The organism is Enterobacter sp. RHBSTW-01064 (assembly GCF_014103035.1).
Taxonomy (GTDB): Bacteria; Pseudomonadota; Gammaproteobacteria; order Enterobacterales; family Enterobacteriaceae; genus Enterobacter; species Enterobacter mori.
Window position 1 is genome coordinate 286,079 of the sequence record NZ_JABXOU010000005.1, and the last position, 57,671, is coordinate 343,749.

Sequence of the window (57,671 nt, forward strand, 5' to 3'; positions counted from 1 at the left end):
GCAATATTGCACAGCAAAATAACCACCACGGTGACGACGGAATAATGGAGGATGGAGAGTAAATTCGCTGACAGGTTATCCAGGAAGGCCAGGCTTATCCCCATAAAGAAAAGAATGACGTAAACAATCCAGCTGAGAAAACGGTTGATGAGCCGTAATGCGGATTCTCTGTGCAGCGGAATAAGGTAGCCCACGATCAGGGGCAGCAAAATGATGAGGAGTCCTGAAAACATGAACAGCCGGTCCTTTTGAGTATCTGTTAAGCGCCAGAGACACTACCCAATAAAGGCTGTTCAGTAAAGCGGCAAAAGAAAGCCGGGTGGCGGCTACGCCTTACCCGGCTTGTATATTTGGGGTGGTGCGGCCTGATGCCCTCACCCCGGCCCTCTCCCACGGGGAGAGGGAGAAAACCATTAATCGCGTTTTTCCAGCAGGGTGCGGTATAGCACGCCACCCAGAATACCGCCGATAATTGGCATCACCCAGAACAGCCACAGCTGTTCTAGCGCCCAACCGCCCTGGAAGATAGCAACCGCGGTGCTGCGCGCCGGGTTAACGGAGGTGTTGGTCACCGGGATTGAGATCAGGTGAATCAACGTCAACGCCAAACCAATGGCGATTGGCGCGAAGCCTGCAGGTGCGTATTTGTCCGTTGCGCCGTGAATAACCAGCAGGAAGCCTGCGGTCAGTACGATTTCAATCACGATGGCAGACAGCATTGAGTAGCCGCCCGGTGAGTGTTCACCGAAACCGTTAGAGGCGAAACCGCTGGCTGCGGCGTCAAAGCCTGCTTTGCCGCTGGCAATCACGTACAGGACTGCGGCTGCAATAATACCGCCGATGACCTGGGCAATAATATAGCCTAATACGTCTTTCACCGGGAAACGACCGCCCGCCCATAAACCCAGCGTCACAGCAGGGTTAAAATGACCGCCGGAAATATGCCCTACCGCGAATGCCATGGTTAAGACTGTTAAGCCGAATGCCAGTGCGACACCGACAAAACCAATTCCTAATTCCGGGAATGCCGCTGCCAGCACTGCACTACCGCAGCCGCCAAACACCAGCCAGAATGTACCAAAACATTCTGCCGCTAATTTTCTGAACATAACCACCTCAATAATAAATTTCCGCACACTATCCTGCGCACGGGTTATATCGCCATAAAGGGATGACGACTCAAAGAGCCTTTATTTTAGAAAGCAACAACACCCCTTCGCCACTTAAATAAATTCGGATAATTTGATTTAAGGCAATGTGATGTCAATCCTTGTTCAAACTGGAGGTAAATAGAGCATAGTCCAATTTTCAAACGGGAGTATCTTGTTCTGGAAGCACCTTTTCAAATGAAACTTGATGGGTAAATTCTGAATTTTTCGTGCTTCATCGGAATAACGGAGGTGTCTGGCAGTGTCCACTCGGCGCCGCTGCCGCTATACTGCTGATAACTTGAAGGAAAAAGTGGTTATTACGCGGGGGATTTATGCTTCTCGAACGTGTGGAAATTGTCGGGTTTCGCGGTATTAACCGCCTGTCGCTCCAGCTGGAGCAGAATAACGTCCTGATCGGTGAAAATGCCTGGGGTAAATCCAGCCTGCTGGATGCGCTGACACTGCTGCTTTCCCCTGAAGATGACTTGTACCACTTCGTTCACGATGACTTCTGGTTTCCGCCGGGGGATGTCGCGGGGCGCGAGAAGCATCTGCATATCATTCTTACGTTTCGCGAGTCCGAGCCGGGGCGGCATCGTGTGCGTCGTTTCCGCCCGATGTCGCCATGCTGGGTGCCATGCGATGATGACTATCACCGTATTTTCTACCGTCTTGAAGGTGAAATGGCGGAAAATGACGGGGTGTTAACCCTGCGTGAGTTTCTTGATGAAAAAGGCAACCCCATCCCGCTGGAGAATATTGACGACCTGGCGCGCCACCTGATTCGCCTGTCGCCGGTGCTGCGCCTGCGCGATGCACGCTTTATGCGCCGGATCCGCAACGGTTCCGTACCCAATATGCCGGAGGTGGAAGTCACCGCCCGCGAGCTGGATTTCCTGGCGCGTGAGCTGGTCTCTCGCCCGCAGAACCTCACCGACGGTCAAATCCGCCAGGGGCTTTCGGCCATGGTGCAGCTGCTGGAGCACTATTTTTCCGAGCAGGGGACGTCACAGTCACGCCATCGCCTGATGCGTCGCCGTTCGCACGATGAACAACGCAGCTGGCGTTATCTTGATATCATTAACCGGATGATAGACCGGCCCGGTGGACGTACCCATCGGGTGATCCTGCTGGGGTTATTCTCGATGCTTTTGCAGGCGAAAGGCACCGTCCGGTTAGACCGGGACGCCCGCCCGCTGCTGCTGGTGGAAGACCCCGAGACGCGCCTGCATCCGATCATGCTCTCCGTTGCGTGGCACCTGTTGAACCTGCTGCCGCTGCAGCGCGTGACCACCACCAATTCCGGCGAGTTGCTCTCGCTAACGCCCGTGGAATACGTCTGCCGCCTGGTGCGTGAATCCTCACGCGTATCCGCATACCGGCTGGGGCCGGGCGGCCTGAATGCGGAAGACGGTCGCCGCATTGCATTTCATATTCGCTTTAATCGTGCTTCATCGCTGTTTGCCCGCTGCTGGCTGTTGGTTGAGGGTGAAACCGAAACCTGGGTTATCAACGAACTGGCGCGTCAGTGCGGTCACCATTTCGATGCGGAAGGTATTAAGGTCATAGAGTTTGCCCAGTCGGGATTAAAACCGCTGATCAAGTTTGCCCGCAGGATGGGGATTGAATGGCATGTTCTGGTCGATGGCGATGAAGCCGGTAAAAAGTATGCCGCAACCGTGCGCGGTTTGCTGAATAACGATCGCGAAGAAGAGCGTGACCATCTGACTATGCTGCCCGCGATGGACATGGAACACTTTATGTATCGACAGGGATTTGACGATGTTTTTCACCGCGTGGCGATGATCCCGGTGGATGTGCCGATGAACATGCGGCGGGTGATCGCCAAAGCGATTCATCGTTCGTCGAAGCCGGACCTGGCCATCGAAGTGGCGACGGAGGCGGGAAGGCGAGGCGTGGAGTCCGTGCCCACGCTGCTGCGTAAAATGTTCTCCCGCGTGCTTTGGCTGGCACGCGGGAGAGCTGATTAACGTTGGGTCGCCTGCGTCATTTGTTGGATCAGGCTATCCAGCAGTTCGTAGCGGCGGCGGTATTCAGCACGTTTCTTACTCGCAATCTCTTCCATCGGTTTGCGCGGCATGGTTAACGGCAGCGCGAAATGGCCGCTCTCCTGGCGTTCGCCACCCAGGGAGAGCCAGAAACTGTCGTAATCCGCCAGCAGTTTCCCCTCTTTTTTCTTGCGGTAACGCCAGCTACGGTAAATGTGGGTGGCATTGCTCACGGCGAGGATCTGTTCAACCGGGAACGCGGTGCCCAGCGTCATCACCGCTTCAACCAGCAGACGTTTCGGGAACAGGCCGTGGCACGCTTTGGTTGCGCCCTGAATCAACTCATGCGGAACGTGCGCTTTAGCGCCCTGTAGCCCGCCGATGAACAGCGTGGATTTTCCCTCAAACGGGCACAGCGTAAAGGTCATTTCGGCCAGCACGGTGTTCTGATGGTTGCAGAAGGTAAGGGTCGCTTCACCCTCTTTGTCCATAAAGGCATCGGCACACAGGCGAATCGTGAATTGCTGCTCGTCCTTTCCGGTTAGCGTCAGCAGCGTCATTCCCTGACTTGAAAGATAGCCCTTGAGCAGCGTGGCGGGGAGGTGTTGGCTCATCGTCTGATAGTGCCCGTTTAGCGCCGCCAGCGCGTTCCGGCGGTTCATACTGACCGTCAGCCACGGACGATGCAGCCGGCACGGCAACCCTGGCTGGACCTGCAAGATTTGAATCAGACGCGGTTGCTTTGCCAGGCTTGCCAGCAGGCGAGCGGTGCTGAAAGGGGAAACCAGGGAACGTAACATAAATTTGCGTCGATATGAGGGGTTCTGCCACGCCAGACCGGGCGTGATGGCACCGGTTGCCAGACTTTTAAAAAGCGCCCAGCCGGACGTAGGCTGCGGCAGATTAGAATAAGGTGTATCGACTATGGAAGACATGTTAGATCCTGCTTCTGGGGGAAGAGCGCTATTTCAGCAGGCGTTTTGTCAACGTCATGTAAACAAATGCGGCCATTTCCAGAAATCAGGGGTTTCGTTGAGGAGTGGTTTAGATAGAATCAACGGTGATGTTAGCCAGAATAATTATTTGGAATATTTATGAACCTTAAGGGAAAACGCAGAAAACTGATTCTGCTGCTGGCGGTCGTGCTGGTGGTCGGTGGATTCTGGCTTTGGCAGGTCCTCAATGCGCCCGTGCCACAGTATCAAACGCTGATCGTTCGCCCCGGCGAGCTGCAGCAAAACGTGCTGGCGACCGGCAAACTGGATGCCCTGCGTAAAGTCGATGTTGGCGCGCAGGTGAGCGGCCAGTTGAAAACGCTGTCCGTCGAGATTGGCGATAAGGTCAAAAAAGGCCAGCTGCTTGGCGTTATCGATCCTGAACAGGCCGAAAACCAGATCCGCGAAGTGGAAGCGACGCTGATGGAGCTGCGCGCGCAGCGTGCGCAGGCCCTGGCGGAGCGTAACCTTGCGCAGGTGACGCTGACGCGCCAGCAGGCGCTGGCGAAAACCCAGGCCATTTCGAAGCAGGATCTCGATACCGCCGCCACGGAGCTGGCGGTAAAACAGGCGCAGATCGGCACCATCGACGCGCAGATAAAACGCAATCAGGCTTCGCTGGATACGGCGAAAACCAACCTCGACTACACCAAAATCGTCGCGCCGATGGCCGGAGAAGTGACCCAAATCACCACGCTGCAGGGACAGACGGTGATTGCCGCGCAGCAGGCGCCAAACATCCTGACGCTGGCGGACATGGGCACCATGCTGGTCAAAGCCCAGGTTTCCGAGGCGGATGTGATCCATCTTAAGCCGGGGCAGAACGCCTGGTTTACGGTGCTGGGCGACCCGCAGACCCGCTACGAAGGCGTGCTGAAAGACATTCTGCCGACGCCGGAAAAAGTGAACGACGCCATCTTCTACTATGCCCGCTTTGAGGTACCAAACCCGCAGGGCGTGCTGCGTCTGGACATGACCGCCCAGGTACATATCCAGCTGACCGGCGTGAAAAACGTGCTGACCGTTCCGCTCTCCGCGCTGGGTGAATCCGCCGGGGATAGCCGCTACAAGGTGAAGGTGCTGCGCAACGGCGAAACGCGCGAGCGCGAAGTGGTGATTGGCGCGCGCAACGACACCGACGTGGTGGTGGTGAAAGGGCTGGAAGAGGGTGAGGAGGTTGTCACCAGCGAAAGCCTGCCCGGAGCCGCTAAATGACCGCGCTGCTTGAGCTGAAGGATATCCGCCGCAGCTATCCGTCCGGCGACGGCCCGGTGGAGGTGCTGAAAGGGATCTCGCTGCGCGTGGAAGCGGGGGAGATGGTGGCGATTGTTGGCGCGTCCGGTTCGGGTAAATCGACGCTGATGAACATTCTCGGCTGTCTGGATAAACCCACCAGCGGTACGTACCGGGTGGACGGAACGGATGTCTCCACGCTCGACGGCGACGCGCTGGCGAAGCTGCGCCGGGAACACTTCGGCTTTATCTTCCAGCGTTACCACCTGCTTTCTCACCTGAGTGCGGCGCAGAACGTGGAGGTTCCCGCGGTTTATGCGGGCGTCGAGCGGAAGAAACGGCTTGAGCGCGCGAAGGCGCTGTTAACGCGTCTGGGGCTGGCGGAACGCGTGGAGTATCAGCCGTCGCAGCTTTCCGGCGGTCAGCAGCAGCGCGTGAGTATCGCGCGCGCCCTGATGAACGGCGGGCAGGTAATCCTCGCGGATGAACCGACGGGCGCGCTCGATAGCCACTCCGGCGAAGAGGTGATGGCAATCCTTCACCAGCTGCGCGATCAGGGGCATACGGTGATTATCGTCACCCACGACCCGCAGGTGGCGGCGCAGGCGGAACGCATTATTGAGATCCACGACGGCGAGCTGGTAAGCAACCCGCCGCCGCGCGAGTCCCGGGCGGCCGCACCGAAAGAGGCGCTGCCGGCCGCAACCGGCTGGGGGCAGTTCTCCAGCGGCTTTCGTGAAGCGCTGACCATGGCCTGGCTGGCGATGGCGGCCAATAAAATGCGCACCCTGCTGACGATGCTCGGCATCATCATCGGTATTGCCTCGGTGGTGTCGATTGTGGTGGTGGGTGACGCGGCAAAACAGCTTGTGCTGGCGGATATCCGCGCTATCGGCACCAATACCATCGACGTCTATCCCGGCAAAGACTTCGGCGACGACGAGCCGCAGTATCAGCAGGCGCTGAAGTATGACGATCTGGCGGCGATTCAGAAGCAGCCGTGGGTCAATTCGGCTACGCCTGCGGTCTCGCAGAACCTGCGTCTGCGCTACGGCAACATCGACGTTGCGGCCAGCGCCAACGGCGTCAGCGGCGACTACTTCAACGTCTATGGCATGACCTTCAGCGAAGGGGCGACCTTCAACGCCGAGCAGCTGGCGGGTAGGGCGCAGGTGGTGGTGTTAGACGCCAACTCCCGCAGGCAGCTGTTCCCGAATAAAACCAACGTGGTGGGGGAAGTGATCCTGGTGGGCAATATGCCAGCCACCGTGATCGGCGTGGCGGAAGAGAAGCAGTCGATGTTCGGCAGCAGCAAAATCCTGCGCGTCTGGCTGCCGTACACCACGATTTCCGGGCGCATTATGGGCCAGTCCTGGCTCAACTCCATTACCGTTCGCGTGAAGGAGGGCTACGACAGCGCCATGGCCGAACAGCAGCTTGAGCGGCTGCTCACCCTGCGCCACGGGAAGAAAGATTTCTTCACCTGGAACATGGACGGTCTCTTGAAAACGGCGGAAAAGACCACACGTACTCTTCAGATGTTCCTGACGCTGGTGGCGGTGATTTCGCTGGTCGTCGGCGGTATCGGGGTGATGAATATCATGCTGGTGTCGGTCACGGAGCGCACGCGGGAGATTGGCATCCGCATGGCGGTCGGGGCCAGAGCCAGCGACGTGCTGCAGCAGTTTTTGATTGAAGCGGTGCTGGTGTGTCTGGTCGGCGGGGCGATGGGCATTGCGCTTTCGATGATGATTGCGTTTGCGCTCCAGCTCTTTTTACCGGGTTGGGAGATTGGCTTTTCCCCCGTGGCGATCCTCACGGCGTTCTTATGCTCGACCTTCACGGGTATTTTGTTTGGCTGGTTACCGGCCCGCAACGCGGCGCGGCTGGATCCGGTGGACGCACTGGCGCGGGAATAACCCGAAAATAAAAATGCCAGCCGATCGGGCTGGCATTTTGCCTGCGGGGTGTACACAATGAATTAGGGAGCTATGCAACCGCTTCTGCTTCAACGGGGACGATCAGACTGGCGTGATTGCCCTTAGGCCCCTGGTGTACATCGAACCGAACGGACTGCCCGGCTTTGAGCGTCCTGTAACCATCCATCTGAATGGTGGAATAGTGAGCGAAGATATCCTCGCCGCCGCCTTCAGGGCAGATGAAACCAAACCCTTTGGCGTTGTTGAACCACTTAACAGTACCCATTTCCATGCTTCGACATCCTTCGTAAATCTTATAAATTAAGATGGAATGAACCGGTGGTGGAGTGGGGGCTGTTCAAAACCTCGCCATCTCACGCTTGTACAATTTAGATAAACGGAAGAAGCCGTCAAGCGTTTGGCGCTGGAGTTGGGACAATAATCAACCAAAATTTGAGGCAGTTAACGCTATTGCAACAGTTTGTGACAGACATCGCGGATGACAGTAATAGATGATTGTTATCTAACATCTGAGGTAGATTCAAAGTGGTTATGCATAATGGGTAAGACCAACGATTGGCTGGATTTTGACCAGCTGGCGGAAGATAAAGTGCGCGACGCGCTAAAACCGCCATCTATGTATAAAGTTATGTTAATGAACGATGATTACACGCCGATGGAATTTGTTATTGACGTGCTACAAAAGTTCTTTTCTTATGATGTAGAACGTGCAACGCAACTGATGCTTACCGTTCATTATCGAGGCAAAGCGATCTGCGGCATCTTTACTGCCGAAGTCGCGGAAACCAAAGTGGCGATGGTGAACGACTATGCGAGGGAGAACGAGCATCCGTTGCTGTGTACGCTGGAAAAGGCCTGATAAGGCATAAAATTGGGGGAGGTGCCTATGCTCAATCAAGAACTGGAACTCAGTTTAAACATGGCTTTCGCCAGAGCGCGTGAGCACCGACATGAGTTTATGACCGTCGAGCATTTACTGCTCGCACTGCTTAGCAACCCATCTGCCCGCGAAGCGCTGGAAGCCTGCTCCGTGGATCTGGTGGCGCTACGTCAGGAACTCGAAGCCTTCATCGAACAAACCACACCGGTGCTGCCAGCCAGTGAAGAAGAGCGCGACACGCAGCCGACGCTCAGCTTCCAGCGCGTGCTGCAGCGCGCAGTATTCCACGTCCAGTCTTCCGGACGTAGCGAAGTGACTGGCGCAAACGTCTTAGTCGCCATCTTCAGCGAGCAGGAGTCACAGGCTGCCTACCTGCTGCGCAAACACGAAGTCAGCCGCCTCGACGTGGTTAACTTTATTTCTCACGGAACGCGCAAAGACGAGCCTAACCAGGCATCGGATTCCAGCAATCAGGTCAATAACAATGAAGAGCAAGCAGGCGGGGAGGATCGTATGGAAAACTTCACCACCAACCTTAACCAGCTTGCTCGCGTTGGCGGTATCGACCCGCTGATTGGTCGCGATAAAGAGCTGGAGCGCGCGATCCAGGTGCTGTGCCGTCGCCGCAAGAACAACCCGCTGCTGGTGGGTGAGTCAGGCGTGGGTAAAACCGCGATTGCCGAAGGGCTTGCCTGGCGCATTGTGCAGGGCGACGTGCCGGAAGTGATTGCCGACTGCACCATCTACTCGCTGGATATCGGCTCGCTGCTGGCGGGCACGAAATACCGCGGTGATTTTGAAAAACGCTTCAAGGCGCTGTTAAAACAGCTGGAGCAGGACACCAACAGCATTCTGTTTATCGATGAGATCCACACCATCATCGGCGCAGGTGCGGCTTCCGGCGGCCAGGTGGATGCGGCGAACCTGATCAAACCGCTGCTCTCCAGCGGCAAGATCCGCGTGATGGGCTCCACGACGTACCAGGAGTTCAGCAACATCTTTGAGAAAGACCGCGCGCTGGCGCGTCGCTTCCAGAAAATCGACGTCACCGAGCCGTCCGTCGAGGAAACGGTGCAGATCATCAACGGCCTGAAAACCAAGTACGAAGCGCACCACGACGTGCGTTACACCGCGAAAGCGGTCCGTGCGGCGGTGGAACTGGCGGTGAAATACATCAACGATCGTCATCTGCCGGATAAGGCGATTGACGTGATTGATGAGGCAGGGGCGCGTGCGCGCCTGATGCCGGCCAGCAAGCGTAAGAAAACCGTTAACGTGGCGGATATTGAGTCCGTGGTGGCCCGCATCGCGCGTATCCCTGAGAAGAGCGTTTCTCAGAGCGACCGCGACACGCTGCGTACTCTCGGCAATCGCCTGAAAATGTTGGTCTTTGGTCAGGATAAAGCCATTGAAGCCTTAACTGAAGCGATCAAGATGGCCCGTGCCGGACTGGGGCATGACCACAAGCCTGTCGGTTCCTTCCTGTTCGCTGGCCCGACCGGCGTAGGGAAAACCGAGGTGACGGTTCAGCTCTCCAAAGCGCTGGGCATTGAGCTGCTGCGCTTTGATATGTCCGAGTATATGGAGCGTCACACCGTCAGCCGTTTGATTGGTGCGCCTCCGGGATACGTGGGCTTTGACCAGGGCGGCCTGCTCACCGACGCGGTGATCAAGCATCCACACGCGGTACTGCTACTCGATGAAATCGAGAAAGCGCACCCGGACGTGTTCAACATCCTGCTGCAGGTGATGGACAACGGGACGCTGACCGACAACAACGGGCGCAAGGCGGACTTCCGCAACGTGGTGCTGGTGATGACCACCAACGCCGGTGTGCGTGAAACCGAGCGTAAATCTATCGGCCTGATCCACCAGGATAACAGCACCGATGCGATGGAAGAGATCAAGAAGATCTTCACGCCGGAGTTCCGTAACCGTCTGGACAACATTATCTGGTTCGATCACCTGTCTACCGAGGTGATCCATCAGGTGGTGGATAAGTTCATCGTCGAGCTGCAGGTTCAGCTGGATCAGAAAGGCGTATCGCTGGAAGTGAGCCAGGAGGCCCGCAACTGGCTGGCCGAGAAAGGCTACGACCGTGCGATGGGTGCCCGTCCGATGGCCCGCGTGATTCAGGACAACCTGAAGAAACCGCTGGCGAACGAGCTGCTGTTTGGCTCGCTGGTGGACGGCGGCCAGGTGACCGTGGCCCTGGACCAGGCGAAGAACGAACTGACGTACGATTTCCAGAGCGCGGCGAAGCACAAGCCGGAAGCGGCTCACTGAGTGAGTTGAACGTTAATGTCAAAAACCGGGCTTTTGCCCGGTTTTTTTATGCCTGCCAAGGTAAAAACAAAACGACAACAGTGTTGTCGTTTTTAGTGTTTTCTCCCTCTCCCTGTGGGAGAGGGTTGGGGTGAGGGCAACAGACCGCAGAGGAATTTTGCGAGGCGCTTTCCAGTTTCCTTCGAAGTCAGTTGCTGGATAAATTCACAGTAATAAAATGGCGGCGTACCTGCAAAATCAGGTGCCGGGATTGGCGTCCTGAAAGTGTGTGAGCAGCAGTAATGCTGCAGGCTTCGTTCGCCCTAAGGAAAAGGGTATAATTCTGCATCTGGCGGGCGAATCGGAAGCTTCTTTTGAAGCGCCAGTAGCACACACACTGGTACGCCAATTCCTTTTCGTCCGCCGCCAGCAAATTGGCGTTTCCTGCGGTGGTAAATTCAAAGTGTGTGAAGGAATTACCCAATGAATACAGAAAACAATTTCGCCCATTTATACACCGAACTCTCCCTCAACCCCGATCTCCCAACCCTTGCCGAGCGCTGCAAACTGCTCACCGAAATCCTGCTGGATTGCAAATCACTCCCGCAAACGCAGCCCGTTTGTCGTTGCCTCGGAGCCTGGCTGGAAGAGGTGAAATCCGGCCTCACAGAATCAATGCGTGATTTTCAGGTGGTGGAATTTGAGGACGAAGCGGAACAGCCGCGACAAAAAGAGTGGTTGCTTGAAGATACAGAAACGAAATGCGACTACTGCCGGGCGTTAAACCATGTGCTGCTGGTGTCGCATTTTGACCGCGATATGTTGCCGCACCTCACGGGGCTACTCCATGACATTACGCATTCAATGGCCGCGGATGTCGTTGCGCCGCCAAGTGCAGAAACGGTAATTCACATTATTTCCTGAGTGCTACCTGAGGCGTCGGGGTGTTCCTCTGACGCCATTGGTTTAAACCCTTTTTTCTGATGCTTACGTAACGTATTGATTTATATAGTGCGAATTTACGTTCCAAAAAAAAGGGTTTTATGCGTAAAAGTTGATTATTTTGTTTGCTAACAATAAGATGGCGTTGTTTCCTTTCAGTTCACTGCCGTACAGGCAGCTTAGAAAAGAAGAAAGTACCGATGACGAACTCGATCCGATGTTCACTGCCGTACAGGCAGCTTAGAAAATTGCAGTGATACAGCTCAAACTCATAACGATTGTTCACTGCCGTACAGGCAGCTTAGAAAAATGAAGGGAAGGCACAGAGTACCTACCCTGATGTTCACTGCCGTACAGGCAGCTTAGAAAGATACATACGGCTCTTTCTTTGGCTTGTACCCGTTCACTGCCGTACAGGCAGCTTAGAAAAGAACAGAAGCGCAAGCATCGCCGCATCATTGGTTCACTGCCGTACAGGCAGCTTAGAAATCTGTCCTACGTTAAACTCCATGCCGCGCTTTTGTTCACTGCCGTACAGGCAGCTTAGAAACGCCGTAATCGCCGCGCCTGAGCCATACGCATGTTCACTGCCGTACAGGCAGCTTAGAAAACGCTGACCAAAATGACCGCTCACTGGAACCTGTTCACTGCCGTACAGGCAGCTTAGAAAATAACTGCATCCCACATATTTTCTCTGAAGATGGTTCACTGCCGTACAGGCAGCTTAGAAAAAGAAATGCCAAAAAACAGGGCGGGCGCAGTAGTTCACTGCCGTGCTTGCAGCTTAGAAAAATGAGCAACATCGACAAACAGGCGCTACAGGGTTCACTGCCGTACAGGCAGCACAACTAAAACCAACCCTTTAAAACATTCACCTTACCTATTTAAACCTTAATACCATCAAACCCGCACTCTCTATTTTTCACAATAAATAAAAAATTCATTCACGCACAAATTATATTCTAACCAATATATTATTCGTAAAAATAATGCATTAAATGAAAAAGTAATTTTTCGCTTTATTATCACGGTAATTACTCTTCATTTGATACCCGTCACATTTGTTTTCATCTTATCTCCGATAACATACCGCGCATTCAACACCTTGAAATAAAAGCCCTTGCCATGTCCGTAAACAGCATCACCCCTACAGATTTAAAAACCATCTTGCATTCAAAACGCGCCAACATTTATTACCTGGAGAAATGTCGCATCCAGGTAAATGGTGGACGCGTTGAATATGTCACCCAGGAAGGGAAAGAGTCGTTTTACTGGAATATTCCCATCGCCAATACGACAGCGGTAATGCTGGGAATGGGAACATCCGTTACGCAAATGGCAATGCGGGAGTTTGCGCGGGCAGGGGTAATGGTCGGCTTTTGCGGAACGGACGGCACGCCGCTTTATTCTGCGAACGAGGTGGATATCGACGTCTCATGGCTCAGCCCGCAAAGCGAATATCGTCCGACGGCGTATTTACAAAACTGGGTCTCATTCTGGTTTGATGAAGCAAAACGTCTGCAGGCGGCAAAGCAGTTTCAGTTCATTCGCTTGCAGCAAATCGAAAAACAGTGGGCAGGGCTGCGGATGCAGCGGGAAACGTCTTTTCAGCCCGATCGGGACGTGCTGGAAACTATTCTGGAGCGTGCGAAGCAGGGGATGGAAAACGCGCAGGATCATACGTCACTGATGCTTCAGGAAGCACAGCTCACAAAATCGCTCTACAAACTGGCCAGCCAGACGGTGGGCTACGGCAGTTTTACCCGCGCCAAACGGGGAGGCGGGGCGGACATGGCGAACCGTTTTCTCGATCAGGGCAACTATCTGGCCTACGGGCTGGCGGCTGTCGCGGCCTGGGTGACGGGCATACCTCATGGTCTGGCGGTCATGCACGGAAAAACCCGACGCGGCGGGCTGGTTTTTGATATTGCCGATTTAATCAAAGACGCCCTTGTTATGCCGCAGGCATTTATTGCGGCCATGGAGGGTGAGGATAAGCAACAGTTTCGTCAGCGCTGCATTAACGCGTTTCAACAGGCTGATGCGCTGGATGTGATGATCACGACCTTGCAGGAAACCTCGCACTCGCTGGCGGGTGTTGAAAAATGAATGTGCTGATTATCTCCCGATGTACCAAACGTGCGCGCGAGCAAAGCTGCCAGATTATCGATCAGTTTGCTGAGCGCACAGGTGACGCGGCGTGGCAGACGACGATTACGATGGAAGGCGTCGACACGCTGCGCAAGCTGCTGCGGAAAACGGCACGTCGTAACACCGCAGTGGCCTGCCACTGGCTGAAAAAAAACGGTCAAACTGAACTGCTGTGGATAGTCGGGAATTTGCGTCGCTTTAACGCACTGGGGCGCGTGCCAACAAATCGCACAACGCTGCAAATTATCCGTAATGACAGCGAACACCGCTGGCAGAGTGCGGAAAGCATCGCCCTGCTGGCGGCAATTGCCGGGCTGTTTCATGATTTTGGTAAAGCGGGGATGTGCTTCCAGCAGACGCTTAAGGGTGAAAGTCAGCACCTTTGTCAGCCGTATCGCCATGAGTGGATCTCGGTTCGTCTGTTCGAGGCGTTTGTAGGAAAGCAAACCGATGAGCAGTGGCTGACATCCCTCACTCAGCTAAAAGCCGCTGATGAAAAGGCCATGCTGAAAGCGCTGAAGATGGATACGGACAAGAACTGCAGCCTTTTGGAGAAACTCCCGCCTCTGGCTAAAGTGGTGGTATGGCTGATGTTGTCGCATCACCGTTTACCGCAGTCGCATTCGACACGTCCTCAGTTGATCTACTGCGAAGGCTGGTTTGAGAAACAGCTGAACGCAGACTGGAACTCACTTAATCATAAATCTACCGAAAAACATCAGTGGAAAGAGCGTGATTTTAAAAACGTCTGGAAATTCCCGCACGGTACGCCGCTAAAAAGTAAAACCTGGCGCGAGAAAGCCAGGCAGATTGGTAAACGCATCCGGAACCTGCCCGCGCTGCTTCAGGCGGGATCGCTGGATAATCTTTTTACCCTCCATCTTGCTCGCCTGTCGCTGATGCTGGCCGATCACGTTTACTCCTCTCAACCCGCGTATGCCGGGTGGCAGGATGATGCCGTCCAGTGCTGGGCCAACAGCGACCGCCAGTCCGGGCAGCTCAGGCAAAAGCTGGATGAGCACAATGTCGGCGTCGCGCATCTGGCGCTGTTGATGGGGCGTTCTCTTCCGGCATTGCACCGTTCATTACCCGCCATCGCCCGGCATAAAACGTTCCGGGAAAGGGCGAAAGAAGAGCGTTTTCACTGGCAAAACAAAGCGTGGGACGTTGCGTCTGCACTGCGCGAGAAGAGTGTCGAACAGGGCTTCTTCGGCATCAATATGGCCTCGACGGGATGCGGTAAAACCTTTGCTAATGCCCGGATTATGTACGCTCTGGCAGATGAGCAGGCTGGGTGTCGTTTTAGCGTGGCGCTGGGGTTACGCACGCTGACGCTGCAGACGGGCCAGGCTTTGCAGTCGCGCCTGGGGTTGGATGACGACACGCTGGCCGTCGTGACCGGTGCCGCAGCAGTGAAAGAGTTATATCAGGGTAATGACGCTGAAGATAACAGCAGCGCCAGCGACGAAACGTTCTTCGCCAGACATCACTACGTGCATTACGAAGGGGCGACCAGTAGCGGTATCGCCCAGCAGTGGCTGGCGAAAGAACCGGCGCTCAATCGCCTGGTCAGTGCCCCGGTGCTGGTGACAACCATCGATCACCTGATGCCTGCAACGGAAGGCGTGCGCGGCGGCAGGCAGATCCCTGCCATGCTGCGTCTGTTGACCAGCGATCTGGTGCTTGATGAGCCTGATGATTTTGACGTTGATGATTTGCACGCCCTTTGTCGGCTGGTGAACTGGGCGGGAATGCTCGGTTCTCGCGTGCTGCTTTCCTCCGCAACGTTACCTCCCGCGCTAACGGAAGCGCTGTTTGAAGCCTATCGGGAAGGGCGCAGAGCCTGGCAGGTTGCGTGCGGTCAGTCGGACAGACCGATGAGTATCTGCTGCGCCTGGTTTGATGAGTATGGCGCGCAGTCGCAGGATGTCGCAGATGATGCTCAATTTCGCCAGGCGCATGGCGATTTTGTCAGGCAGCGGATTAAACGTCTGCCAGACCAGCTCCGGCTTCGCCTGGGTAAACTGGCCGCCGTGGAGCCACACGCTTCCCGCAATGCTGATGTTGTCTCTGCGGTGGCCCAGACGTTGCACCAGCAAATGTTCGCGTTGCACGGTCATCACCGTAGCACGCATAAAAGCGGCAAAACCGTGTCGTTTGGTCTGGTGCGGATGGCGAACATCAACCCGCTGGTTGCCGTCGCGCAGGCGCTAATGGCATTACCTTCTCCCGATAACTACCACATTCATTATTGCGTGTACCACAGCCAGCACCCGCTGGCGGTGCGTGCGGCGATTGAAAAACGACTCGATGCCGCGTTCACGCGGCACAAACCGGAGCGGGTCTGGCAGTTACCTGAAGTTAAGCAGGCGCTGACGTCGCCGGAACAGCATCATCTTTTTGTCGTGCTCGGAACATCCGTTCTCGAAGTCGGGCGCGATTTTGATGCCGACTGGGGGATTATCGAGCCGAGCTCGATGCGTTCGCTTATTCAGTTTGCGGGACGTATTCAGCGGCATCGTCAGATCGTGCCTGAGAGCGAAAACCTGGTGATTTTGGAACGCAACATGCGTGCGCTTCGCGGAGAAAAGATCGCCTACTGCCGACCCGGTTTTGAAACCGAACATCATCTTCTGCCTCACCACGATCTCCATGAGCTGCTCAGTGAAGAGGGCTACCGCACGCTGAATGCGATCCCGCGCATCGTTGAAAACCTGCCCGGCAATGCGCTGGCGGCGCTGGAGCACGCCCGTTTGCGGGCCGCGCTGCTGGGCGGCGGCGATAAGTCAGATGTGGTGGCCGCATCGTGGTGGCGGCTGCCGCTGACGTGGAACGGCGAGCTTCAGAGACGTACACCGTTTCGCCGCTCGTCCCCACAGGACACTTTCTTTTTGAGTATGGAAGAGGAAGGCGATGAACCTGAGTTTTGCCTGATGCAGGAAAACGGGGTGTTAAAACCTGCGGGAGGATTTTGTGAACAGGCGTTATCCATGGCAGACGGCGTAGAGCCGTGGGTTGCCATTGATTATGCCGAGGTATTACAGGCGCTGGCCGAGACGAAGCAGATGGAGCTGGACGCGGTGTCGCGACGGTATGGCGAAATGACGTTAAGAGTCAGCAGGGAGGAGGAAACAGAGCAATGGCTGTATCACCCAGTATTGGGTGTGTTTCGCGCCCTCTGAAAGAGGGCGCGAGCTGCTTGTTCAGCAGTATAAAATAAATGATAAGAGCCTCATATATTTCTAAGCTGTCTAGGCGACAGTAGATAAGCATTATATTTATTTAAGGTTTTTAGGCAAGAGTATGTCACTTAAAGATAAAAGCATAATATAGGTGTGGATGAACGTTTTGAAATAGAGTACTTTATTTTTACTCAAATAAAGGAATGTTTCACTGCGATGATTTTTATCAGGTTTTTATTTGTCTTGGTTATGATTCTGTTTTGTTTTTATTCGAGCTATTTATATTAAATATAATTTCGCGATTTATATTTTTATTGATTATAAGTGCAAGAGTTAAGGTGGTATATGAAGGAAGGAACACTATTCTCATTTATTACAGCTTTCATTGCCGGACGACGGCAAACAAAGCTGGAAGCATTTGATAAAGAGGCCGCAAAGCGCAGCGATACAGATAGCGCGACGCTTGCGGCAGAACGCCGGGATATAGAACTTCGCTATGAGCCGAAAGCATGGCTGACGGATGCCGCGAAGCGAGCCGGACAAATTAACCTCGTGACCCATGCGGCGAAGTTCACCCACGGGGATTCAAAAAGTAGCAGTATTTACAGCGAGGCAGTGGCCAGAGAAGGGTATCTCGGCAGTACAGCGTTGTCAGGTCTGGAACCGGACGCCGTGGGCAATGCAGCTGCACTGGATGTGGCTAAGCTCATGCAAACGCGTACTGCAGATGGCGATTCCCTTCTGGCGAGCCTGAAACGGGGTGACCACGCTGCGCTGTCGGCATTTACCGACGATGAGAATCAGGTAAGGGAGTGGGTTGCAGGATTCTCGAGAGCCTTCGCTCCCGGAAAACCTGCATCGCATAAGCTTGCGAAGCAAGGCTATTTTCCTGTTGGCGATAGTTACCATCTTTTAAGTCCGCTGTTTGCCACTTCGCTCGTTCACGCGGCACACCAAAAAATGGTTGCCCTGAGGTTTGGGGAAGAGATGAAAAACATCTGGAAAGCGCGGCGCGAGAAATCCTGGCACCCCGGTACGCTAACGCTTTTCCCAGATTCAGCGGAAACGCACTTTGGTGGCACCAAACCTCAGAACATTTCCTATCTCAACAGCGTGCGCGGTGGGCGTGTCTGGCTGCTTTCATGTCAGCCGCCGCAGTGGAAAAAAGCGGAAAAGCCGCCGACGACGTTACGTTCTATTTTCACTTCAGGTGGTCAGTTTGATCGACGTGCAAACAGCACTGTTCAACTGCTTGTGTCTTTATTGACCAGAACCGGTGATTACACCAACGTCCGTATTCGCGAAGCACGTGATGAATACATTGATGCGCTTATCGACCTGCTGTTTGTTGTGGCGTCGGAACTACAGCGTGATACGTGGCAAAACTGGACAATCTTGTGCCCTCGATTAGCCAGTCATCAACAACTCTGGCTCGATCCCTGGCGCACAAAAAACGATGAAGTCTTTCGTCTGGAACGGGATAAAGACGACTGGCAGGCTGGAGTCGCAGAGGATTTTGCCTTGTGGCTGAATACAAGGTTGCGAAAAGGGTTGAAGGATATTGGAAAGGTGGAAGAGCGTGAGTGGCAAACCCGTGAACATTTACGCACCAACCTCCGAGAAATGGAAAAAATTATCCAGGGGGCGCTGAAATGAGTTCACTGATCGTACTTCGCCGTATCAGAGTCGAAAACGCCAACGCGATTGCTGGCTTGACCTGGGGTTTTCCCGCCATCACCCATTTCCTGGGTTTTTCCCATACGCTGTCGCGCAGGTTGACGGAAACGCACGGGCTACGCATTGATGGCTGTGCTGTCGTGAGCCACGAACATCAGATCCACGCGCATAGCTCTGGCCGTGATTATCAATTTGCCCTGACCCGCAATCCGCTTACTCGGGACGCGAAAACCGCCTCCTTTAATGAAGAGGGGCGCATGCATATGACGGTTTCGCTGCTGCTCGAGTGTCACGGGGAAATCCCCAACGGTGAATACGGGCAGCGCGACCTGGCCGAGTTTCTGTCTCAGGTGTGCCCGACGCTCCGACTGGCGGGGGGAATCATCGTTGATATCCAGGATATTTCGGTCATGGCTATGCCTGCCAGCGCTCAGGATATGGGCCGATTACAGTGGCAACTGATGCCGGGCTTTGCCCTGCGCGATCGCAGCGGCTGGCTGGGCGAACATCATCAAACGCTTCTTGAAAACGATCCTAACGCCACGCTGCTTGATGCCTGGCTGGATTTTGCTGCTCTAAAAATACAGGCCGAAACGCCGGATGACGGCAACATACGCGAAGGCGAACCGGCCAACTGGCACGTTGTTCCCAAACCCAATCCCGGTTATCTGGTGCCATTAATGACCGGCTACCAGCGCATCTCTGAACTCTACGCTCCCGGCGTCGTAGCAAACACGCGCGATGCGGAAACGCCCTTCGCGTTTACGGAAGCCGTGTATGGCGTGGGCGAGTGGTGCGGACTGCACCGAATTCGGTCACTGGAAGAGATTTTCTGGCGGTATCGCACGACAGAAACAGGCTACTACTGTCAGGGTGCGGGCGCGCCGTTGACATCTGAACATCTTAATTAAAAAGGACTTATCTATGGCAAAGGCTCCTACTGCCGTTAAAACGGCATCCGTACTGGCATTTGAACGTAAACTGGCAACCTCGGATGCGGTGATGTATTCCGGAAGCTGGGAGGGTAAGCAGTGGCAGCCTATCCGCATCCAGGAAAAAGCGGTGCGCGGCACTATTTCTAACCGTCTGAAAAATGCGATCACCAACGATACGACAAAGCTGGATGCTGAAATCCAGAAACCGAACCTTCAGCGTGTAGATGTTGCGGCGCTGCCTGCCGATGCAGATACCCTGAAGGTAAAATTTACCCTGCGCGTGCTGGGTAACCTGTCGACGCCTTCAGTGTGTAATGACCGCGCCTATCAGGATGAACTTCAGCAGGTTATCGACGGCTATATCAATGACCACGGTTTTGCCGAACTGGCGCGCCGCTACGCAACCAACCTGGCGAACGGTCGTTTTTTATGGCGCAACCGCGTCGGTGCAGAAAAAATTATCGTGACCGTGACGGGCAGTCAGTCCTGGACGTTTGATGCGTACAATTATGCGCTGCGAGATTTTTCCGCCAGCGATGAGCAACTCAATACGCTGGCGCAGGAAATCGAAAAAGGGCTTAGCGGTGAAGGATTTGTTCTTCTGAACGTCGAAGCACAGGTGCTGCTCGGTGCCGGGCAGGAGATCTTCCCGTCACAGGAGTTGGTCCTGGACAGCAACAGCAGCAAGAGCCGCCTGTTGTATCAGGTAGACAGCGTTGCGGGCATGCACTCGCAGAAAATCGGGAATGCCATTCGTACTATCGATACCTGGCACCCTCAGGTAGACGCGCTGGGCGCTATCGCCGTTGAGCCGTACGGCTCAGTCACCAGCCGCGGAGTGGCCTGTCGTCAGCCGAAAGAGAAAATGGACTTCTACACCTTGCTGGATAACTGGGTGACGAAAGGCCAAAAGCCTGACGTTGAACAGCAGCATTACGTGATGGCCGTCCTGATCCGCGGCGGTGTTTTCGGTGAGAAGGGCGACTAAGGAGTGGTTATGGATCACTATCTTGAGATCCGCGTTCTGCCTGACCCGGAGTTCAGCGAGGAGATGCTGATGGCCGCGCTGGTGGCAAAACTGCATCGTGCGCTGGGCCAGCGGGGGCAGGGGGATATTGGTATCAGCTTCCCTGCACATGGCATTAAGCCCGGCGCGGTGTTACGCCTGCACGGTACTCAAACGGCGTTAAGCGAACTCGAATCACTCATATGGCGAAAAGGGTTGAGCGACTACTGCATGTCTTCAGGCATCCTGCCCGTGCCGGTCGTCAACCAGTGGCGCTGCGTGAGCCGCGTCCAGGTGAAAAGCAGCGCGCAGAGGCTTATGCGACGTTCGGTGAAAAAAGGATGGCTAACTGAGGAGGAGGCGCAACAACGTCTTCTGACGATGCAGGAGGCGCGAACGGATTTACCCTGGCTTAACCTGCGCAGTCTCTCAACGGGTCAGTCTTTTAAGCTCTTCATTCGGCATGGTGATTTGCTCTCTGCGCCTGTCTCCGGGATGTTTACGACCTATGGACTTAGCGCGACGGCGACGGTTCCCTGGTTCTGAGACGCATAACCGCACCCGCGTTCAGGGTGCGGTTTTTTCAGCCAGTCGGGTATCAAAAATAAAGGGCAGCTGCTGAACTGAATTAAGCGCCGTGTGGAATGCCGGATGTAAGGGGTTAAGGATGGCATTGTTTTCATAAGGGATGATACAGGAAGGTAAGATAAGCGCGAGGGCGCTGTTAGCCTGCAACCATCCGGTTCCCAGATCCATCGTTGATACTGGGGCTGGATTTTCCTGCCAGTCCTCGGGGAGCCACGCTTTATCCAGATAATCAATCTGGTCATCCGGGATATCAATGCTGTAAAGCTGGTATTGATTCAACACTGTATCCTTTCGAACGTGCACCAAAATCTCAAGTGAGGCCAGTGAAATGGAGGTGGATACATAAACAGCTGGATGACCTTTATGGTTCCAGCGGCCGCCATACTGATTTGCACCACTTCCACTCCACGCTTCGCTGGCATAGCGTCCCGTTACCAGTCGATAAAAAATCATGCGAACACGCCATGTTCGAGTCGACCAATCAGGTCGGTGACTTCCAGTGCACCGGTTTCCGTAGCGATCAGGTCGACAGGGGCAACATTTCCCAGCCCGCGCACCGGTGCCTGCAGCCAGTTCCATGCCTCTTCTTTGCTGCCAAAATAGTCGACGGCAGCATCCAGCACCCGAACGAAACGGGCCACGCGTTCGCTTTCATCCGGCGTCAGTGTCCGTCCCGCGCTTTTACGGCGGGCCACGTTACGTTCGTTAATCCCGGTGACGCGCAAAATGTCCGCTTTAGACATCGCCGTCCATTCATGAATATTGTCGAGGACGCTGACGGGTAAGCCCTGATTGAGAAATTCAATCAGCCGCATTCCTCTGTTTGCTGGTAATCCGGCGTACCGCCAAAGCGCGTTATCAGCAGGTCTCTGCGCGGGGATCCATGTTCTCATGTTTCCTCCTGAGTAATGTCATTTGTCATGGTTAAGTATAGCCATTTGTCAGAGGGAGGGGAATGAGTGTTTTTCATGCTCGGGGTATGAGAAGAAGGGTTTTCTACCCTAATTTTTAGCGTGTTTATAATACGTTGATTTTAAATGGATATTTTGGAAGGTAAAAAAGAGGGTAAGAGAAGGGTTTTTAGCTTTTTTTGTATGAAAATCATAATGGTGTGGGGATATTATTTCAGTGCACTGCCGTACAGGCAGCTTAGAAACTTCGGTTTCGATTTTTTTCTTCCGGTCATCCGTGCACTGCCGTACAGGCAGCTTAGAAATCGCTTCAGGACGACGCTGGTCCCTTCGTCGGGTGCACTGCCGTACAGGCAGCTTAGAAAAGTTAAAAGTACAACAACAGGCGCTTACACAAAGTGCACTGCCGTACAGGCAGCTTAGAAAAGATGGTTGGGTGGCTTGCAGTGAGCGGATGCGTGCACTGCCGTACAGGCAGCTTAGAAAAATGACGCTCTGCACTTCTAACAGCGTCAATGGTGCACTGCCGTACAGGCAGCTTAGAAAGTAAAGAGAGCCACCGCAATTGAGGCTAAACTGTGCACTGCCGTACAGGCAGCTTAGAAAAGAGACGAGATCCTATCCGGTCGCCTGTGACTGTGCACTGCCGTACAGGCAGCTTAGAAACTTTGTCTCAGCCCCGTGAATATCGCCTCTGTGTGCACTGCCGTACAGGCAGCTTAGAAATACCCAAAGTGTGACTATAAAAACCACTCTCTGTGCACTGCCGTACAGGCAGCTTAGAAATCCTCCAGTTCGGGTTTTACGTTTTGATGTATGTGCACTGCCGTACAGGCAGCTTAGAAAAAATACAACGGGAATTTTATCTGATGATGATCGTGCACTGCCGTACAGGCAGCTTAGAAAGGATGGACGGGTACACTTACGGCTATCGATCCGTGCACTGCCGTACAGGCAGCTTAGAAATGGCTCATAAGCAGCAGTTTAATGAGGCAGTGGTGCACTGCCGTACAGGCAGCTTAGAAACTGCCGCCCGCTTTAAAAATATGCTTCCGGAAGGTGCACTGCCGTACAGGCAGCTTAGAAAACCAGCATTGTTATTTTTGCTGTTGTCGTTTTGTGCACTGCCGTACAGGCAGCTTAGAAATGCAATAGCAGGTTTTTTTATACCCGAACATGGTGCACTGCCGTACAGGCAGCTTAGAAACATTCGAAGAGCCCGACGCGCCGATTTTCAAAGTGCACTGCCGTACAGGCAGCTTAGAAATGCTGCCAAAGGTCGCACACCCTGAGCCGCCAGTGCACTGCCGTACAGGCAGCTTAGAAATTCGCAGTCAACTCAGCAATCTGGTCATTAAGGTGCACTGCCGTACAGGCAGCTTAGAAAATCTGTCAAGATGGCGTATATCTGCGCCGCGGCGTGCACTGCCGTACAGGCAGCTTAGAAATGAAAAAATTCGCTTACGAAATGAGTTCCTCTGTGCACTGCCGTACAGGCAGCTTAGAAAATAACTCTTGGCCAATCCGAGCTTTTCGGCGGGTGCACTGCCGTACAGGCAGCTTAGAAATCCGAGGCATCGTTATCCGCCGGGCGGAATTTGTGCACTGCCGTACAGGCAGCTTAGAAAGCCAGCCTGGCGGATCAGCTGATGGGCGGCGAGTGCACTGCCGTACAGGCAGCTTAGAAAAGGCGGACATAGCCAAAGGATGGATGGTAGAAGTGCACTGCCGTACAGGCAGCTTAGAAAGCTTCTTGTTCAATGATGGTTCCGTTCAGAACGTGCACTGCCGTACAGGCAGCTTAGAAAGGTCCCCTCGTCGCTGCTGGCCATCAGTCTGAGTGCACTGCCGTACAGGCAGCTTAGAAAAAACACGATCTCAACAATGTTCTCTCAGTGATGTGCACTGCCGTACAGGCAGCTTAGAAATGCCGGACATCGTTAATATCGTTCTCAGGGTAGTGCACTGCCGTACAGGCAGCTTAGAAATGCCGGACATCGTTAATATCGTTCTCAGGGTAGTGCACTGCCGTATAGGCAGCTTAGAAAGTTCAGGGATTCAGCCAGGGCTTCCGAGGCATGTGCACTGCCGTACAGGCAGCTTAGAAATACTCAACTTATGCGCCCAATGCAATTATCTTGTGCACTGCCTTACAGGCAGCTTAGAAATATCTTACAAAAGCCGATTATCGTTGCTGCGTTGTGCACTGCCGTACAGGCAGCTTAGAAACGACCCAAAAAACGGTACTCCCGGAGCGGTTCGTGCACTGCCGTACAGGCAGCTTAGAAAGTCACGACCCCGCCAGGCTGCGCAATAGTGTTGTGCACTGCCGTACAGGCAGCTTAGAAAGGATAAAGTAAAACCCGCGAGGTGCGGGTTTGGTACAACTGCCGTAGAGGTAGCTTAAAAACTCTGCCATTACGCACTGATGCGAGCGAACTCATCCACTGCCGCACACGCAGCTTAGCAAAATAGAAAATAAGGTCTCATCCCCCTTACTCTCCACACTGTCGAACAGACAGCCCGGAAGCTGAACCGAACCGTCAAATAATTGTTCAAATAATCAACTGCACCACAAAAAAATAAGGCCGGGAAAATCCCGGCCTTATTTAATATTCATCTGCCATTACAGGCGAAAACAATTAGCGACTACGGAAGACAATGCGGCCTTTGCTCAGGTCGTACGGGGTCAGTTCAACAGTCACTTTGTCGCCCGTTAAAATGCGGATGTAGTTTTTGCGCATTTTACCGGAGATGTGCGCAGTTACCACGTGACCGTTTTCCAGCTCTACGCGAAACATGGTATTAGGCAACGTATCAAGTACGGTACCCTGCATTTCAATATTGTCTTCTTTGGCCATCTAATCCTCTGGGGTATCACTACCAAGTTTTGAACCGGCAAGATAATGCCGAAATTCATCAATTAAGTAAAGAATTGCGCGTTTAAAACGCAGCAAAACAGTTTCAGCGCATTGCCCAAGCGTCACGGTACAACCGAACGGAAAGCGCATTCGTAAAGGGGAAACGACAGGATAAACGTCAGGACGTTATCTGAAGCGAGGGTCCCAAACGGCGGCGGGGCAACAGGCAGAAGCTACTCTGCGGCATAATTATAACACCCTCATAAAAAATATGCGGAAAACATTTAGGCATTGGGCAGAAAGAGTGTACGCGGTACCCAGAAGTCGCGCGGGAGCTTCTCCTGACGGCAATTATCGAGATGTTCAATGTAGTGGCGGCGGGAGATTTCGACGGCGCCGAGCGAGGCGGTGTGCTCGTTAAGTACCTGGCAATCCATCAGTCGTCCGCCACGCAGGGCAAATTCCTCGCAGAACACCAGCAGTGCCGTTTTTGAGGCATTAACCGCACGCGAGAACATCGACTCCCCACAAAACAGCGTTCCCTGAGCCACGCCGTACATGCCGCCCACCAGGTCACCGCCATCCCATACTTCAATAGAATGCGCGTAACCCAGCTCATGCAACTGATGATAGGCGGTGATGATATCGCGAGTGATCCATGTGCCTTCGTGCCGATCTTCAGCACAGCCTTCAATGACCTGACCAAAAGCGTGATTCAGGGTTACGCGATACGGCGACTTCGCGTGAAAGCGCTTCATGCTGCGGCTAATGTGAAACTGCGCTGGCCACAATACGGCTCGTGGATCGGGTGACCACCATAAAATCGGGTCGCCTGGAGAAAACCACGGAAAAATTCCGCGCTGATAAGCCATCAACAGACGAGCAGGGCTGAGATCGCCGCCCAATGCCAGCAACCCGTTAGGTTCACGTAGCGCCCCTTCAGGTGAAGGGAACGCAATATTATGACGAGACAGCTGGACCAGGCGCATGACAGCAGAACTCCAATACGCGAGTGAGGATCGGTACAAATATAGTCTACAGACGTTGTTTAAACTGGTAGTAGCGACCCTGTTTTGCCAACAGTTCTGCGTGACTACCTTGCTCAATAATGTGTCCGTTGTCCATCACAATTATCCGATCGAAACTCGCCAGTCCGCGCAGGCGATGCGTCACCATCAGCACCGTTTTACCGGCCATAACATTCGTCAGTAAATCAAGGATTTGGCTTTCGGTGGTGGCGTCCAGCCCTTCGGTGGGCTCGTCGAGCAGCATCAGCGGCGCATCATGCAGCAGCGCACGGGCGATCGCCAGACGACGCAATTCGCCACCGGAGAGTTGACGACCGCCTTCACCCAGCCAGCTATTCAGACCTTCGTCCTCAAGCAGCTTATGCAGCCCGACCTGTTCGAGCGTGGTACGAAGTGCATCGTCAGATGCGTCCGGCGCTGCCAGCAGCAGGTTGTCGCGCAGAGTGGCGCTAAACAGATGCACGCGCTGTGGGACAACGCTGACGGTCTTGCGTAAGATCTGCTCGCTGAAATCAACCAGCGGCACTGCGTTAAAGAGAATCTGACCGTGCTGCGGATCCCAGGCGCGCGTCAACAGCTGCAGAAGCGTTGACTTACCGCATCCGGTCCGCCCAAGGATTGCAATGCGCTGGCCCGGGTTAACGGAGAGATTGATATCTTCAAGTGCATTCTGCGTCTGTGTGTTATAGGCGAAGTTGACGTTATTCAGCGTCAGCGCAACCTGCGCAGGAACCACACTCTGTTCAGCAGTGAATTTCACCTCTGGCTTCTGCTCGGCAATCTCGGTGATGCGCAGGGCAGAGGCGATAACCTGTCCAAGATGCTGGAAGGCCCCCGTCACTGGTGCCAGCGCTTCGAAGGCTGCCAGTGCACAGAAAACAAAGAGTGCAATCAGCGGGCCTGGCTGCAGATTTCCACCCACGCCGCCGGAGGCCATCCACAGCATCGCGATAACAGCCACGCCGCCGATGAGCATCATCAGCGCCTGGGAGAAGGCCGTGAGTTCAGACTGTCGACGCTGGGCTTCATGCCAGTTCAACTCCGTACTTTCCATACGCGCGCGGTAACGCTTGCTGGCACCGAAAATGGTCAGTTCTGCCTGTCCCTGCAGCCAGGAGGTCAGCTGCTGACGATATTCTCCACGCAGGCGCGTCAGGCTTTCGCCGGTGGATTTACCGGCGCGATAGAACAGCGGCGGCAGGATAATCAACGTCAGCAGCATAATGCCGCCGAGCGTCAGCGCGATAGGGACGTCCAGAACACACAGCCCCAGCGTGACGACAACAATCACCACAAACGCGCCGACTATCGGTGAAATCACGCGCAGATAGAGGTGATCCAGCGTATCGACATCCGCAACCACGCGGTTGAGCAATTCGCCCTGACGAAAACGCGCCAGCCCGGCAGGGGAGAGCGGGAGCAGCTTGCTGAACGTGTAAATGCGCAGGTGCTGGAGCACGCGGAATGTGGCGTCATGGCTGACCAGACGCTCGAAGTAACGCCCGGCGGTACGGGTAATGGCGGTGCCACGTACCCCGGCTGCCGGGAGCATGTAGTTAAAGCTGTAGAGCCCGGCGAAACCTGCAACGGCAGAGGCAGACAGGAACCAGCCAGAAAGGGTGAGCAGGCCGATGCTGGCGAGCAGGGTAATAATTGCCAGCACGATCCCCAGCGTCAGCATCCATTTGTGGCGCTTATACAGGGCAAGATAAGGGAGCAGGGCACGCATCAGATGTCCTCCTGACGATTCGCGAGAAGGGCCGCAAAAGGCCCCTGCGCGGCAACGAGTGAGGCATACTTGCCTTGCTCAACGAGTTGACCGTTTTCCATCACCCAAATCTGGTCCCAGTCGGCGATGCCTTCAAGCTGGTGGGTGACCATCAGCGTGGTTTGCTGCTGTGATGCGGCATTAAGCGCTTCCATCACGCGTTGTTCGCTGTGTGCGTCCAGGCTGGCGGCAGGCTCATCCAGCAACATCAGTTGGCAAGGATTCAACAACGCGCGGGCAACAGCCACACGCTGCGCTTGCCCTACGGACAGCCCTGCAGACTGGTCGCCAACGACCGTATCCACGCCCTGCGGGAGCAGCGGCAGAAACTCGCTAACCCAGGCGCGATCGAGGACCGATTGCAGCTCATCTTCCCGCGCGTCCGGGCGAGCCAGAAGCACGTTTTCGCGTAGTGTGGAAGCCGGAAGCTGCGGGTTTTGTCCTACCCAGCTCAGCTGTTTGCGCCAGGCATCAGGCTCCAAATCGCACAACTCAGTTTTATTAATGCACAGCGAACCGGTGTAAGCCATAAAGCCGGAGAGTGCATTTAACAGCGAGCTTTTCCCGGAGCCACTGGTTCCGACCAGTACCACGCGCTGCCCGGCAGGCAGGGTAAAGTTGAGCGGACCTGCCAGCACTTTGCCTTCAGGTGACAGAACAGAAAAATCCTTCGCCTCAATCGTCACGGGCTCTTTGGCGTTCAGAACGATGTCACCACGCTCGGGATGCGCCAGCGGTGTTTCAAGGAAGGTTTTCAGACTGTCTGCCGCGCCAACCGCCTGTGCTTTGGCATGGTAAAAGGTGCCAAGATCGCGCAGCGGCTGGAAAAACTCCGGAGCCAGGATCAATGCCAGGAAACCCGCTGAAAGCGTTACGGCTGTGCCGTAGTGGCCGAAATCCAGCGCGCCGAGGTAAGAAAACCCGAAGTAGACCGCCACAAGGGCAATCGACAGCGAAGTGAAGAATTCAAGCACGCCAGAGGAGAGGAATGCGAGACGCAGCACCTCCATGGTGCGCTGACGGAAATCCTGAGACGCCAGGCGAATATTTTCCGTTTCCGCTTCACCCCGGCCAAAAATACGCAGGGTTTCCATTCCGCGCAGCCGGTCAAGGAAATGACCGCTCAGGCGGCCCAGCGCGAGGAAGTTACGACGGTTTGCATCCGCCGCACCCATCCCGACCATCGCCATAAACAGCGGGATAAGCGGGGCGGTACCCAGCAGGATCAGCGCCGCTACCCAGTTGGTCGGGAAAATCGCAATCAGTATCAGCAGCGGTACGCAAACGGCCAGCGCCATCTGCGGCAGGTAGCGGGCGTAGTAGTCGTGCATATCGTCGATCTGTTCAAGGATCAGCGTCGCCCAGCTCCCCGCAGGTTTACCCTGGATCCAGGCAGGCCCGGCTTCCTGAAGACGATCCAGGACCTTACGGCGGATCTCGTAGCGGATATGCTGTCCGGCATGAAAACCAACGCGTTCACGCAGCCAAACGACCCACGCACGAAGGATAAAAACCAGAATCAGGACAATAAAGGGCAACAGGAGCGCTTCACGCGGAATGTTCTCCATGATCATATGATTAAGAATGCGGGCCAGCAGCCATGCCTGGGCAACAATCAACAAACCACTGACGAGTCCCAGAAGACGGGAAATCATGAGCCAGCGGCGGGAAAGAACGCTTTGCTGTTTAAGCCAGCGTGTTAACTCTTGTTGACGGGTTTTTTCCATTGCGTACTTTGCAGGTGACGTTATAAGAAATTAGACCACTGCATGTTACACGTGGGGAAAAATAAAGGCGACCTGTGGCCGCCTTTATTTACGTTTGTTACTGACTTGTAAAGATTATTTACCTTGTTCAGCCAGTCCGTCGAGGTAGCGTTCAGCATCCAGCGCGGCCATACAGCCGGTGCCTGCAGAGGTAATCGCCTGACGATAAATATGGTCCATCACGTCGCCAGCCGCGAACACGCCCGGGATGCTGGTCTGGGTCGCGTTACCGTGAATGCCCGACTGCACTTTGATGTAGCCGTTTTCCAGCTCCAGTTGACCGTCGAAGATCGCGGTGTTCGGACTGTGACCGATCGCCACAAACAGGCCCGCCACTTCAAGCGACTCGATGTTATCGGTGTTCTGGGTATCGCGCAGACGCAGGCCGGCAACGCCCATCTGGTCACCCGTGACCTCTTCCAGGGTACGGTGGGTGTGCAGCACGATGTTGCCGCTTGCCACTTTATCCATCAGGCGTTTGATCAGGATCTTCTCCGCGCGGAAGGTGTCGCGACGGTGGATCAGATGTACTTCAGAGGCGATGTTTGCCAGGTAGAGCGCTTCTTCCACTGCGGTGTTACCGCCGCCGATCACGGCGACTTTCTGATTGCGATAGAAGAAACCGTCGCAGGTAGCGCAGGCAGAGACGCCGCGGCCCTTGAACGCTTCTTCAGACGGCAGACCAAGGTAACGGGCAGAGGCGCCGGTGGCGATGATCAGCGCGTCACAGGTGTATTCGCCGCTGTCGCCGGTCAGGCGGAACGGACGGTTCTGCAGATCGACCTTATTGATGTGGTCGAACAGAATTTCAGTTTCAAATTTGGCGGCATGCTCGTGCATACGTTCCATCAGCAGCGGCCCGGTCAGGTCATTCGGGTCCCCTGGCCAGTTTTCCACTTCGGTGGTGGTGGTCAGCTGACCGCCTTTTTCCATACCGGTGATGAGTACCGGGTGCAGGTTAGCGCGTGCAGCATAGACCGCTGCGGTATATCCCGCAGGTCCAGAACCAAGGATTAGCAGCTTACTGTGTTTGGCCGTGCCCATGAGATCCCCATTGTTGTTGGCAGACATTTGGCTGGATTGTAGGGAATTTGTTGTCGTAAAAAAAGAGCGCAGGAATTTTGATATCAATCTGTGTAATAGCCACGGACGATGAATGGGGCGCTATAACATCACTATTTCGCCTGAAATCCGGTCGTTTATAAGGCAATAAAATGACGATTAATACCCTGCCGTAATGAATATCCGGCATGTTGTACTAAAAATCGATGTTTTGCTTTGACAATCACCTGCGCTTTTGCGAAAACATTCAAGGAAGAAAAAAAACCGCGTTAACCGTGTGCCGCATAGGCATGCACGTAAATGCCATTTTTACCGTGTCAGTGAAATCTACGCATGGCGTGGACAGACGCCATACGTGATGTCGGTGACTGCCTTCGGGCAACGGTCTTCTTACCAACAGAACCCGAATCCGCATCGCGTCTATAGCCTAATAATTCGAGTTGCATGAAGGCGGCGACGCAGCGAATCCCCGGGAGCGTACATCAGTACGTGACTGGGGTGAGCGAGGACAAACTGGCCTGGCCAGTTTGAACAGCGCTTGCGCTGGCCCCGAAGGGGCGAGGCCACAGGCCGAGTCAAGCCAACGCACAGGCAACTTGAAGTATGACGGATATAATACATAACCAGGCGATGTGATGACTAACGGGTACAGGCTCTGAACAGTGATGTGCACAGGGTCCAGGCAGGAGTAGGGAAGGAATACAGAGAGACAATAATAATGGTAGATAGCAAGAAGCGCCCTGGCAAAGATCTCGACCGTATCGATCGTAACATTCTTAATGAATTGCAAAAGGATGGGCGTATTTCCAACGTCGAGCTTTCAAAACGTGTGGGACTTTCCCCGACGCCGTGCCTTGAGCGTGTGCGCCGACTGGAAAGACAGGGTTTTATTCAGGGCTATACGGCTCTGCTTAACCCGCATTATCTGGATGCCTCACTTCTGGTATTTGTTGAGATTACTCTGAATCGTGGTGCGCCGGATGTGTTTGAACAATTCAACTCCGCTGTACAAAAACTTGAAGAAATTCAAGAGTGTCATCTGGTTTCCGGTGATTTCGACTACCTGTTGAAAACCCGCGTGCCTGATATGTCCGCCTACCGTAAGCTGCTGGGTGAAACCTTGCTGCGTCTGCCGGGCGTGAACGACACCCGTACGTATGTGGTGATGGAAGAGGTTAAACAGAGCAATCGTCTGGTAATTAAGACGCGCTAACACGGAACAGGTGCAAAATCAGCGTAGTTTGATTACACTCCTGTTAATCCATACAGCAACAGTGCCGGGGAGTCCCCGGCGCTGTTGTCCGTTTTAGCAAACAGGCAGGATATGCCTGATACCTGGAGAGCCTTTCTTGAGCCAGGAATACACTGAAGACAAAGAAGTCACACTATCGAAGCTAAGCAGCGGACGTCGTCTCCTCGAGGCTTTGCTGTTGGTTATTGCCCTTTTCGCCGTCTGGCTGATGGCAGCGTTACTCAGTTTCAACCCCTCCGATCCCAGCTGGTCGCAAACCGCATGGCATGAGCCTATCCATAATTTAGGCGGTGTACCGGGAGCCTGGCTTGCGGACACGCTCTTTTTCATTTTCGGTGTGATGGCCTATACCATTCCCGTCATTATCATTGGCGGATGCTGGTTTGCCTGGCGTCATCGTCAGAATGACGACTACATCGATTACTTCGCGGTATCGCTGCGCCTGATTGGCGCGCTGGCATTGATCCTCACATCGTGCGGGCTGGCGGCGATAAACGCAGACGATATCTGGTACTTCGCCTCCGGTGGCGTCATCGGCAGCCTGCTGAGTTCCGCCCTGCAGCCGATGCTTCACAGCAGCGGAGGTACCCTGACGCTGCTTTGCATCTGGGCCGCAGGGTTGACCCTGTTTACTGGCTGGTCGTGGGTCAGCATCGCCGAGAAGATCGGCAGCTTTATTCTCACTATCCTCACTTTCGCCAGTAACCGTACCCGTCGTGACGATACGTGGGTCGATGAAGACGAATATGAAGATGAGTACGAAGAGGAAGACGAGGCGCCGGTACAGCGTCGTGAATCTCGTCGGGCCCGTATTCTTCGTGGCGCGCTCGCGCGTCGTCAGCGCGTCGCTGAAAAATTTGCCAATCCGCTTGGGCGTAAAACAGATGCGGCGCTCTTCTCCGGCAAACGCATGGATGAAGACGAGCAGGTTGAGTACCGTGCGGCGGGCGCCGCCGTCGATCCTGATGATGTTCTGTTCTCCGGCAACCGTGCGATGCCGGGCGATTTTGACGAATACGATCCGCTGCTGAATGGTCATTCAGTGACAGAGCCGGTCGCAGCCGCTGCTGCCGCTACCACGGCAGCGCAGGCTTTTGCTGCGCCAGCGGAAGCCGTAATGCCATCCGCGCCCGTTCCGGCACCGGAGTCGGTTATCCAGCAACCTCAGGTTGACTGGCAGACTGCGCCGGGTGTTCACACCCCGGAACCTGTTATTGCGCCTGAACCAGAAAGCTATGTTCCTGTGCAGCAGGAACAATGGCAGCAGCCTTATCAGCCGGAGCCCGTGTATGAACCACAGGGGTACCCGGAATATGAGCAGCCGGTCGCACAGCCGTATGTACCGGAACCGGTTGAACCTGCGCAACCATACGCACAACCTGAGCCTGACGTGGCGGAGGAGGCGAAACCGTCTCGTCCACCACTGTACTACTTTGAAGAAGTGGAAGAGCGCCGCGCCCGTGAGCGCGAGCAGCTGGCAGCCTGGTATCAACCTGTGCCGGAGCCGGTGCAAGAGCCTGTCGCAAAAGCGCCTTCCGTTTCCGTACCGCCAGTCGATCCAACGCCTGTGGCAGAGAGCGTGAAGCAAGCCTCTGTCGCTGCCGCCGCTGCGGCACCAGTCTTTAGCCTGGCGACCGGCGGCGCGCCTCGTCCTCAGGTGAAAGAGGGCATTGGCCCGCAATTGCCTCGTCCTAATCGCGTACGTGTGCCCACGCGCCGCGAGCTGGCTTCCTACGGTATCAAGCTGCCTTCCCAGCGTATGGCTGAGGAAAAAGCGCGTGAATCGGACTATGAAGACGACGCCGATGAACTTCATCAGGATGAGCTGGCGCGTCAGTTCGCCGCGCAGCAGAATCAGCGTTACGGTGAAGAATATCAGCACGACGAGCAAATCCAGGAAGATGAAGACGATGCGGCAGAAGCTGAATTAGCCCGCCAGTTCGCCGCTACGCAGCAACAGCGTTATTCTGGTGAACAGCCTTCGGGCGCGAACCCGTTCTCGCTGACGGATTTTGAATTCTCACCGATGAAAGATCTGGTGGATGATGGCCCAAGCGAACCGCTGTTTACGCCGAGCGTAATGCCGGACGCTGAGCCTGTGCGCCAGCAGCCAGCAGCTCAGAACTACGCGCAGCCGCAACAACCTGCTCAGCAGCCATATGCGCAACCGCAGCAGCCACCACAGCCGCCGCAGTTCCAGCAGCCTGCGCCTCAGCCGCAGGAAAGCCTTATTCACCCGCTGCTGATGCGTAACGGCGATAGCCGTCCGCTGCAGCGTCCAAGCACGCCGCTGCCGTCGCTGGATCTGTTAACGCCGCCACCGTCAGAAGTGGAGCCGGTTGATACCTTTGCGCTCGAACAAATGGCGCGTCTGGTCGAAGCCCGTCTGGCTGACTTCCGCATCAAGGCGGATGTGGTGAACTACTCACCGGGTCCTGTGATCACGCGATTCGAACTGAATCTGGCGCCAGGCGTAAAAGCAGCGCGTATTTCTAACCTGTCACGAGACCTGGCGCGTTCCCTGTCGACCGTTGCGGTACGTGTGGTGGAAGTGATCCCAGGCAAGCCGTACGTTGGCCTTGAGCTGCCGAACAAGAAACGTCAGACCGTTTACCTGCGAGAAGTGCTGGATAACACCAAGTTCCGCGATAACCCGTCCCCGCTGACCGTGGTGCTGGGTAAAGATATCGCAGGCGATCCGGTGGTGGCAGATCTCGCGAAAATGCCTCACCTGCTGGTTGCCGGTACCACCGGTTCCGGTAAGTCAGTTGGCGTTAACGCCATGATCCTCAGCATGCTATACAAAGCGCAGCCGGAAGATGTGCGTTTCATCATGATCGACCCGAAAATGCTCGAACTGTCGGTCTACGAAGGTATTCCGCATCTGCTCACGGAAGTGGTGACGGACATGAAAGACGCCGCCAACGCGCTGCGCTGGAGCGTCAATGAGATGGAACGCCGCTACAAGCTGATGTCTGCGCTGGGCGTGCGTAACCTGGCCGGCTATAACGAGAAAATCGCCCAGGCGATGCGCATGGGACGTCCTATTCCGGATCCTTACTGGAAGCCGGGTGACAGCATGGATGCCCAGCATCCGGTGCTGGAAAAACTGCCTTATATCGTCGTGCTGGTCGATGAATTCGCCGACCTGATGATGACCGTCGGTAAGAAAGTGGAAGAGCTGATTGCTCGTCTGGCGCAGAAAGCGCGTGCGGCGGGTATTCACCTTGTGCTGGCGACGCAGCGTCCTTCCGTGGACGTTATTACTGGGCTTATCAAAGCGAACATTCCGACGCGTATTGCGTTTACCGTATCAAGTAAAATTGACTCCCGTACCATTCTTGACCAGGGCGGCGCTGAGTCGCTGCTGGGTATGGGTGATATGCTTTACTCAGGTCCGAACTCCACCTCGCCGGTGCGTGTCCACGGTGCGTTTGTCCGCGATGAGGAAGTTCACGCTGTCGTGCAGGACTGGAAAGCGCGCGGTCGTCCACAATACGTGGACGGGATCACCTCTGACAGCGAGAGCGAAGGCGGCGGCGGTGGCTTTGACGGCGGTGAAGAGCTGGATCCGTTATTCGATCAGGCGGTTAACTTCGTGACCGAAAAACGCAAAGCGTCCATCTCTGGCGTGCAGCGTCAGTTCCGTATCGGCTACAACCGCGCGGCGCGTATCATCGAGCAGATGGAAGCGCAGGGGATTGTGAGCGAGCAGGGGCATAACGGTAACCGCGAGGTGCTGGCTCCGCCGCCGTTTGATTAACCTTCAGTGATTGCAAAGAAGGGTAAATCAGCCAAAATTAAGCATTTTCTTCTGTCGCCTGCCTTCGGGCAGGGCCAGAATAGAAGACGGAAACCCCATATCGGGAAGACGTATTTTAAGGAATAACAATGAAAAAAATCGCTATCGCCTGTGCTTTACTCACCAGTTTTGTTGCCAGCAGCGTCTGGGCTGATGCAGCCAGCGACCTTAAAAGCCGACTGGATAAAGTAAGCAGCTTCCACGCCAGCTTCACGCAAAAAGTGACTGACGGCAGCGGCAACGCGGTGCAGGAAGGCCAGGGAGATTTGTGGGTAAAACGCCCAAATCTCTTCAACTGGCACATGACCCAGCCGGATGAGAGTATTCTGGTGTCTGACGGTAAAACCCTGTGGTTCTTCAACCCGTTTGTTGAACAAGCCACGGCGACTTGGCTGAAAGATGCGACCAGCAATACGCCGTTTATGCTGATTGCCCGCAACCAGTCCAGCGACTGGCAGCAGTACAATATCAAACAAAACGGTGATGAGTTTGTCCTGACGCCGAAAGGCAGCAACGGCAACCTGAAGCAGTTCACCATTAACGTGAGCAGCAACGGCACGATCAATCAGTTCGGTGCGGTTGAGCAAGATGACCAGCGCAGCAGCTACCAGCTGAAAACGCAGCAAAACGGCGCTGTTGATGCATCGAAATTCACCTTTACCCCGCCGCAGGGCGTAACGGTGGATGACCAACGCAATAAGTAAGAGGCATGAGTGGGCAATCTGTCGCTCGATTTTTCAGATAATGCGTTTCAACCTCTGGCCGCTCGTATGCGGCCAGAAAATTTAGCGCAGTACATCGGCCAGCAGCATCTGCTGGCTGCCGGGAAACCGTTGCCACGCGCCATTGAGGCCGGGCATCTGCACTCGATGATCCTCTGGGGGCCACCAGGCACCGGTAAAACGACCCTCGCTGAAGTGATCGCCCGATATGCAAACGCGGACGTTGAGCGGATTTCTGCCGTGACCTCCGGCGTGAAGGAGATCCGCGAAGCGATCGAGCGTGCGCGGCAGAACCGCAATGCCGGGCGGCGCACCATCCTCTTCGTGGACGAAGTTCATCGCTTCAACAAGAGCCAGCAGGATGCCTTCCTGCCGCATATTGAAGACGGCACGATCTTCTTCATCGGTGCAACCACGGAAAACCCATCCTTTGAACTTAACTCAGCACTTCTTTCCCGTGCGCGCGTTTACCTGCTCAAATCGCTGACTACAGACGATATCGAAAAGGTGCTCACCCAGGCGATGGATGACAAAGCGCGGGGTTACGGCGGACAAGACATCGTTCTACCGGATGAGACGCGCCTCGCGATTGCTCAGCTGGTTAATGGTGATGCGCGTCGGGCATTGAACACGCTGGAAATGATGGCCGATATGGCCGAAATGGATGATTCCGGCAAGCGGGTGCTGAAGCCTGAATTGCTTACTGAAATAGCCGGTGAGCGCAGCGCGCGTTTTGATAATAAAGGCGATCGTTTTTACGACCTGATCTCGGCGCTGCATAAGTCTGTGCGCGGCAGCGCTCCCGATGCGGCGCTCTACTGGTACGCGCGCATTATTACCGCAGGTGGCGATCCGCTGTATGTCGCACGTCGCTGTCTGGCGATTGCATCAGAAGACGTCGGTAATGCCGACCCGCGCGCCATGCAGGTGGCTATCTCCGCCTGGGATTGTTTCACCCGCGTCGGGCCTGCTGAAGGCGAGCGTGCGATTGCGCAGGCGATTGTCTATCTGGCCTGCGCGCCGAAAAGTAATGCGGTTTATACCGCCTTCAAAGCAGCAATGTCTGATGCACGTGAGCGTCCGGACTATGATGTGCCGGTTCATCTGCGTAACGCACCAACAAAGTTGATGAAAGAGATGGGGTACGGGCAGGAGTATCGGTACGCCCACGACGAACCCAATGCCTACGCCGCCGGAGAGGACTATTTCCCGCAGGAGATGGCACAAACCCGCTATTATCATCCTACAAACAGAGGTCTTGAGGGTAAGATTGGCGAAAAGCTCGCCTGGCTTGCCGGACAGGATCAAAATAGCCCTATAAAACGCTACCGTTAGCGCTATCGTTGCGGTAATGTTGGCGTTGTATCCCTGTGACCGCAGGCTGTGGTCACTTTTTCCTATTTAAATTCGATAAGCACAGGATAAGCATGCTCGATCCCAATCTGCTGCGTAATGAGCCAGACGCAGTCGCTGAAAAACTGGCACGCCGGGGCTTTAAGCTGGATGTAGATAAGCTGCGCGCTCTTGAAGAGCGTCGTAAAGTTCTGCAGGTACAAACTGAAAATCTGCAGGCAGAGCGTAATTCTCGATCGAAATCCATCGGCCAGGCGAAAGCGCGCGGGGAAGATATTGAGCCATTACGCCTGGAAGTGAACAAACTGGGTGAAGAGCTGGATCAGGCGAAAGCTGAACTGGACGTTCTTCAGGCTGAAATTCGTGATATTGCTCTGGCGATCCCGAACATTCCTGACGACAGCGTGCCTGTCGGCAAAGACGAAAACGACAACGTTGAAGTGAAACGCTGGGGCACGCCTCGCGAGTTTGACTTTGAGGTGCGCGATCACGTCACGCTGGGCGAAATGCACGCGGGCCTGGACTTTGCAGCGGCGGTTAAGCTGACGGGTTCTCGCTTTGTGGTCATGAAAGGTCAAATTGCCCATCTGCATCGCGCTCTGGCGCAGTTCATGCTGGATCTGCACACCGAGCAGCACGGCTACAGCGAAACCTACGTTCCGTATCTGGTTAACCACGATACGCTGTACGGTACCGGCCAGTTGCCGAAATTTGCCGGCGATCTGTTCCACACCCGTCCGCTGGACGAGGAAGCAGACAGCAGCAACTACGCGCTGATCCCAACCGCGGAAGTGCCGCTGACCAACCTCGTGCGTGATGAGATCATCGACGAAGACGATCTGCCAATCAAACTGACCGCGCACTCTCCATGTTTCCGTTCTGAAGCCGGTTCTTACGGTCGCGATACGCGCGGTCTGATCCGTATGCACCAGTTCGATAAAGTTGAGATGGTGCAGATCGTTCGTCCGGAAGAGTCTATGGACGCGCTGGAAGAGATGACCGGTCATGCTGAGAAAGTGCTGGAGCTGCTGGGCCTGCCGTACCGCCGTATGGCGCTGTGCACCGGCGACATGGGCTTCGGTGCCTGCAAAACCTTCGACCTGGAAGTTTGGGTACCTGCGCAGAACACCTACCGTGAAATCTCCTCTTGCTCTAACGTCTGGGATTTCCAGGCGCGCCGCATGCAGGCTCGCTGCCGCAGCAAGTCCGACAAGAAAACCCGTCTGGTGCACACCCTGAACGGTTCTGGTCTGGCTGTGGGTCGTACGCTGGTTGCCGTGCTGGAAAACTATCAGCAGGCAGACGGACGTATTGAGATCCCGGAAGTGCTGCGTCCCTACATGAAGGGCCAGCAGTTCATCGGCTAAATAATATGTCTTAAAACAAGAAAGCGCCTCAGGGCGCTTTTTTTATGCCTGCTAATTGATACGACTCAATAATCTCTCCCTCTAAAGTAGTAATACTCCTCCGAATGAAAGTCAGCATAAGAAGCTGATAACGAAGAAATTCGTTCTATATAAAACTATATAGCGGTCTGTGCCGCCTCTCTTTTCTTTGTGAGCAACCAAAGTGAGTCTTTATGAAAATCAAAGCGCCTGAAGCGTTAATGGCTGCCGAGGTCACTCGCCGTGGGTTGATGAAAACCACGGCAATTGGCGGCCTGGCTGTAGCCAGCAGCGCCTTCACGCTCCCTTTTACCCGACTAGCATCGGCGGCGGATGCATTATCCCCAGCCTCAGCCCCGGAAAAAGTGGTGTGGAGTGCCTGTACCGTTAACTGCGGTAGCCGTTGTCCACTGCGCATGCATGTGGTGGATGGTGAAATTAAATATGTCGAAACCGACAACACCGGGGACGATAACTATGAAGGGTTACATCAGGTTCGCGCCTGCCTGCGCGGGCGCTCCATGCGTCGCCGCGTCTATAACCCGGATCGTCTTAAATACCCGATGAAGCGTGTCGGTAAGCGTGGGGAAGGGAAGTTCGAGCGCATTAGCTGGGACGAAGCCTACGATATTATCGCGACCAACATGCAGCGTCTGATCAAGGAGTATGGCAACGAGTCCATCTACCTGAACTACGGCACCGGGACGCTCGGCGGCACGCTGACTCGCTCCTGGCCGCCGGGAAAAACGCTGGTAGCACGCCTGATGAACTGCTGCGGTGGTTATCTCAATCACTACGGCGACTACTCTTCCGCGCAGATTGCGGCTGGCCTGAACTACACTTACGGCGGCTGGGCCGACGGCAACAGCCCGTCTGATATCGAAAACAGCAAGCTGGTCGTCCTGTTCGGTAACAACCCGGGCGAAACCCGCATGAGCGGCGGCGGGGTGACCTACTATCTCGAACAGGCCCGTGCTAAATCCAATGCCCGCATGATCATCATCGATCCGCGCTACACCGACACCGGTGCCGGACGTGAAGACGAGTGGATCCCAATCCGTCCGGGTACCGATGCGGCGCTGGTTTCAGCGCTGGCGTGGGTGATGATCACTGAAAACCTCGTCGATCAGTCTTTCCTCGATAAATACTGCGTCGGCTATGACGAGAAAACCCTGCCAGCCAGCGCGCCTGCTAACGGTCACTACAAGGCCTATATTCTCGGACAGGGCAGCGACGGCGTAGCGAAAACGCCAGAGTGGGCGTCCACCATCACCGGGATCCCGGTGGAGCGTATTGTCCAGCTGGCGCGTGAGATTGGTTCAGCTAAACCAGCCTACATCAGCCAGGGTTGGGGACCGCAGCGTCATGCAAACGGTGAAATTGCGACCCGCGCGATCTCCATGCTCTCCATTCTGACCGGCAATGTCGGCATTCACGGCGGTAACACCGGCGCACGCGAAGGCTCGTATGAAGTCCCGTTTGAACGTATGCCGACGCTGGACAACCCCGTGCAGACCAGCATCTCCATGTTTATGTGGACGGATGCGATTGAACGTGGCCCGGAAATGACCGCCCTGCGCGACGGCGTGCGCGGCAAAGACAAGCTGGACGTGCCGATCAAGATGATCTGGAACTATGCCGGCAACTGTCTTATCAACCAGCACTCCGAAATCAACCGCACCCATGAAATCCTGCAGGATGACAAGAAGTGCGAAATGATTGTGGTGATTGACTGTCACATGACATCGTCGGCGAAATATGCCGATATCCTGCTGCCGGACTGCACCGCGTCAGAGCAGATGGATTTCGCCCTGGATGCCTCCTGCGGCAACATGTCCTACGTGATCTTTACCGACCAGGCGATTAAACCGCGCTTCGAGTGCAAAACCATCTATGAGATGACCTCTGAGCTGGCGAAACGTCTTGGCGTAGAGCAGCAGTTTACCGAGGGGAGGACGCAGGAAGGGTGGATGCGCCATCTGCACGAACTTTCCCGTAAAGCGATTCCGGACCTCCCGGACTTCGATACCTTCCGCAAGCAGGGGATGTATAAACAGCGCGATCCGGAAGGGCATCACGTCGCGTACAAAGCCTTCCGCGAAGACCCGCAGGCTAACCCGCTGACCACACCGTCGGGCAAAATCGAAATTTACTCCGAAGAGCTGGCAAAAATTGCCTCCACCTGGGAGCTGCCGGAAGGGGATGTTATCGATCCACTGCCAATCTACACGCCGGGTTTCGAAAACTACAACGATCCGCTTACCGCGAAATTCCCGCTGCAGCTGACCGGTTTCCATTACAAAGCCCGCGTCCACTCAACCTACGGCAACGTCGACGTACTGAAAGCCGCGTGCCGCCAGGAGATGTGGATCAACCCGATGGATGCCAAAGCACGTGGAATCAACAATGGTGACCGTGTACGCATCTTCAATGGTCGTGGTGAGGTACATATCGAAGCCAAAGTCACTCCGCGCATGATGCCTGGCGTTGTCGCGCTGGGGGAAGGGGCCTGGTATAACCCGGATGCAAACCGCATTGACCAGGCGGGCAGTATTAACGTACTGACCACACAGCGGCCGTCGCCACTGGCGAAGGGCAACCCGTCCCACACGAACCTTGTTCAGGTTGAAAAGGTGTAAGGAGTAACCGATGACAACCCAGTATGGATTTTTTATTGATTCCAGCCGCTGCACAGGGTGTAAAACCTGCGAGCTGGCCTGCAAAGATTACAAAGACCTGACGCCGGATGTGAGCTTCCGCCGTATTTACGAATACGCCGGTGGCGACTGGCAGGAAGATAACGGCGTCTGGCATCAGAACGTCTTTGCCTACTACCTGTCAATTGCGTGCAACCACTGCGAAGATCCGGCTTGTACCAAAGTCTGTCCGAGCGGTGCGATGCACAAGCGTGAAGACGGCTTTGTGGTGGTGGACGAAGATGTCTGCATCGGCTGCCGCTATTGCCACATGGCGTGTCCGTACGGTGCGCCGCAGTACAACGAAGCAAAAGGCCATATGACCAAGTGCGACGGCTGCCACTCCCGCGTGGCCGACGGTAAAAAACCGATCTGCGTGGAATCCTGCCCGCTGCGCGCGCTGGACTTTGGCCCAATTGAAGAGCTGCGTAAAAAACATGGCCAGCTTGCTGCCGTTGCGCCGCTGCCGTCCGCACACTTCACCAAGCCGAGTATTGTCATTAAACCTAACGCCAACAGCCGTCCTACAGGTGATACCACCGGCTATCTGGCAAACCCGAAGGAGGTGTGAGATGGGAAGTGGATGGCATGAATGGCCGCTGATGATCTTTACGGTCTTTGGGCAGTGTGTTGCGGGTGGCTTTATTGTGCTCGCGCTGGCGCTGTTGAAAGGTAATCTCAACGCTGAACAGCAGCAGCGTCTGGTGCTGAGCATGTTTGGCCTTTGGGTACTGATGGGGCTTGGCTTTATTGCTTCTACGCTGCACCTCGGTTCACCAATGCGCGCGTTCAACTCTCTGAACCGCGTGGGCGCATCGTCCCTCAGTAACGAGATTGCCAGTGGGGCGATTTTCTTCGCTGTTGGCGGACTGGGCTGGCTGCTGGCCGCGCTGAATAAATTGCCTGCGGCTCTGCGCAGCCTGTGGCTGATTGTGACGATGGTGCTGGGCGTGGTGTTCGTGTGGATGATGGTGCGTGTCTATAACACCATTGATACTGTCCCAACCTGGTACAGCGTCTGGACGCCGATGAGCTTCTTCCTGACGATGTTTATTGGCGGTCCGCTGCTGGGCTACCTGCTGCTGCGCGTGGCGGGTGTGGATGGCTGGGCAATGCGTTTGCTGCCTGCCGTTTCGCTACTGGCTTTGGTCGTGAGCGCTGTGGTTGCTCTGATGCAAGGGGCTGAGCTGGCAACGATTCACAGTTCGATTCAGCAGGCCTCTGCCCTGGTCCCGGATTACGGTTCTCTGATGGCCTGGCGCATCGTTCTGCTGGTCGCGGCGTTGGTATTCTGGATCGCCCCTCAGCTTAAAGGTTATCAGCCCGCGCTGCCGCTGCTGTCACTGGCCTTTGTGCTGGTACTGGCGGGTGAACTGATTGGCCGCGGTGTGTTCTACGGGTTACATATGACCGTTGGTATGGCTATCGCCAGTTAGCGTTGTATTTAGTTCTATCAAGCCGGGCCCGAGCGCCCGGCTTTTCTTTTTTCAATCATGAAATTTTTCGACTGTCGTTTTGTTTTAATTTCGGGCATTAATAAATAAAAACAGAGACATAATTAATATCTATAGCAGGCGTGGCATTAGCAGGATAAGTTTTTTAAATCGACAGGGATCATATTGTGCGTGGCGCTTAAATCAGTGGATTGACTTTGTTTTTGCCAGTGGCATGATGCGCACGAAATCTGAACTTCCTCACGGTTTTTAATCCATGACCACCTATACCCGGCCAGTGCTTCTGTTGCTCTGTGGCCTGCTTCTGTTGACCCTGGCGATCGCAGTGTTAAATACGCTCGTCCCGCTGTGGCTCGCCCATGAAAACTTACCGACCTGGCAGGTGGGTATGGTCAGCTCGTCCTTTTTTACCGGGAACCTGCTGGGCACATTATTAACCGGTAGCCTGATTAAGCGTTTTGGCTTTAATCGCAGCTATTATCTGGCTTCGCTGATTTTTGCCGCCGGATGTGCCGGGCTGGGACTGATGGTTGGTTTCTGGAGCTGGATGGCATGGCGCTTTATCGCTGGCGTAGGCTGCGCAATGATTTGGGTGGTAGTTGAAAGTGCGCTGATGTGCAGCGGCACATCACGTAACCGCGGACGCCTGCTGGCCGCCTATATGATGGTTTACTACGTCGGCACCGTGCTGGGTCAACTGATGGTTAGCAAGCTGCCAACCGACCTGATGAGCGTTCTGCCGTGGGTAACGGGCATGGTGCTGGCCGCAATCCTGCCGCTGCTGTTTACGCGTATTGTGAACCAGAACAGCGAGCATCAGGAAGCGACCCACATCTGGCCGATGCTGAGGCTGCGCCATGCGCGCCTGGGGATTAACGGCTGTATTATTTCCGGGATTGTGCTGGGTTCGCTCTATGGCCTGATGCCGCTCTACCTGAATCATCAGGGCGTGAGCGATTCCGGAATAGGGTTCTGGATGGCGGTGATGGTCAGCGCCGGGATCGTCGGGCAGTGGCCTATTGGTCGCCTGGCGGATCGCTTCGGTCGCCTGCTGGTGCTGCGCGTTCAGGTCTTCGTGGTGATCATGGGATGCCTTGCGATGCTCAGCAATGCTGCTATGGCACCGGCCCTGTTTATACTTGGGGCTGCGGGCTTTACGCTCTATCCTGTTGCGATGGCCTGGGCCTGTGAGAAAGTTGAACATCACCAGCTGGTGGCGATGAACCAGGCGCTGTTACTGAGCTATACCATCGGCAGTTTATTAGGGCCGACGTTTACCGCGATGCTGATGCAGAATTATTCCGATAACCTGCTGTTTATCATGATCGCCAGCGTATCGTTTATTTATCTCTTAATGCTACTGCGCAAAGCGGGCGAGCACCCAACGCCAGTGGCGCATGCCTGATTAAATAAAAGCCTGTCGATGACAGGCTTTTTTGTCCCCATCACAACTAAGAGTTTTACTTATTGTGTGTTTATCTCACCAGGCGATAATTCACAGGAGTCCTACCACAATAAGGCAGCCATCATGTCTATTCGTCGTTTTTCCACTACTGCGCTTGCCGTAGTGTTGTCTTTAACGTTTGCAACCGCTCCGGTCATGGCTAATCCTGGAAATGGGAATGGCGGTGGTCACGGAAACGGTGGCGGACAAGGTAATAGCGGCAATCATGGCAACGGGAATTCTGGTGACCATGTTAATAAGCAAAATAACGGTAAGGATAATCCGGGAAAATCGGATAAGAGCTTCAAAAACAGCAAAGATGTCAGTAATGATGTCGACGTTCGTGTGAGCTTCGATCATGCCCGCCATCTGGCACTGAATTACGGCTTAACGGGCTATGATTCTCTGCCTCCGGGGATCGCAAAAAACCTGGCGCGCGGTAAACCGCTGCCTCCGGGCATTGCGAAGAAAACTGTGCCAGCGTCTATGCTGGGCCAACTTCCTTCTTATCCGGGCTATGAATGGCGGGTGGTGGGGGATGACCTGGTCTTAATCGCATTGAGTACCGCGATTGTGACCTCCGTTATTAACGGCGTCTTCAAATAGAATATAGAAAAGGCCCGGTTTTCACCGGGCCTTTTCTTTAATACATCACCTTGTGGCCGTACTGTTCAAGAATACCTTTGACGCGTTCCATCGTCTCTTTTTTCGGCGGCTTCACGCCATCAAGCTTATATTCTTCACCCATCGCCACCCATTTGTGTTTACCGAGTTCGTGATAGGGCAGAAGCTCGATTTTCTCCACGTTGCCCATATCACGGGTAAATTCGCCCAGACGGTGCGCGGAATCATCATCATCTGACCAGCCCGGCACAACCACATAGCGGATCCAGGTTTTGATGCCTTTGTCGGCAATGTATTTGGCAAATTCCAGCGTGCGATGGTTGGAGACGCCAACCAGGTTCTGGTGGATCTCATCATTCATCTGTTTGAGATCGAGCATGACCAGATCGGTCACTTCGAGCAGTTCATCAATAACCGGATCGTAGCGGCGTACAAAGCCATTGGTGTCGAGACAGGTATGGATGCCTTCCTTGCGGCAGGCACGGAACCAGTCGCGGACAAATTCAGCCTGCAGGATGGCCTCGCCGCCGGACGCGGTGACACCGCCGCCGGACGCGTTCATAAAGTGGCGGTAGGTCACCACCTCTTTCATCAGACCTTCAACGGTTACTTCTTTCCCGCCATGCGTATCCCAGGTGTCACGGTTATGGCAGTACAGGCAGCGCATCAGGCAGCCCTGGAAAAAGGTGATAAAGCGGATGCCTGGGCCATCGACGGTGCCACAGGATTCAAAGGAGTGAATGCGACCAATAATTGACATTGCGGTGATATCTCCAGCATCGGCCCGTCCGGGGCCTGTGTATGCACAGCTCAAAACCGGCTGTGTTAAGTCTGTTTTGGCTGTTATCCATTAAGTATAGATAGCGGACAAAAGAGACTGAGATGGAGAGGGTGCTAAAAAGGCCCCACTGACGTGGAGCCTTTATTGTACGCTTTTTAACGCGTGATTTCAGTCAATTCCAGTTAGATGGACTGAGTGAAAGTACGGGTGATAACGTCCTGCTGCTGTTCTTTAGTCAGGGAGTTAAAACGTACTGCGTAGCCAGATACGCGGATGGTCAGCTGAGGATATTTCTCAGGGTGTTCCATCGCGTCGAGCAGCATTTCACGGTTCATTACGTTCACGTTCAGGTGCTGACCACCTTCGATGGACGCTTCGTGGTGGAAGTAACCATCCATCAGACCCGCGAGGTTAGTTTTACGCACTTCGTCGTCTTTACCCAGCGCGTTTGGCACGATAGAGAAGGTATAAGAGATACCATCTTTCGCGTAAGCAAACGGCAGTTTAGCAACGGAGGTCAGAGAGGCAACTGCACCTTTCTGGTCACGACCGTGCATTGGGTTAGCACCTGGGCCGAATGGCGCGCCAGCACGACGACCGTCTGGGGTGTTACCGGTTTTCTTACCATACACAACGTTCGAGGTGATGGTCAGAACAGACTGAGTCGGGATAGCGTTACGGTAAGTCGTCAGTTTCTGAATTTTCTTCATGAAACGTTCTACCAGGTCAACCGCCATGTCATCAACGCGAGAGTCGTTGTTACCAAACTGCGGGTATTCACCTTCGATTTCGAAGTCTACAGCCAGGCCGTCTTCGTCACGAATTGGTTTAACTTTCGCATATTTGATTGCAGACAGGGAGTCAGCGGCAACGGACAGACCCGCGATACCACATGCCATGGTGCGAACCACGTCACGATCGTGCAGCGCCATCAGAGAGGCTTCGTAGCTGTACTTGTCGTGCATGTAGTGGATAACGTTCAGCGCAGTGACGTACTGTTTAGCCAGCCAGTCCATGAAGTGATCCATACGATCCATCACTTCGTCGAAGTTCAGAACGTCGCCTTTGATCGGCTCAGACTTAGGACCAACCTGCATTTTCAGTTTTTCATCAACGCCGCCGTTGATTGCGTACAGCATGGTTTTTGCCAGGTTTGCACGCGCACCGAAGAACTGCATTTGTTTACCAACAACCATTGGGCTTACGCAGCAAGCGATAGCGTAATCGTCGTTGTTGAAGTCCGGACGCATCAGGTCATCGTTCTCGTACTGCAGAGAAGAGGTATCGATAGACACTTTAGCGGCGAATTTCTTGAAGTTCAGAGGCAGTTTTTCTGACCACAGAACGGTGATGTTCGGCTCCGGAGAAGGACCCATGGTGTACAGGGTATTCAGGAAGCGGAAGCTGTTTTTGGTTACCAGAGTACGGCCGTCAACGCCCATACCACCGATTGATTCTGTTGCCCAGATTGGGTCACCAGAGAACAGCTCATCGTATTCAGGGGTACGCAGGAAGCGAACCATACGCAGTTTCATGACCAGGTGGTCAATCATTTCCTGAGCGTCTTGCTCGGTGATTTTGCCTGCTTTGATATCACGTTCGATGTACGCATCCAGGAAGGTGGATACGCGACCGAAGGACATTGCTGCACCGTTCTGAGACTTAACCGCGGCCAGGTAGCCGAAGTAGGTCCACTGGATAGCTTCCTGAGCGTTGGTAGCAGGACCAGAGATATCGCAGCCATATTTAGCAGCCATCTCTTTGATCTGACCCAGTGCGCGGTGCTGTTCAGCGATTTCTTCACGCAGACGGATGGTCGCTTCCAGGTTTACGCCGTTTTCCAGGTCAGACTGCAGGGAAACGAACTGTGCGTATTTGTCTTTCAGCAGGAAGTCGATACCGTACAGCGCAACGCGACGGTAGTCACCGATGATACGGCCACGGCCATACGCATCTGGCAGACCGGTCAGAACGCCAGATTTACGGCAGTTCAGAATGTCTTTGGTGTAAACATCGAATACACCCTGGTTGTGGGTTTTGCGGTATTCGGTGAAGATTTTTTTCAGCATTGGGTCCAGCTCGCGGTTATACGCTTTGCAGGAACCTTCAACCATTTTGATGCCACCGAACGGGATGATTGCGCGTTTCAGTGGTGCTTCAGTCTGCAGACCAACGATTTTCTCAAGGGCTTTGTTGATGTAACCAGCATCGTGAGAAGTGATGGTGGAAGCAACGGAGGTGTCAAAATCAACTGGCGCGTGAGTGCGGTTTTCCAGTTTAACGCCTTCCATTACGCTGTCCCACAGCTTGGTGGTCGCGTCAGTTGCGCCAGCCAGGAAGGATTCGTCACCTTCATACGGGGTATAGTTTTTCTGAATGAAGTCACGTACGTTTACTTCATTCTGCCAGTCACCTTTCGCAAAACCTTCCCAGGCTGTGGCTAACTTTTCATTAAGCTCGGACATGTAACACCTACCTTCTTAAGTGGATTTTTTATTTACTGCCTGAGACAACCATTAATGATGGTCGTCGCCACGCAGGTAAATGACCCAGTATGTCAACCCAACTAACAGACCCCCACCGATAATGTTCCCGATAGTGACAGGGATCAGGTTATCAGTAATGAAGTTCATGATGGTCAGGTGAGAGAAACTTTCCGGATTTGAACCAACTGCGGTCCAGAACTCCGGGCTCGCAAAGTTGCGGATAACAATCCCCATTGGGATCATAAACATATTCGCAATACTGTGCTCGAAGCCGCTGGCAACAAACATCGCAACCGGCAGAACCATAATCATGGCTTTGTCCATCAGGCTACGACCCGAGTAGCTCATCCAGACGGCCAGGCAGACCATCAGGTTTGCGAGGATGCCGAGAGCAACAGCTTCGATAAATGTATGGTGCATTTTGTGGTCAGCGGTTTGCAGGACGTTAAGCCCCCAGCCACCGTTGGCGGTCATATACTCGCCAGAGAGCCACATCAACAGAACAAAGAGCAGACAGCCAATCAGGTTACCAACATAGACGTTTAGCCAGTTGCGTGCCAGTTGACCCCAGGTAATTCTTCCGCTGGCTTTCGCCACAACAATCAGCACCGTAGAGGTGAAAAGGTCGGCGCCGCAGATGACGCAAAGAATCAGACCCAGTGAGAAGCAAATGCCGCCAATCAGTTTGGCCATGCCGAAAGGCATCCCGGCAGTACCGGTGGTGGCAGTGATGTAGAAGACGAAAGCGATTGAGATGAACACACCGGCCGTGATCGCCAGATAGAACGTCTTCATCGGGTGTTTCGTTGCTTTATAGACACCCGCTTCTTCGGCAACTTTGGCCATTGCAGCTGGGAGTAAAAGATCAAAAGGGTTGTCAGCTTTCACACTAACTCTCTCTTTATTAAGTCGGCGACGAGATACTAACAAAGCATTATAGAAGAGAAATTGATATAGATCATATCTCGCCTGGCTTATAGGCCCGCAATGTGTATGGATTTACAGCGAATGCGGAGTAAGTATTTGATTATCCGTATAAAAATAAATTTTAAAAGTTATGAAAAGAGTTGAATTTTTTCGTTAGGCCTCCCGTAAAACAGTTAATTAAAATGGAGTATTTACCACAAAAAGTAACAGTCCAGCCCAGGTAAGTATTATTATATTTACCCGTAATTAACTTAATTATTACAATCAAACGTCATTACCGAAAAAATAAAAAAAAGGGGCAATGAAATTGCCCCGTAATATAGCCCAGACGATTGGATACGCCTACATCTGGTAATGTTATATGCGCTTATTTTGACCAGTAAGCGGCTTTTGCCTTCTGTAATTTTTCATACGCTTTCAGCAGCGACTGATGTGCCGGGAAGGCTTTCAGATCGCTATCAACAGCCTGCAGGCCATAGAACGGCTCTTCGCCGCTCAGCGCCGCGCTGGCTGCTTCGACGGCATCTGCACCGTACATACGAACAAAGGCATTCAAGTACTGCAGAGGTTCACGGTCCTCTTCCTGAGCGAGCAGCAACAGCGTCTGAAGACAGCGGTAGTAGTTGGTGCGCTCGGCTGAGAAGACAGACTGGTTGAATTCCATGGTCCACTCGGTCCAGGCCAGGGCCTGATCCAGATCGCCACCCGCAAGAGCCAGCATCGCTTTCAGCTCACCAATACGCAGGGTGTACCAGCCGTTGTCTTTACCGGTCGCCAGACCCAGCAGTTCACGCACGCGGGTGAAGTCATCGTGGCCTTCTTCGTCCAGTTGGGCGATCAGGTTCACATAATCGTCTTTCTCCCACTCGCTGCCCGGCAGGGCCAGCAGCGTTTCGCGCAGGTGTGCGCCCATGCTGTTATTCGCCAGCCACAGATCTTCAGCCGGGTAGATGTCGGACATGCCAGGAACGATAATGCGGCACGCGTAGACGCCAAGATGTTCGTAGTCGGCGATATAAACGTCCTGGTCTTCGGCTTTGAAGATTGCCATCAGCGTGGCGAACTCTTCTTCCGTGGTACCGGCAAAGCTCCAGTCCACGAACGGATAGTCTGCATCCTGCTTAAACATGTCCCAGGAGATCAAACCGCTGGAGTCGATGAAGTGGGTTTCGAGGTTGGTATGCTCGGCCACTTCTTCATCGTCAAAGGTTGGCGGGGTGAACACGTCGAGATCTTTCAGGCTACGGCCCTGCAGCAGCTCGGTGACGGTACGCTCCAGCGCCACGCCGAAGTCCGGGTGCGCGCCGAAGGAGGCGAAGCAGGTACCGTTCGTTGGGTTAAACAGCACAACGCAGATAACGGGATATTTGCCGCCCAGCGAGCCGTCATAGGCAAAGATTGGGAAACCTTCTGCTTCCAGCTTAGCGATGGATTCCACCACGCCCGGATAGCGCGCCAGCACGTCTGCCGGAATTTCTGGCAGGCTGATGGATTCGGCAATAATGCGGTTTTTGATGTGACGTTCGAAGACTTCAGAAAGACCCTGCACGCGCGCTTCATTGCGGGTGTTACCCGCGGACATACCGTTGGATACATACAGGTTGCCGACAATGTTCATCGGGATGTAAACGGTCTTTTCGTCAGACTGGCGGGTAAACGGCAGGGTGCAGATACCGCGATCCTCGTTACCGGACTGCAGATCGATCAGCATGCTGGCGGTCAGTTCGCTGTCTGGATCGTAGAACGCACGCAGGCGCGCGTCGAGAATGCCTTGCGGCAGTTCGTCGTCTTCGGTCAGCGGGAACCATTTTTCGTTCGGATAGTGAACGAACGGGCCGTTAGCGATGGTTTCGCCCAGCCAGAAGTCAGCGAAGAAATAGTTAGTGGACAGACGCTCAAAATACTCACCCAGCGCAGAGGCCAGTGCCGCTTTTTTTGTCGCGCCTTTACCGTTGGTAAAGCACAGGGCACAGTCTTTATCGCGAATATGCACGGACCAGACATGCGGCACCGGATTGAGCCAGGAGGCTTCTTCGATGTTAAAACCCAGGTCGGTCAGTTTCTGCTGGAAGCGAGCGATGGAATCTTCCAGAGCGGCGTCTTTGCCGGGGATAAACGTTTGAGTCATGGCGTTCACTTTTATCGTACGTAAAGCGCGCAATGATACGGGTTTTGCGTGACGGGTGCTATCTTCGGCGAAAATAAAAGGCTGGGCTATGCTTAGTGGCAGTAACTGACTGTTAAGGCATAGAAAAATGAAAGCATTTGATCTCCAGCGGATGGCGTTTGATAAAGTTCCTCCTGAATTTCTGGGCGAAGTGGCGCTGCGCAGCCTGTATACCTTCGTGCTTGTCTTCCTGTTTCTTAAAATCACCGGCCGTCGCGGCGTGCGGCAGATGTCGCTCTTTGAAGTGTTGATCATCCTGACGCTGGGGTCAGCGGCGGGGGACGTCGCCTTTTATGACGATGTGCCGATGGTGCCGGTGTTTATCGTTTTTGTCTCACTGGCGCTACTTTACCGTCTTGTCATGTGGCTGATGTCGAAAAGCGAAAAGCTGGAAGATCTGCTTGAAGGGAAGCCGGTCGTTATCGTCGAGGACGGACAGCTGGCCTGGGAAAATGTAAAAAGCGCCAATATGACCGAGTTTGAGTTCTTTATGGAGCTACGCCTGAACAGCGTTGAACAGCTCGGGCAGGTGCGTCTGGCGATCATGGAAACCAACGGGCAGATCAGCGTCTATTACTATTCTGACGACGAGGTGAAGCCGGGACTGTGTATCCTGCCGGATATGCTGATCGAGCGTTTCAGAACGGTTCCTGAATCAGGCGAGTATGCTTGCGTAAGATGTAGCCATGTTGTCGCGATGCAGCCGGGAGATCGTCAATTGTGCCCCCGCTGTGCAAATCCGGAATGGACGAAGGTTAGCCGGGCCAAACGTATCACCTGACAGCCATTTTGTCGGTTTTGTCTTAGCGAGGCGGCAGATTGTTTTGTGTGACGTGGGGCACATTTCATGGGTCATAAGTTTTAGACATTGCGGCGCGTGTCACTGAATGATAAAACCGATATCCACAGTTATAACTTATGGCTTTTAGCGTGGTGAGGGGAAATGGCTCAAGTCTTTAATTTCAGTTCAGGTCCGGCAATGTTACCGGCAGACGTGCTTAAACAGGCTCAACAGGAGCTGTGTGACTGGAACGGTCTGGGTACGTCGGTGATGGAAGTTAGCCACCGTGGTAAAGAGTTTATTCAGGTGGCGGAAGAGGCAGAAAAGGATTTTCGCGATCTGCTGAACATTCCCTCGAACTACAAAGTATTGTTCTGCCACGGCGGTGGGCGCGGTCAGTTTGCCGGTATCCCGCTCAACCTGCTGGGAGACAAAACTACCGCTGATTATGTGGACGCGGGCTACTGGGCGGCCAGCGCTGTCAAAGAAGCGCATAAGTACTGCACACCGAATGTCATCGACGCCAAAGTGACCGTTGACGGCCTGCGCGGCGTTAAGCCGATGAGCGAGTGGCACGTTTCTGATAACGCAGCCTATCTCCACTACTGTCCGAATGAAACCATTGACGGTATCGCCATCCATGAAGAGCCAAACTTTGGTGAAAACGTGGTTGTTACCGCGGACTTCTCTTCGACCATTCTTTCCACGCCGCTGGACGTTAGCCGTTACGGTGTCATCTACGCTGGCGCACAGAAAAATATCGGCCCTGCTGGGCTGACAATTGTGATTGTGCGTGAAGACCTGCTGGGCAAAGCACACAAATCCTGCCCGTCGATTCTCGATTACACCGTGTTGAACGATAACGATTCTATGTTCAACACGCCACCAACGTTTGCCTGGTATCTCTCCGGGCTGGTCTTCAAATGGCTGAAGCAAAACGGCGGCGTGGCGCAGATGGATAAGGTTAACCAGCAGAAGGCTGAACTGCTGTATGGCGTGATCGACAAGAGCGATTTCTACCGCAACGATGTGGCGAACGCTAACCGTTCCCGCATGAACGTGCCGTTCCAGCTGGCGGATAGCAACCTGGACAAAGTGTTCCTGGATGAGTCCTTCGCTGCGGGTCTGCACGCGCTGAAAGGCCACCGTGTGGTGGGCGGCATGCGTGCCTCCATCTATAACGCGATGCCGCTGGAAGGCGTTAAAGCGCTGACCGATTTCATGATCGACTTCGAACGTCGTCACGGTTAATTTGCTGTTATTCACCCCCGCAGCATCCCTGCGGGGTTTTTATTATGTTGAGTTGAGAGTTTAGTTTTCATGGAATCCCTGACGTTACAACCTATCGCGCGGGTAGATGGCACCATCAATCTGCCTGGTTCAAAAAGTGTCTCGAACCGCGCTCTGCTGCTGGCAGCTCTGGCAAACGGCACCACCGTCCTCACAAATCTGCTGGACAGCGATGACGTGCGCCATATGCTCAATGCACTGAAAGCGTTGGGCGTTCATTACACTCTCTCTGACGATCGTACCCGTTGTGAAGTCACCGGCAACGGCGGCGCATTACGTTCCGCTGAAGAGCTTGAGCTGTTTCTGGGTAACGCGGGTACCGCGATGCGTCCGCTGGCGGCAGCCCTGTGTCTGGGCAGCAACAATATTGTGCTGACCGGCGAACCGCGTATGAAAGAGCGTCCGATTGGCCATCTGGTCGATGCCTTACGCCAGGGCGGCGCGCAGATTGACTATCTGGAGCAGGAAAACTATCCACCACTGCGTCTGCGCGGTGGTTTTACCGGCGGTAACGTCGAGGTGGACGGCAGTGTTTCCAGCCAGTTCCTGACGGCACTGCTGATGACCGCGCCGCTGGCACCGCAGGATACGGCGATCGCGATTAAAGGCGATCTGGTTTCTAAACCGTACATTGATATCACGCTGCACCTGATGAAAACCTTCGGCGTTGAGGTGGAAAACCAGTCTTATCAGCGCTTCGTGGTGCGCGGGGCGCAGCAGTATCAGTCTCCGGGCAGCTACCTGGTTGAAGGGGATGCGTCATCCGCGTCCTACTTCCTGGCCGCGGGTGCGATTAAAGGCGGCACGGTAAAAGTGACCGGTATTGGCCGTAACAGCGTGCAGGGCGATATCCGTTTTGCGGACGTGCTGGAAAAAATGGGCGCGGTTGTGACCTGGGGCGATGACTTTATCTCCTGTACCCACGGTGAGCTGAACGCCATCGACATGGACATGAACCATATCCCGGATGCGGCGATGACCATCGCCACGGCGGCGCTGTTTGCCAAAGGCACTACCACGCTGCGTAATATCTACAACTGGCGCGTAAAAGAGACGGACCGCCTGTTCGCGATGGCGACCGAGCTGCGTAAGGTCGGCGCAGAGGTGGAAGAGGGCGAAGACTACATTCGCGTGACTCCGCCGGCAAAACTGCAGGTTGCGGAAATCGGCACCTATAACGATCACCGTATGGCGATGTGCTTCTCGCTGGTGGCGCTGTCCGACACGCCCGTGACCATTCTTGATCCGAAATGTACGGCGAAAACCTTCCCGGACTACTTCGAGCAGCTGGCGCGCATTAGCACGCTGGCCTGATACCTTCATGCCGCATCATCCGATGCGGCATTTCCTTACGCTTCCTGACGAACACTCCCGCTCATTTCTTCTACACTCTGCTTCTATCATTCTGTAATTTGCACGCAAAGGTAACAGTTGCGCACGTTGGCGCGTATAATGCGCGGCGTTCATGTAAACGGTATGCCTTATTTAAGGAGAAAAAGATGACGGCACTTGCCCCGGTAATCACCATTGATGGGCCTAGTGGCGCAGGGAAAGGTACTCTGTGCAAAGCGATGGCAGAAGCATTGCAATGGCATCTTTTAGATTCGGGAGCAATCTATCGCGTGCTGGCTCTGGCTGCGCTGCATCACCATGTGGATGTCGCCTCTGAAGAAGCGCTGGTACCGCTGGCTGCACATCTGGATGTGCGTTTTGTTTCGACTGATGGCAACCTTGAAGTGATCCTGGAAGGAGAGGACGTCAGCGGGGAAATTCGTACTCAGGAAGTCGCTAACGCGGCCTCCCAGGTCGCGGCCTTCCCGCGCGTTCGCGAAGCCTTGCTGCGCCGCCAGCGTGGTTTCCGTGAAGCCCCAGGTCTGATCGCTGACGGACGCGATATGGGAACCGTGGTATTCCCTGATGCGCCTGTGAAAATTTTCCTCGACGCCTCTTCGGAAGAACGTGCTCAACGCCGCATGCTTCAGTTGCAGGAAAAGGGGTTTAGTGTTAACTTTGATCGCCTTTTATCCGAGATAAAAGAGCGCGATGACCGCGATCGTAACCGCGCCGTCGCCCCACTTGTTCCTGCAGAAGATGCATTAGTGCTGGATTCAACCAGTTTAACTATTGAGCAAGTGATTGAAAAAGCGCTACAATATGCGCGCCAGAAATTGGCACTCGCGTAATCGCGACCGATTTAGTAGTACCCCCGCTGCAATGGATTGACGGCGGGTATGTGAAACAACCCCATCCGGCACGGAGCCAGGTGGACGTTATCTTAACCTGAAGATTAAACATGACTGAATCTTTTGCTCAACTATTTGAAGAATCCTTAAAAACAATCGAAACCCGTCCGGGTTCCATCGTTCGTGGTGTTGTTGTTGCTATCGACAAAGACGTAGTACTGGTTGACGCCGGTCTGAAATCTGAGTCCGCCATTCCGGCAGAGCAGTTCAAAAACGCCCAGGGCGAGCTGGAAATCCAGGTTGGTGACGAAGTTGACGTTGCTCTGGATGCAGTGGAAGACGGCTTCGGTGAAACCCTGCTGTCCCGTGAGAAAGCTAAGCGTCACGAAGCTTGGATCACGCTGGAAAAAGCTTACGAAGAAGCTGAAACTGTGGTCGGTGTTATCAACGGCAAAGTTAAAGGCGGCTTCACTGTTGAGCTGAATGGTATTCGTGCGTTCCTGCCAGGTTCACTGGTAGACGTTCGTCCAGTCCGTGACACCCTGCACCTCGAAGGCAAAGAGCTTGAGTTCAAAGTAATCAAGCTGGACCAGAAGCGTAACAACGTTGTTGTATCCCGTCGTGCCGTTATCGAATCCGAAAACAGCGCAGAACGCGATCAGCTGCTGGAAAACCTGCAGGAAGGCATGGAAGTCAAAGGTATCGTTAAGAACCTCACTGACTACGGCGCATTCGTTGACCTGGGCGGCGTTGATGGCCTGCTGCACATCACCGACATGGCGTGGAAACGCGTTAAGCACCCAAGCGAAATCGTGAACGTTGGCGACGAAATCACTGTTAAAGTGCTGAAGTTCGACCGCGAACGTACTCGTGTATCCCTCGGCCTGAAACAGCTGGGCGAAGATCCATGGGTAGCTATCGCTAAGCGTTACCCAGAAGGTACTAAACTGACTGGTCGCGTTACCAACCTGACTGACTACGGCTGCTTCGTTGAAATCGAAGAAGGCGTTGAAGGCCTGGTGCACGTTTCCGAAATGGACTGGACCAACAAAAACATCCACCCATCCAAAGTTGTTAACGTTGGTGATGTAGTGGAAGTGATGGTTCTGGATATCGACGAAGAACGTCGTCGTATCTCCCTGGGCCTGAAACAGTGCAAAAACAACCCATGGCAGCAGTTCGCGGAAACCCACAACAAGGGCGACCGTGTTGAAGGTAAAATCAAGTCTATCACTGACTTCGGTATCTTCATCGGCCTGGACGGCGGCATCGATGGCCTGGTTCACCTGTCTGACATCTCCTGGAACGTTGCAGGCGAAGAAGCAGTACGTGAATACAAAAAAGGCGACGAAATCGCTGCAGTTGTTCTGCAGGTTGACGCAGAGCGTGAGCGTATCTCCCTGGGCGTTAAACAGCTCGCAGAAGATCCGTTCAACAACTGGGTTGCACTGAACAAGAAAGGCGCAATCGTAAACGGTAAAGTGACTGCAGTTGACGCTAAAGGCGCAACCGTAGAACTGGCTGACGGCGTTGAAGGTTACCTGCGCGCTTCCGAAGCTTCACGTGACCGCGTTGAAGATGCCACTCTGGTTCTGAGCGTTGGCGACGACGTTGAAGCTAAGTTCACCGGTGTTGACCGTAAGAACCGTGCAATCAGCCTGTCTGTTCGTGCTAAAGACGAAGCTGATGAGAAAGATGCAATCGCAACTGTTAACAAACAGGAAGATGCAAACTTCTCTAACAACGCAATGGCTGAAGCTTTCAAAGCAGCTAAAGGCGAGTAATATCAAGTTCTCACCGTCATTTGAGCTGTAACGCATTTACAGCGAGAAGGATGAGGAGCAGACTTGACAGATTGCAGGATTCGTCCTGTAATCAATAACAAAGGGCGGCTACGGCCGCCCTTGTTTAATGAGCTGTTCAGCTAATTGGTTTGAAAGGAACCGGAGGAATCATGACCAAGTCAGAATTGAT

At 54.3% G+C, this 57,671-nt stretch carries 43 protein-coding genes and 2 CRISPR repeat arrays (2 of these 45 running past the window's edge); of the genes, 28 read left to right on the top strand and 15 right to left on the bottom strand.

The genetic code is table 11. The features are described from left to right. Together HV355_RS16765 and aqpZ are read right to left on the bottom strand one after the other, a co-directional pair. Positions 1-233: the beginning of a lysine exporter LysO family protein gene (locus HV355_RS16765; protein WP_010429149.1), read on the bottom strand. It extends 667 nt beyond the left edge of the window; the window shows 233 of its 900 coding nt (coding positions 1-233); its start codon is at positions 231-233; the stop codon falls past the left edge of the window. A 180-nt stretch (positions 234-413) separates the two neighbouring features. Next, positions 414-1,109 (bottom strand): aquaporin Z, encoded by a 696-nt coding sequence (gene aqpZ / locus HV355_RS16770; RefSeq protein WP_010429151.1) that lies wholly within the window; start codon positions 1,107-1,109, stop codon positions 414-416. A 374-nt stretch (positions 1,110-1,483) separates the two neighbouring features. Here aqpZ and HV355_RS16775 point away from each other — a divergent pair, with 374 nt between their 5' ends. Beyond that, entirely contained in the window at positions 1,484-3,142 is a 1,659-nt protein-coding gene (locus HV355_RS16775) for an ATP-dependent endonuclease (RefSeq protein WP_182402734.1), read from the top strand. On the opposite strand, the gene HV355_RS16780 is transcribed toward HV355_RS16775, so the two are convergent. After that, on the bottom strand, positions 3,139-4,095 hold the full coding sequence (locus HV355_RS16780) for a VirK/YbjX family protein (protein ID WP_182402736.1): 957 nt from the start codon (positions 4,093-4,095) through the stop codon (positions 3,139-3,141). The genes HV355_RS16775 and HV355_RS16780 overlap by 4 nt on opposite strands. A 159-nt stretch (positions 4,096-4,254) precedes the next feature. Between HV355_RS16780 and macA the strand changes: the two genes are divergently transcribed. Together macA and macB are read left to right on the top strand one after the other, a co-directional pair. Further along, a complete protein-coding gene (gene macA / locus HV355_RS16785; protein ID WP_182402738.1) occupies positions 4,255-5,370 on the top strand; it encodes a macrolide transporter subunit MacA in 1,116 nt (371 codons plus the stop codon). Further along, complete coding sequence (gene macB, locus HV355_RS16790) at positions 5,367-7,307, top strand: macrolide ABC transporter ATP-binding protein/permease MacB (RefSeq protein ID WP_010429159.1); 1,941 nt, start codon at positions 5,367-5,369, stop codon at positions 7,305-7,307. Before macA ends, macB begins: the two co-directional genes overlap by 4 nt. Before the next feature lie 70 nt (positions 7,308-7,377). Here macB and cspD read toward each other — a convergent pair whose 3' ends face one another. Then, positions 7,378-7,599, bottom strand: coding sequence for a cold shock-like protein CspD (gene cspD / locus HV355_RS16795; protein ID WP_006174390.1), 222 nt, complete (start codon positions 7,597-7,599; stop codon positions 7,378-7,380). A 267-nt stretch (positions 7,600-7,866) separates the two neighbouring features. On the opposite strand from cspD, the gene clpS reads away from it, so the two are divergent. The 9 genes from clpS (at position 7,867) to cas6f (ending at position 20,912) form a co-directional block, all read left to right on the top strand. Then, on the top strand, positions 7,867-8,187 hold the full coding sequence (clpS, locus tag HV355_RS16800; protein WP_006174393.1) for an ATP-dependent Clp protease adapter ClpS: 321 nt from the start codon (positions 7,867-7,869) through the stop codon (positions 8,185-8,187). A 27-nt stretch (positions 8,188-8,214) separates the two neighbouring features. Then, positions 8,215-10,494 carry an ATP-dependent Clp protease ATP-binding subunit ClpA gene (clpA, locus tag HV355_RS16805; protein WP_089597777.1) on the top strand — a complete coding sequence of 760 codons (2,280 nt, stop codon included), beginning with the start codon at positions 8,215-8,217 and terminating at the stop codon, positions 10,492-10,494. A 462-nt stretch (positions 10,495-10,956) separates the two neighbouring features. After that, the gene (locus tag HV355_RS16810; protein ID WP_182402739.1) at positions 10,957-11,397 is read left to right on the top strand and encodes a hypothetical protein; all 441 of its coding nucleotides are present in this window, start codon (positions 10,957-10,959) and stop codon (positions 11,395-11,397) included. A gap of 176 nt (positions 11,398-11,573) precedes the next feature. Next, positions 11,574-12,267: direct repeats of the CRISPR family, unit length 28 nt; unit sequence GTTCACTGCCGTACAGGCAGCTTAGAAA. 273 nt (positions 12,268-12,540) lie between these two features. Further along, positions 12,541-13,524 (top strand): type I-F CRISPR-associated endonuclease Cas1f, encoded by a 984-nt coding sequence (cas1f, locus tag HV355_RS16815; RefSeq protein ID WP_108415995.1) that lies wholly within the window; start codon positions 12,541-12,543, stop codon positions 13,522-13,524. Next, positions 13,521-16,748, top strand: coding sequence for a type I-F CRISPR-associated helicase Cas3f (gene cas3f / locus HV355_RS16820; RefSeq protein ID WP_182402741.1), 3,228 nt, complete (start codon positions 13,521-13,523; stop codon positions 16,746-16,748). Before cas1f ends, cas3f begins: the two co-directional genes overlap by 4 nt. 345 nt (positions 16,749-17,093) lie before the next feature. Beyond that, a complete protein-coding gene (csy1, locus tag HV355_RS16825; protein WP_182402743.1) occupies positions 17,094-18,404 on the top strand; it encodes a type I-F CRISPR-associated protein Csy1 in 1,311 nt (436 codons plus the stop codon). Continuing rightward, positions 18,401-19,336 (top strand): type I-F CRISPR-associated protein Csy2, encoded by a 936-nt coding sequence (gene csy2, locus HV355_RS16830; protein WP_182402745.1) that lies wholly within the window; start codon positions 18,401-18,403, stop codon positions 19,334-19,336. Before csy1 ends, csy2 begins: the two co-directional genes overlap by 4 nt. A gap of 13 nt (positions 19,337-19,349) precedes the next feature. Then, the gene (csy3, locus tag HV355_RS16835; RefSeq protein ID WP_182402747.1) at positions 19,350-20,348 is read left to right on the top strand and encodes a type I-F CRISPR-associated protein Csy3; all 999 of its coding nucleotides are present in this window, start codon (positions 19,350-19,352) and stop codon (positions 20,346-20,348) included. Positions 20,349-20,357: 9 nt separating this feature from the next. Continuing rightward, on the top strand, positions 20,358-20,912 hold the full coding sequence (gene cas6f, locus HV355_RS16840; RefSeq protein WP_182402749.1) for a type I-F CRISPR-associated endoribonuclease Cas6/Csy4: 555 nt from the start codon (positions 20,358-20,360) through the stop codon (positions 20,910-20,912). Between the two features lie 21 nt (positions 20,913-20,933). Here the strand turns inward: cas6f and HV355_RS16845 are convergent, their stop codons facing one another. The 7 genes from HV355_RS16845 to trxB all read right to left on the bottom strand — a co-directional run bounded on the left by HV355_RS16845 (position 20,934) and on the right by trxB (position 30,332). Then, the gene (locus HV355_RS16845) at positions 20,934-21,407 is read right to left on the bottom strand and encodes an RES domain-containing protein (protein ID WP_126815659.1); all 474 of its coding nucleotides are present in this window, start codon (positions 21,405-21,407) and stop codon (positions 20,934-20,936) included. After that, the gene (locus HV355_RS16850; protein WP_126815660.1) at positions 21,404-21,847 is read right to left on the bottom strand and encodes an antitoxin Xre/MbcA/ParS toxin-binding domain-containing protein; all 444 of its coding nucleotides are present in this window, start codon (positions 21,845-21,847) and stop codon (positions 21,404-21,406) included. Before HV355_RS16850 ends, HV355_RS16845 begins: the two co-directional genes overlap by 4 nt. 235 nt (positions 21,848-22,082) lie before the next feature. Then, positions 22,083-24,275: a CRISPR direct-repeat array (repeat unit 28 nt; unit sequence GTGCACTGCCGTACAGGCAGCTTAGAAA). 232 nt (positions 24,276-24,507) lie between these two features. Further along, positions 24,508-24,726, bottom strand: coding sequence for a translation initiation factor IF-1 (gene infA / locus HV355_RS16855; protein ID WP_002211347.1), 219 nt, complete (start codon positions 24,724-24,726; stop codon positions 24,508-24,510). A 284-nt stretch (positions 24,727-25,010) separates the two neighbouring features. Beyond that, positions 25,011-25,715, bottom strand: coding sequence for a leucyl/phenylalanyl-tRNA--protein transferase (aat, locus tag HV355_RS16860; protein ID WP_182402751.1), 705 nt, complete (start codon positions 25,713-25,715; stop codon positions 25,011-25,013). A 46-nt stretch (positions 25,716-25,761) separates the two neighbouring features. Then, a complete protein-coding gene (gene cydC / locus HV355_RS16865) occupies positions 25,762-27,483 on the bottom strand; it encodes a cysteine/glutathione ABC transporter ATP-binding protein/permease CydC (RefSeq protein ID WP_182402753.1) in 1,722 nt (573 codons plus the stop codon). Beyond that, positions 27,483-29,249, bottom strand: a complete 1,767-nt coding sequence (gene cydD, locus HV355_RS16870; protein WP_182402755.1) for a cysteine/glutathione ABC transporter permease/ATP-binding protein CydD — start codon at positions 29,247-29,249, stop codon at positions 27,483-27,485. The genes cydC and cydD overlap by 1 nt, the downstream gene beginning before the upstream one ends. Positions 29,250-29,363: 114 nt before the next feature. Beyond that, positions 29,364-30,332 carry a thioredoxin-disulfide reductase gene (gene trxB, locus HV355_RS16875; protein WP_010429185.1) on the bottom strand — a complete coding sequence of 323 codons (969 nt, stop codon included), beginning with the start codon at positions 30,330-30,332 and terminating at the stop codon, positions 29,364-29,366. 736 nt (positions 30,333-31,068) lie between these two features. On the opposite strand from trxB, the gene lrp reads away from it, so the two are divergent. From lrp to HV355_RS16925, 10 genes are all read left to right on the top strand, one after another. Next, the gene (lrp, locus tag HV355_RS16880; RefSeq protein WP_002439523.1) at positions 31,069-31,563 is read left to right on the top strand and encodes a leucine-responsive transcriptional regulator Lrp; all 495 of its coding nucleotides are present in this window, start codon (positions 31,069-31,071) and stop codon (positions 31,561-31,563) included. A 136-nt stretch (positions 31,564-31,699) separates the two neighbouring features. Continuing rightward, a complete protein-coding gene (locus tag HV355_RS16885; protein ID WP_182402757.1) occupies positions 31,700-35,365 on the top strand; it encodes a DNA translocase FtsK 4TM domain-containing protein in 3,666 nt (1,221 codons plus the stop codon). 128 nt (positions 35,366-35,493) lie between these two features. After that, positions 35,494-36,108, top strand: a complete 615-nt coding sequence (gene lolA / locus HV355_RS16890) for an outer membrane lipoprotein chaperone LolA (protein ID WP_010429202.1) — start codon at positions 35,494-35,496, stop codon at positions 36,106-36,108. Positions 36,109-36,117: 9 nt separating this feature from the next. Further along, positions 36,118-37,461, top strand: coding sequence for a replication-associated recombination protein RarA (gene rarA / locus HV355_RS16895; protein ID WP_042717436.1), 1,344 nt, complete (start codon positions 36,118-36,120; stop codon positions 37,459-37,461). Positions 37,462-37,553: 92 nt separating this feature from the next. Continuing rightward, entirely contained in the window at positions 37,554-38,846 is a 1,293-nt protein-coding gene (gene serS, locus HV355_RS16900; protein ID WP_003858266.1) for a serine--tRNA ligase, read from the top strand. 212 nt (positions 38,847-39,058) lie between these two features. After that, on the top strand, positions 39,059-41,503 hold the full coding sequence (dmsA, locus tag HV355_RS16905) for a dimethylsulfoxide reductase subunit A (RefSeq protein ID WP_108416002.1): 2,445 nt from the start codon (positions 39,059-39,061) through the stop codon (positions 41,501-41,503). A gap of 10 nt (positions 41,504-41,513) precedes the next feature. Then, positions 41,514-42,131, top strand: coding sequence for a dimethylsulfoxide reductase iron-sulfur subunit DmsB (dmsB, locus tag HV355_RS16910; RefSeq protein ID WP_089597769.1), 618 nt, complete (start codon positions 41,514-41,516; stop codon positions 42,129-42,131). 1 nt (position 42,132) lies between these two features. Beyond that, positions 42,133-42,996: a dimethyl sulfoxide reductase anchor subunit family protein gene (locus HV355_RS16915; protein ID WP_108416003.1), complete on the top strand. Its 864-nt coding sequence runs from the start codon at positions 42,133-42,135 to the stop codon at positions 42,994-42,996. Between the two features lie 274 nt (positions 42,997-43,270). Next, positions 43,271-44,419, top strand: a complete 1,149-nt coding sequence (locus tag HV355_RS16920; protein WP_010429220.1) for an MFS transporter — start codon at positions 43,271-43,273, stop codon at positions 44,417-44,419. Positions 44,420-44,542: 123 nt separating this feature from the next. Beyond that, the gene (locus HV355_RS16925; RefSeq protein WP_182402759.1) at positions 44,543-45,064 is read left to right on the top strand and encodes an anti-virulence regulator CigR family protein; all 522 of its coding nucleotides are present in this window, start codon (positions 44,543-44,545) and stop codon (positions 45,062-45,064) included. A 37-nt stretch (positions 45,065-45,101) separates the two neighbouring features. On the opposite strand, the gene pflA is transcribed toward HV355_RS16925, so the two are convergent. From pflA to ycaO, 4 genes are all read right to left on the bottom strand, one after another. Then, a complete protein-coding gene (gene pflA, locus HV355_RS16930) occupies positions 45,102-45,842 on the bottom strand; it encodes a pyruvate formate lyase 1-activating protein (RefSeq protein WP_182402761.1) in 741 nt (246 codons plus the stop codon). 203 nt (positions 45,843-46,045) lie between these two features. Beyond that, entirely contained in the window at positions 46,046-48,328 is a 2,283-nt protein-coding gene (gene pflB / locus HV355_RS16935) for a formate C-acetyltransferase (protein WP_089597765.1), read from the bottom strand. 51 nt (positions 48,329-48,379) lie between these two features. Next, positions 48,380-49,237, bottom strand: coding sequence for a formate transporter FocA (gene focA, locus HV355_RS16940; protein ID WP_126543592.1), 858 nt, complete (start codon positions 49,235-49,237; stop codon positions 48,380-48,382). A gap of 406 nt (positions 49,238-49,643) precedes the next feature. Then, positions 49,644-51,404, bottom strand: a complete 1,761-nt coding sequence (gene ycaO / locus HV355_RS16945; protein WP_182402763.1) for a 30S ribosomal protein S12 methylthiotransferase accessory factor YcaO — start codon at positions 51,402-51,404, stop codon at positions 49,644-49,646. A gap of 127 nt (positions 51,405-51,531) precedes the next feature. On the opposite strand from ycaO, the gene HV355_RS16950 reads away from it, so the two are divergent. From HV355_RS16950 to ihfB, 6 genes are all read left to right on the top strand, one after another. Further along, positions 51,532-52,224 carry a DUF421 domain-containing protein gene (locus tag HV355_RS16950; protein WP_108416006.1) on the top strand — a complete coding sequence of 231 codons (693 nt, stop codon included), beginning with the start codon at positions 51,532-51,534 and terminating at the stop codon, positions 52,222-52,224. 162 nt (positions 52,225-52,386) lie between these two features. Beyond that, complete coding sequence (gene serC / locus HV355_RS16955; protein WP_108416007.1) at positions 52,387-53,475, top strand: 3-phosphoserine/phosphohydroxythreonine transaminase; 1,089 nt, start codon at positions 52,387-52,389, stop codon at positions 53,473-53,475. 69 nt (positions 53,476-53,544) lie between these two features. Next, positions 53,545-54,828 (top strand): 3-phosphoshikimate 1-carboxyvinyltransferase, encoded by a 1,284-nt coding sequence (gene aroA, locus HV355_RS16960; RefSeq protein ID WP_108416008.1) that lies wholly within the window; start codon positions 53,545-53,547, stop codon positions 54,826-54,828. A gap of 185 nt (positions 54,829-55,013) precedes the next feature. Continuing rightward, on the top strand, positions 55,014-55,697 hold the full coding sequence (gene cmk / locus HV355_RS16965; protein WP_010429248.1) for a (d)CMP kinase: 684 nt from the start codon (positions 55,014-55,016) through the stop codon (positions 55,695-55,697). A gap of 110 nt (positions 55,698-55,807) precedes the next feature. Beyond that, positions 55,808-57,481, top strand: coding sequence for a 30S ribosomal protein S1 (rpsA, locus tag HV355_RS16970; RefSeq protein WP_010429251.1), 1,674 nt, complete (start codon positions 55,808-55,810; stop codon positions 57,479-57,481). 170 nt (positions 57,482-57,651) lie between these two features. Beyond that, positions 57,652-57,671, top strand: partial view of an integration host factor subunit beta gene (gene ihfB, locus HV355_RS16975; protein ID WP_003858233.1) — the beginning only. It continues 268 nt past the right edge of the window; only the first 20 of its 288 coding nucleotides appear in the window; it begins with the start codon at positions 57,652-57,654; the stop codon falls past the right edge of the window.

What these genes read in the sequence shown, in the direction of transcription:
- aqpZ (WP_010429151.1), bottom strand. Translation starts at nt 1,109, where the DNA reads ATGTTCAGAAAATTAGCGGCAGAATGTTTTGGTACATTCTGGCTGGTG.
- HV355_RS16775 (WP_182402734.1), top strand. Translation starts at nt 1,484, where the DNA reads ATGCTTCTCGAACGTGTGGAAATTGTCGGGTTTCGCGGTATTAACCGC.
- HV355_RS16780 (WP_182402736.1), bottom strand. Translation starts at nt 4,095, where the DNA reads ATGTCTTCCATAGTCGATACACCTTATTCTAATCTGCCGCAGCCTACG.
- macA (WP_182402738.1), top strand. Translation starts at nt 4,255, where the DNA reads ATGAACCTTAAGGGAAAACGCAGAAAACTGATTCTGCTGCTGGCGGTC.
- macB (WP_010429159.1), top strand. Translation starts at nt 5,367, where the DNA reads ATGACCGCGCTGCTTGAGCTGAAGGATATCCGCCGCAGCTATCCGTCC.
- cspD (WP_006174390.1), bottom strand. Translation starts at nt 7,599, where the DNA reads ATGGAAATGGGTACTGTTAAGTGGTTCAACAACGCCAAAGGGTTTGGT.
- clpS (WP_006174393.1), top strand. Translation starts at nt 7,867, where the DNA reads ATGGGTAAGACCAACGATTGGCTGGATTTTGACCAGCTGGCGGAAGAT.
- clpA (WP_089597777.1), top strand. Translation starts at nt 8,215, where the DNA reads ATGCTCAATCAAGAACTGGAACTCAGTTTAAACATGGCTTTCGCCAGA.
- HV355_RS16810 (WP_182402739.1), top strand. Translation starts at nt 10,957, where the DNA reads ATGAATACAGAAAACAATTTCGCCCATTTATACACCGAACTCTCCCTC.
- cas1f (WP_108415995.1), top strand. Translation starts at nt 12,541, where the DNA reads ATGTCCGTAAACAGCATCACCCCTACAGATTTAAAAACCATCTTGCAT.
- cas3f (WP_182402741.1), top strand. Translation starts at nt 13,521, where the DNA reads ATGAATGTGCTGATTATCTCCCGATGTACCAAACGTGCGCGCGAGCAA.
- csy1 (WP_182402743.1), top strand. Translation starts at nt 17,094, where the DNA reads ATGAAGGAAGGAACACTATTCTCATTTATTACAGCTTTCATTGCCGGA.
- csy2 (WP_182402745.1), top strand. Translation starts at nt 18,401, where the DNA reads ATGAGTTCACTGATCGTACTTCGCCGTATCAGAGTCGAAAACGCCAAC.
- csy3 (WP_182402747.1), top strand. Translation starts at nt 19,350, where the DNA reads ATGGCAAAGGCTCCTACTGCCGTTAAAACGGCATCCGTACTGGCATTT.
- cas6f (WP_182402749.1), top strand. Translation starts at nt 20,358, where the DNA reads ATGGATCACTATCTTGAGATCCGCGTTCTGCCTGACCCGGAGTTCAGC.
- HV355_RS16845 (WP_126815659.1), bottom strand. Translation starts at nt 21,407, where the DNA reads ATGATTTTTTATCGACTGGTAACGGGACGCTATGCCAGCGAAGCGTGG.
- HV355_RS16850 (WP_126815660.1), bottom strand. Translation starts at nt 21,847, where the DNA reads ATGAGAACATGGATCCCCGCGCAGAGACCTGCTGATAACGCGCTTTGG.
- infA (WP_002211347.1), bottom strand. Translation starts at nt 24,726, where the DNA reads ATGGCCAAAGAAGACAATATTGAAATGCAGGGTACCGTACTTGATACG.
- aat (WP_182402751.1), bottom strand. Translation starts at nt 25,715, where the DNA reads ATGCGCCTGGTCCAGCTGTCTCGTCATAATATTGCGTTCCCTTCACCT.
- cydC (WP_182402753.1), bottom strand. Translation starts at nt 27,483, where the DNA reads ATGCGTGCCCTGCTCCCTTATCTTGCCCTGTATAAGCGCCACAAATGG.
- cydD (WP_182402755.1), bottom strand. Translation starts at nt 29,249, where the DNA reads ATGGAAAAAACCCGTCAACAAGAGTTAACACGCTGGCTTAAACAGCAA.
- trxB (WP_010429185.1), bottom strand. Translation starts at nt 30,332, where the DNA reads ATGGGCACGGCCAAACACAGTAAGCTGCTAATCCTTGGTTCTGGACCT.
- lrp (WP_002439523.1), top strand. Translation starts at nt 31,069, where the DNA reads ATGGTAGATAGCAAGAAGCGCCCTGGCAAAGATCTCGACCGTATCGAT.
- lolA (WP_010429202.1), top strand. Translation starts at nt 35,494, where the DNA reads ATGAAAAAAATCGCTATCGCCTGTGCTTTACTCACCAGTTTTGTTGCC.
- serS (WP_003858266.1), top strand. Translation starts at nt 37,554, where the DNA reads ATGCTCGATCCCAATCTGCTGCGTAATGAGCCAGACGCAGTCGCTGAA.
- dmsA (WP_108416002.1), top strand. Translation starts at nt 39,059, where the DNA reads ATGAAAATCAAAGCGCCTGAAGCGTTAATGGCTGCCGAGGTCACTCGC.
- dmsB (WP_089597769.1), top strand. Translation starts at nt 41,514, where the DNA reads ATGACAACCCAGTATGGATTTTTTATTGATTCCAGCCGCTGCACAGGG.
- HV355_RS16915 (WP_108416003.1), top strand. Translation starts at nt 42,133, where the DNA reads ATGGGAAGTGGATGGCATGAATGGCCGCTGATGATCTTTACGGTCTTT.
- HV355_RS16920 (WP_010429220.1), top strand. Translation starts at nt 43,271, where the DNA reads ATGACCACCTATACCCGGCCAGTGCTTCTGTTGCTCTGTGGCCTGCTT.
- HV355_RS16925 (WP_182402759.1), top strand. Translation starts at nt 44,543, where the DNA reads ATGTCTATTCGTCGTTTTTCCACTACTGCGCTTGCCGTAGTGTTGTCT.
- pflA (WP_182402761.1), bottom strand. Translation starts at nt 45,842, where the DNA reads ATGTCAATTATTGGTCGCATTCACTCCTTTGAATCCTGTGGCACCGTC.
- pflB (WP_089597765.1), bottom strand. Translation starts at nt 48,328, where the DNA reads ATGTCCGAGCTTAATGAAAAGTTAGCCACAGCCTGGGAAGGTTTTGCG.
- ycaO (WP_182402763.1), bottom strand. Translation starts at nt 51,404, where the DNA reads ATGACTCAAACGTTTATCCCCGGCAAAGACGCCGCTCTGGAAGATTCC.
- HV355_RS16950 (WP_108416006.1), top strand. Translation starts at nt 51,532, where the DNA reads ATGAAAGCATTTGATCTCCAGCGGATGGCGTTTGATAAAGTTCCTCCT.
- serC (WP_108416007.1), top strand. Translation starts at nt 52,387, where the DNA reads ATGGCTCAAGTCTTTAATTTCAGTTCAGGTCCGGCAATGTTACCGGCA.
- aroA (WP_108416008.1), top strand. Translation starts at nt 53,545, where the DNA reads ATGGAATCCCTGACGTTACAACCTATCGCGCGGGTAGATGGCACCATC.
- cmk (WP_010429248.1), top strand. Translation starts at nt 55,014, where the DNA reads ATGACGGCACTTGCCCCGGTAATCACCATTGATGGGCCTAGTGGCGCA.
- rpsA (WP_010429251.1), top strand. Translation starts at nt 55,808, where the DNA reads ATGACTGAATCTTTTGCTCAACTATTTGAAGAATCCTTAAAAACAATC.